General features: G+C 44.8%; 45 protein-coding genes (1 of these 45 only partly in view). 21 read left to right on the top strand and 24 right to left on the bottom strand.

The features are described from left to right. Nucleotides 1–37 precede the first annotated feature (37 nt). Nucleotides 38–949, bottom strand: coding sequence for an NAD(P)/FAD-dependent oxidoreductase (locus tag B0I21_RS01260; protein WP_133638525.1), 912 nt, complete (start codon nucleotides 947–949; stop codon nucleotides 38–40). 211 nt (nucleotides 950–1,160) lie between these two features. Here B0I21_RS01260 and B0I21_RS01265 point away from each other — a divergent pair, with 211 nt between their 5' ends. Together B0I21_RS01265 and B0I21_RS01270 are read left to right on the top strand one after the other, a co-directional pair. After that, entirely contained in the window at nucleotides 1,161–1,880 is a 720-nt protein-coding gene (locus tag B0I21_RS01265; RefSeq protein WP_133638526.1) for a ferritin-like domain-containing protein, read from the top strand. Between the two features lie 23 nt (nucleotides 1,881–1,903). Continuing rightward, nucleotides 1,904–2,731 carry a ferritin-like domain-containing protein gene (locus B0I21_RS01270; protein WP_133638527.1) on the top strand — a complete coding sequence of 276 codons (828 nt, stop codon included), beginning with the start codon at nucleotides 1,904–1,906 and terminating at the stop codon, nucleotides 2,729–2,731. Between the two features lie 507 nt (nucleotides 2,732–3,238). Here the strand turns inward: B0I21_RS01270 and B0I21_RS01275 are convergent. Both B0I21_RS01275 and B0I21_RS01280 read right to left on the bottom strand, forming a co-directional pair. After that, nucleotides 3,239–4,066, bottom strand: a complete 828-nt coding sequence (locus tag B0I21_RS01275) for an anti-sigma factor (protein ID WP_166637747.1) — start codon at nucleotides 4,064–4,066, stop codon at nucleotides 3,239–3,241. Nucleotides 4,067–4,068: 2 nt separating this feature from the next. Further along, nucleotides 4,069–4,632, bottom strand: a complete 564-nt coding sequence (locus B0I21_RS01280) for an RNA polymerase sigma factor (protein WP_133638529.1) — start codon at nucleotides 4,630–4,632, stop codon at nucleotides 4,069–4,071. Between the two features lie 120 nt (nucleotides 4,633–4,752). Between B0I21_RS01280 and msrB the strand changes: the two genes are divergently transcribed. From msrB to idi, 10 genes are all read left to right on the top strand, one after another. Beyond that, nucleotides 4,753–5,277 (top strand): peptide-methionine (R)-S-oxide reductase MsrB, encoded by a 525-nt coding sequence (msrB, locus tag B0I21_RS01285; protein WP_243835912.1) that lies wholly within the window; start codon nucleotides 4,753–4,755, stop codon nucleotides 5,275–5,277. A gap of 69 nt (nucleotides 5,278–5,346) precedes the next feature. Continuing rightward, entirely contained in the window at nucleotides 5,347–5,907 is a 561-nt protein-coding gene (locus tag B0I21_RS01290; protein WP_133638530.1) for a fasciclin domain-containing protein, read from the top strand. A gap of 121 nt (nucleotides 5,908–6,028) precedes the next feature. Beyond that, on the top strand, nucleotides 6,029–6,700 hold the full coding sequence (locus tag B0I21_RS01295) for a MarR family winged helix-turn-helix transcriptional regulator (RefSeq protein ID WP_133638531.1): 672 nt from the start codon (nucleotides 6,029–6,031) through the stop codon (nucleotides 6,698–6,700). 3 nt (nucleotides 6,701–6,703) lie between these two features. Further along, nucleotides 6,704–8,197, top strand: a complete 1,494-nt coding sequence (locus B0I21_RS01300) for a phytoene desaturase family protein (RefSeq protein ID WP_133638532.1) — start codon at nucleotides 6,704–6,706, stop codon at nucleotides 8,195–8,197. Then, nucleotides 8,181–9,017: a phytoene/squalene synthase family protein gene (locus tag B0I21_RS01305; protein WP_133638533.1), complete on the top strand. Its 837-nt coding sequence runs from the start codon at nucleotides 8,181–8,183 to the stop codon at nucleotides 9,015–9,017. The genes B0I21_RS01300 and B0I21_RS01305 overlap by 17 nt, the downstream gene beginning before the upstream one ends. 17 nt (nucleotides 9,018–9,034) lie before the next feature. Further along, entirely contained in the window at nucleotides 9,035–9,505 is a 471-nt protein-coding gene (locus B0I21_RS01310; protein ID WP_133638534.1) for an SRPBCC family protein, read from the top strand. Beyond that, a complete protein-coding gene (locus tag B0I21_RS01315) occupies nucleotides 9,498–9,953 on the top strand; it encodes a sterol desaturase family protein (protein ID WP_133638535.1) in 456 nt (151 codons plus the stop codon). Before B0I21_RS01310 ends, B0I21_RS01315 begins: the two co-directional genes overlap by 8 nt. A gap of 3 nt (nucleotides 9,954–9,956) precedes the next feature. After that, nucleotides 9,957–10,655, top strand: a complete 699-nt coding sequence (locus B0I21_RS01320; RefSeq protein WP_133638536.1) for a lycopene cyclase domain-containing protein — start codon at nucleotides 9,957–9,959, stop codon at nucleotides 10,653–10,655. 4 nt (nucleotides 10,656–10,659) lie between these two features. Next, nucleotides 10,660–11,964 (top strand): cryptochrome/photolyase family protein, encoded by a 1,305-nt coding sequence (locus B0I21_RS01325; protein ID WP_133638537.1) that lies wholly within the window; start codon nucleotides 10,660–10,662, stop codon nucleotides 11,962–11,964. A 7-nt stretch (nucleotides 11,965–11,971) separates the two neighbouring features. Further along, nucleotides 11,972–12,502, top strand: a complete 531-nt coding sequence (idi, locus tag B0I21_RS01330) for an isopentenyl-diphosphate Delta-isomerase (RefSeq protein ID WP_133638538.1) — start codon at nucleotides 11,972–11,974, stop codon at nucleotides 12,500–12,502. A 93-nt stretch (nucleotides 12,503–12,595) separates the two neighbouring features. Here idi and B0I21_RS01335 read toward each other — a convergent pair whose 3' ends face one another. The 9 genes from B0I21_RS01335 to B0I21_RS01375 all read right to left on the bottom strand — a co-directional run bounded on the left by B0I21_RS01335 (nucleotide 12,596) and on the right by B0I21_RS01375 (nucleotide 23,139). Then, the gene (locus B0I21_RS01335; RefSeq protein ID WP_133638539.1) at nucleotides 12,596–14,869 is read right to left on the bottom strand and encodes a cation:proton antiporter domain-containing protein; all 2,274 of its coding nucleotides are present in this window, start codon (nucleotides 14,867–14,869) and stop codon (nucleotides 12,596–12,598) included. 129 nt (nucleotides 14,870–14,998) lie between these two features. Next, the gene (locus tag B0I21_RS01340) at nucleotides 14,999–15,721 is read right to left on the bottom strand and encodes a LytR/AlgR family response regulator transcription factor (RefSeq protein ID WP_133638540.1); all 723 of its coding nucleotides are present in this window, start codon (nucleotides 15,719–15,721) and stop codon (nucleotides 14,999–15,001) included. Next, nucleotides 15,687–16,439 carry a histidine kinase gene (locus B0I21_RS01345; protein WP_208292236.1) on the bottom strand — a complete coding sequence of 251 codons (753 nt, stop codon included), beginning with the start codon at nucleotides 16,437–16,439 and terminating at the stop codon, nucleotides 15,687–15,689. The genes B0I21_RS01340 and B0I21_RS01345 overlap by 35 nt, the downstream gene beginning before the upstream one ends. 167 nt (nucleotides 16,440–16,606) lie before the next feature. After that, nucleotides 16,607–17,332: a TetR/AcrR family transcriptional regulator gene (locus B0I21_RS01350; RefSeq protein ID WP_133638541.1), complete on the bottom strand. Its 726-nt coding sequence runs from the start codon at nucleotides 17,330–17,332 to the stop codon at nucleotides 16,607–16,609. Nucleotides 17,333–17,728: 396 nt separating this feature from the next. Further along, nucleotides 17,729–19,312, bottom strand: a complete 1,584-nt coding sequence (locus B0I21_RS01355; protein ID WP_133638542.1) for an MDR family MFS transporter — start codon at nucleotides 19,310–19,312, stop codon at nucleotides 17,729–17,731. A 3-nt stretch (nucleotides 19,313–19,315) separates the two neighbouring features. Further along, nucleotides 19,316–20,410: an HlyD family secretion protein gene (locus tag B0I21_RS01360; RefSeq protein ID WP_133638543.1), complete on the bottom strand. Its 1,095-nt coding sequence runs from the start codon at nucleotides 20,408–20,410 to the stop codon at nucleotides 19,316–19,318. 14 nt (nucleotides 20,411–20,424) lie between these two features. Next, complete coding sequence (locus B0I21_RS01365) at nucleotides 20,425–21,720, bottom strand: TolC family protein (RefSeq protein ID WP_133638544.1); 1,296 nt, start codon at nucleotides 21,718–21,720, stop codon at nucleotides 20,425–20,427. Next, complete coding sequence (locus B0I21_RS01370; protein WP_133638545.1) at nucleotides 21,710–22,324, bottom strand: TetR/AcrR family transcriptional regulator; 615 nt, start codon at nucleotides 22,322–22,324, stop codon at nucleotides 21,710–21,712. The genes B0I21_RS01365 and B0I21_RS01370 overlap by 11 nt, the downstream gene beginning before the upstream one ends. Nucleotides 22,325–22,632: 308 nt before the next feature. Continuing rightward, a complete protein-coding gene (locus tag B0I21_RS01375; protein WP_133638546.1) occupies nucleotides 22,633–23,139 on the bottom strand; it encodes a GNAT family N-acetyltransferase in 507 nt (168 codons plus the stop codon). 214 nt (nucleotides 23,140–23,353) lie between these two features. On the opposite strand from B0I21_RS01375, the gene B0I21_RS01380 reads away from it, so the two are divergent. Further along, nucleotides 23,354–25,789 carry a toxin-antitoxin system YwqK family antitoxin gene (locus B0I21_RS01380; protein WP_133638547.1) on the top strand — a complete coding sequence of 812 codons (2,436 nt, stop codon included), beginning with the start codon at nucleotides 23,354–23,356 and terminating at the stop codon, nucleotides 25,787–25,789. 544 nt (nucleotides 25,790–26,333) lie between these two features. Here the strand turns inward: B0I21_RS01380 and B0I21_RS20255 are convergent. The 3 genes from B0I21_RS20255 to B0I21_RS01400 are packed head-to-tail and all read right to left on the bottom strand — an operon-like array spanning nucleotide 26,334 to nucleotide 33,104. Further along, nucleotides 26,334–28,412 (bottom strand): glycoside hydrolase family 16 protein, encoded by a 2,079-nt coding sequence (locus B0I21_RS20255; RefSeq protein WP_208292237.1) that lies wholly within the window; start codon nucleotides 28,410–28,412, stop codon nucleotides 26,334–26,336. Between the two features lie 22 nt (nucleotides 28,413–28,434). Beyond that, the gene (locus B0I21_RS01395; protein ID WP_133638548.1) at nucleotides 28,435–29,985 is read right to left on the bottom strand and encodes a RagB/SusD family nutrient uptake outer membrane protein; all 1,551 of its coding nucleotides are present in this window, start codon (nucleotides 29,983–29,985) and stop codon (nucleotides 28,435–28,437) included. 26 nt (nucleotides 29,986–30,011) lie between these two features. Beyond that, a complete protein-coding gene (locus B0I21_RS01400) occupies nucleotides 30,012–33,104 on the bottom strand; it encodes a SusC/RagA family TonB-linked outer membrane protein (RefSeq protein ID WP_133638549.1) in 3,093 nt (1,030 codons plus the stop codon). A gap of 337 nt (nucleotides 33,105–33,441) precedes the next feature. On the opposite strand from B0I21_RS01400, the gene B0I21_RS01405 reads away from it, so the two are divergent. Continuing rightward, nucleotides 33,442–36,336: a triple tyrosine motif-containing protein gene (locus B0I21_RS01405; RefSeq protein WP_133638550.1), complete on the top strand. Its 2,895-nt coding sequence runs from the start codon at nucleotides 33,442–33,444 to the stop codon at nucleotides 36,334–36,336. 423 nt (nucleotides 36,337–36,759) lie between these two features. Here B0I21_RS01405 and B0I21_RS01410 read toward each other — a convergent pair whose 3' ends face one another. The 4 genes from B0I21_RS01410 to B0I21_RS01425 form a co-directional block, all read right to left on the bottom strand. Then, on the bottom strand, nucleotides 36,760–38,193 hold the full coding sequence (locus B0I21_RS01410) for a TolC family protein (protein ID WP_133638551.1): 1,434 nt from the start codon (nucleotides 38,191–38,193) through the stop codon (nucleotides 36,760–36,762). Between the two features lie 2 nt (nucleotides 38,194–38,195). After that, a complete protein-coding gene (locus tag B0I21_RS01415; RefSeq protein ID WP_133638552.1) occupies nucleotides 38,196–41,381 on the bottom strand; it encodes an efflux RND transporter permease subunit in 3,186 nt (1,061 codons plus the stop codon). Between the two features lie 34 nt (nucleotides 41,382–41,415). Beyond that, nucleotides 41,416–42,498, bottom strand: a complete 1,083-nt coding sequence (locus B0I21_RS01420; RefSeq protein ID WP_133638553.1) for an efflux RND transporter periplasmic adaptor subunit — start codon at nucleotides 42,496–42,498, stop codon at nucleotides 41,416–41,418. Nucleotides 42,499–42,627: 129 nt separating this feature from the next. After that, complete coding sequence (locus tag B0I21_RS01425; RefSeq protein WP_133638554.1) at nucleotides 42,628–42,972, bottom strand: hypothetical protein; 345 nt, start codon at nucleotides 42,970–42,972, stop codon at nucleotides 42,628–42,630. Between the two features lie 901 nt (nucleotides 42,973–43,873). On the opposite strand from B0I21_RS01425, the gene B0I21_RS01430 reads away from it, so the two are divergent. The 5 genes from B0I21_RS01430 (at nucleotide 43,874) to B0I21_RS01450 (ending at nucleotide 52,010) form a co-directional block, all read left to right on the top strand. Continuing rightward, on the top strand, nucleotides 43,874–45,019 hold the full coding sequence (locus tag B0I21_RS01430; RefSeq protein ID WP_133638555.1) for a Pycsar system effector family protein: 1,146 nt from the start codon (nucleotides 43,874–43,876) through the stop codon (nucleotides 45,017–45,019). A 111-nt stretch (nucleotides 45,020–45,130) separates the two neighbouring features. After that, nucleotides 45,131–46,012, top strand: a complete 882-nt coding sequence (locus B0I21_RS01435) for an SdiA-regulated domain-containing protein (RefSeq protein WP_133638556.1) — start codon at nucleotides 45,131–45,133, stop codon at nucleotides 46,010–46,012. Then, nucleotides 46,012–47,091 carry a metallophosphoesterase gene (locus B0I21_RS01440; RefSeq protein WP_133638557.1) on the top strand — a complete coding sequence of 360 codons (1,080 nt, stop codon included), beginning with the start codon at nucleotides 46,012–46,014 and terminating at the stop codon, nucleotides 47,089–47,091. The genes B0I21_RS01435 and B0I21_RS01440 overlap by 1 nt, the downstream gene beginning before the upstream one ends. Before the next feature lie 6 nt (nucleotides 47,092–47,097). Then, entirely contained in the window at nucleotides 47,098–49,407 is a 2,310-nt protein-coding gene (locus B0I21_RS01445) for a hypothetical protein (RefSeq protein ID WP_133638558.1), read from the top strand. Nucleotides 49,408–49,457: 50 nt separating this feature from the next. After that, nucleotides 49,458–52,010: a BamA/TamA family outer membrane protein gene (locus tag B0I21_RS01450; RefSeq protein WP_133638559.1), complete on the top strand. Its 2,553-nt coding sequence runs from the start codon at nucleotides 49,458–49,460 to the stop codon at nucleotides 52,008–52,010. Here B0I21_RS01450 and B0I21_RS01455 read toward each other — a convergent pair. Next, nucleotides 52,007–52,939 (bottom strand): diacylglycerol/lipid kinase family protein, encoded by a 933-nt coding sequence (locus tag B0I21_RS01455; RefSeq protein WP_133638560.1) that lies wholly within the window; start codon nucleotides 52,937–52,939, stop codon nucleotides 52,007–52,009. The genes B0I21_RS01450 and B0I21_RS01455 overlap by 4 nt on opposite strands. A gap of 71 nt (nucleotides 52,940–53,010) precedes the next feature. On the opposite strand from B0I21_RS01455, the gene surE reads away from it, so the two are divergent. Continuing rightward, on the top strand, nucleotides 53,011–53,736 hold the full coding sequence (surE, locus tag B0I21_RS01460) for a 5'/3'-nucleotidase SurE (RefSeq protein WP_133638561.1): 726 nt from the start codon (nucleotides 53,011–53,013) through the stop codon (nucleotides 53,734–53,736). A gap of 354 nt (nucleotides 53,737–54,090) precedes the next feature. Here surE and B0I21_RS19985 read toward each other — a convergent pair whose 3' ends face one another. Both B0I21_RS19985 and B0I21_RS01465 read right to left on the bottom strand, forming a co-directional pair. Next, entirely contained in the window at nucleotides 54,091–54,261 is a 171-nt protein-coding gene (locus B0I21_RS19985) for a hypothetical protein (RefSeq protein WP_166637748.1), read from the bottom strand. A gap of 454 nt (nucleotides 54,262–54,715) precedes the next feature. Continuing rightward, a complete protein-coding gene (locus B0I21_RS01465) occupies nucleotides 54,716–55,738 on the bottom strand; it encodes an LLM class flavin-dependent oxidoreductase (protein ID WP_133638562.1) in 1,023 nt (340 codons plus the stop codon). A 185-nt stretch (nucleotides 55,739–55,923) separates the two neighbouring features. On the opposite strand from B0I21_RS01465, the gene B0I21_RS01470 reads away from it, so the two are divergent. Continuing rightward, nucleotides 55,924–56,109, top strand: a complete 186-nt coding sequence (locus tag B0I21_RS01470) for a CsbD family protein (protein ID WP_037494200.1) — start codon at nucleotides 55,924–55,926, stop codon at nucleotides 56,107–56,109. Nucleotides 56,110–56,156: 47 nt separating this feature from the next. On the opposite strand, the gene B0I21_RS01475 is transcribed toward B0I21_RS01470, so the two are convergent. Next, the gene (locus B0I21_RS01475) at nucleotides 56,157–56,699 is read right to left on the bottom strand and encodes a GtrA family protein (RefSeq protein ID WP_133638563.1); all 543 of its coding nucleotides are present in this window, start codon (nucleotides 56,697–56,699) and stop codon (nucleotides 56,157–56,159) included. A gap of 263 nt (nucleotides 56,700–56,962) precedes the next feature. After that, nucleotides 56,963–57,671 carry the 3' end of an aconitate hydratase gene (locus B0I21_RS01480; RefSeq protein WP_133638564.1) on the bottom strand. 1,562 nt of this gene lie beyond the right edge of the window, so the window shows 709 of its 2,271 coding nt (coding positions 1,563–2,271); its start codon lies off the right edge, out of view; the stop codon is at nucleotides 56,963–56,965.

Genomic DNA, 57,671 nt, shown 5'->3' on the forward strand with positions numbered 1-57,671 from the left:
TACGGATTTTTCTCCATAGCCCATGAGACGGATGATGTTAAAACTGCTCGTCTACCAACTCCTTGTTTACCATTGCGCCCGTTAAATTTCCGCTATAAATGGCATTCGCTACAGATCGCATCATGGCAGAATTGTCACCGCAGGCATACACGCCCGGCACATTTGTTTTTTGGAAGTTGTCTATTTTTATATAACCGAGGTCATTTTCATCGCAGCCAAGTTGCTGATGCAAATCACTGCTTTGCGAGAAAGGGACGGCGGCATATAGTGCCTTGACGGCTAGCTGATCACCGTTTTTAAATGTTAACGTTTCAATTTTGCCATTCTGGTGGCTGATCGAAGTAAGTTCTTGTTCAACAAGGGATACGTTGTTTTTCTTAAGCTTAGCAAGTTGCGCTGCATCAAAGTCTGCCTTTTCCCCCGTGATGATGGTCAGCTGTGGCGTTAAGTTTCTTACCAGTGATGCCAAGTGCATAGCGCGCTCACCTTGGGCTAAGATAGCGGTCGGCTCATCCCGAAATTCGTAGCCATGGCAATAGGGGCAGTGGATAGCGGTGATACCCCAACACGCGCTAAAGCCTTCGATGTCAGGAAGCTTGTCGTGTATACCTGTAGCAAGAATAATTTTTTTGGCTTGTATACTTTTCCCGGATTTTGTCTTCACGGTAAACAACGCATCGACAGATCGCTTAGCAGCGATCGCTCGGTCAGTTAGCCAAGAGATACTCGGGTAGGCGAGGACCTGTTTTTTACCCAAAGCTGAGATCTCGCTCGGAGTCTGGCCATCCTGCGTTAAAAAATTGTGCGAGTGTGGCGTTTGTCTATTGCAGGGAGCGCCATCGTCAATAATAATTACGCTGCGCAGTGATCGGCCTAGAGCCATCGCTGCCGATAAGCCGGCGTAACTGCCCCCGATAATAATGACATCTACTATATCTTTGTGTTCCATATGTGGCATAAGCTAAGGTGTTTTGTCAAAAATAAAAAGCAACTTCTTTATATGCAACAATATTGCATTTAATAGTTGTTCTTATGGCATTTTGATGACCTACGACATCCAATAAAAAAAAATTAAAAAAAAATTGAATTTCGAAATCCAACCCTAAAATTTCCTCGTAAGTGGAGTAAAAGAATCTTATAAACATAAAATAAAAAAGGTTATGAAAGAAACGACCTCTACTAATGAAAACTTGGCGACTGTAGATCAGGAGTTGTCAAGTAAGCAACTTCAGAGAAGGAATTTTTTGAAGCTTGCAGGCGCAGGTGCCGCAGGTGTTGCCTTTTTGGGCATGGTTGGTTGTAAAAAAGATAACGATGGACCCGATCGAGGTGGGGATGGATTTTATTTTGGAAGTGGTGATATCGCAATCTTGAATTACGCTTATGCTCTTGAGCAACTGGAAGCTTCATTTTATATTCAGGTGGCCAACAATCCATACTCTGGTATATCAGATTGGGAAAGAACGTTATTGACTGATATTCGCGATCATGAGATAGCACATCGTGAATTTTTCAAAGCGGCCCTAGGTACGAAAGCGATTTCAAATTTGGAATTCAATTTCGGCGCTGTTAATTTCTCTAGCCGAGACAGTGTATTGGGTACAGCAAAAGTTTTCGAAGATTTAGGGGTCTCTGCTTATAATGGTGCAGGCTGGTTAATCAAAGATGAAGCTTATTTAGGGCTAGCTGGCAAAATCGTATCGGTTGAAGCACGGCATGCTGCGTTGGTTCGCGATTTAATTTCAAATGGCAGCTTTGCGAATTCGGAAGTGATCGATAGCAACGGGTTGGATGTTTCTAACAGTCCTACTGTTGTGCTAGAGGCTGCTGCTCCGTTTATCACATCGAGAGTAGACGTACGTGATTTACCAACTTATTAGTTAATACTTAAATTTAGAAAGTCATGAATTTATTCAATATATTCGATTCAATCACGCAAGTAGATCCAGAATTTAACGAGCGTGTAAGTCCCCGTCGTGATGCCATTCGCAACATGATGTCATTTGGGAAAAAAGTTTCTATGGCCGCGGTGCCCTTTGTTTTAAGTGATTTGTTCAAGCGTGCGTATGGACAAACGCCTACTGATGTGAATGGCGTTTTAAACTACGCATTAACGCTGGAGTATCTGGAAGCCGAGTATTATACGATCGGCGCAAGTACCGGAGGCTTAGTGCCAAGTGGTCCAGCTGCTGGTGCTATTGCTACGATTCGTGATCACGAAAATGCGCATGTTGCCTTCCTAAAAAGTGTATTAGGGGCAGCGGCCGTTGCTAAACCAAACTTTGACTTCACTGCAGGCGGTGCTTTTGCTGACGTCTTTTCTAATTACGACACCTTCCTTGCTCTGGCACAGGCTTTTGAAGATACGGGTGTGCGTGCATATAAAGGGCAAGCTGGCATTTTAAAAGGTAACCGCGTTGTATTGACAGCGGCCTTACAAATCCACTCCGTGGAAGCTAGGCATGCCTCGCATATTCGCCAAATGCGTAGAGCACGCGGTGGAGCAGCGGCAAACCAAAAGCCATGGATTACAGGTGCCAACGATTCTGGTATTGGAGCGGCGGTAGATCCGGTGTATGCTGGTGAAGACCTTAAAGTTCAGGCAGGTGTTGATATCACAACGTTGAATGGTGTTAGTGGAAGGCTATCAGAAGCGGCGGCTACGCAATCTTTTGATGAACCATTAACAGCACCAGCGGTATTAGATATAGCTAAATTGTTTATTCGATAACGGTTGGATAGGTGAAAGGTGATGTGATAAAGGTCTGTTCCTCGGAGCAGGCCTTTTTTCATGTCATCATATTTTGTTCTGATTGCTTCTCCGTAAACATTGCCAAAAGTGAAGGGTTTTCATAAAAATGCATAGCTACCCTCACCAATAAGGTAAGGAATATAAAACTTCCTATTTCAAACGCTAATAATACATGTATGCAAAATGTTATGCAAGACAATGCTGGTTAGGTATATGCTGTCAAGGCCTGAATTCCGATCTTTGAATTTAATAAGCTCCTTTGTATGCAAATGTGAAAGATCCTGCCCAAGTGAGGACCAAGGAATTTACCAACGGTCTACGATTTGATACCATGCAGCATGTGCTGCGATACATGAATGAACAAGTTACTATTGATAGCGTCTGCCTCCAGATCTCGCTTCCATTGTCAGCGTCGATCAAGATGGTGAAAGAAAGAATAGCATATTATTGGTGAATGACATCCCCCCTTAACGAAGGAGGGATGTATTATATATTTCCGATTACGTATAGGTCTGAAAGAGTAGGCGCAGGTTTTCCACCCTCATCTTCCAGCGTAATGGCAAAAGCTTGCGCATTCGGGATATTATTCATCTTAAACATTTGCTCTGTCGAGGCCAGCGGAAGTACACCAGCATCTACTGGTTGTCCATCTACGATGGCCCAAAGTTGGTATTGTTTTCCCTGAGGTGCGGCCGGCAGTTTTTCTGCTGTGAGGTACACGTTGGCATTTTGCGTATCCCAAAGCACTACAGCCTTGAGGTCTGGACGTCCTTCAACACCCGCTAGTGAAACAGCTTTCACAGACGGGCGTTGTAATAATTCCCATTGACTATTTGCCGCACTCAATAGCGTTTGTGTAGAGTCGCGTGCGGCTTCGGCCTGCGCCAGCATATTGTCGCTTTCCTCGCGCTGCTGATACAACAATATATTTCCGCCCAAGCTCACCGCTAATAGGATGGTGGCTGCTATAGCCAGTGTATGGTTATCACGATGTTGCGGTAATTTCACGACCTTATCCGTCTCCACTATATCAGCAGGAGCTGGGGTGTCGGCGGCGGTCGTTACTACGGATCCATGGACGTCGGCAGGCAAGCTACTTATCTGTGCCCAAATTTGGTCTTTCAGTTCCGGAGCCGGGCTAACTGCCTGTTCCGTTGCCAAATCTTCCAATAGGAGTTGTGCTTCAAGAATAGCTTCCTGAACTTCCGGATGTTTTTGACGAATACAATCCAAGACGCTTACTTCCTCTTCGGTAGCAAGTCCCAGGACGTAGGCTTCAATAATTCCTGATGATATGTATTCCTTGATATCCACAACTATTGTTCGTTTAATATTCCTCGAAGTTGCAATAACGCAGCTCGTATTCTTGTTTTTACCGTTCCAAGCGGCATTTCCAGCCGGTCAGAAATTTCCTGCTGTGTATAGCCTTCGTAGTACGCCATTTCAATAAGACGCTTCCAGTCCGGCTTCAATTTCCCCAACACACTACTCATTCCAATAAAATCTACTTTTGTCATTTGATCTATGTCCGCATATCGATGCGTTTCAGAACTATTTACGACATCTGGAAGCGATTGGTTTTTTTGTTCGTTCTGAACACGTTTAGATTTTATATAGTCGATCGAGGTATTCCGCGCGATATTAATCATCCAAGTATACAAACGCCCCTTTTCCTCATTGAAAAGTTCGACATGATTCCAGATTTTAACGAAAATATCTTGTATAACCTCGTCTGCATAGTTTTTATGCAGGACAATTCGAATGACGACACCATAGAGGGCTCCGGAATAATTATCGTAGAGATAATTAAAAGCACGTTGATCTCTTTTCTTTAATAAAGAAATCAGGGTGTCTTCCGCGAGGTAGTGTATTGGACTCAAGTAGTATCGTATTTAGGTCAAATATAACAATTCGCATCAAGAAAAGAAATAAAGCTTATTATTTATGTCTTTGTCAATCTATCTCTGTTTACCTGTCGTAGATATAAAGAAAAAATAGTTATGAAAATGTATAGTGGTTATTACGTCGTATCCCTCTTCTGTTTTATTTGTTGCGCATTTGTTTCATCTGTCCAAGCACAGACGGCATCTGTTAAAAATCCATATTACAGTAGAGTAGATACCACCGAGTTGCGAGTCAGTGATGAGGTTTGGAAAAAAATACTCCCCACAGACTTGTACCGCGTGGCACGGGAAGGAGCTACCGAACAAGCATTTACTGGTGTATACAACGATTTTGATGGGATAGGCACGTATTATTGTGCTGTGTGTGGCAATGCGCTATTTCGTTCGGACGCAAAATTTGCTTCTACCTGTGGCTGGCCATCTTTTTACGAGCCCCTTCGCGATGGTTCCGTTTTTTACCAAGATGATTACAGCTTTAATATGCACCGCGTGGAGGTACGCTGTGGTCGTTGTAGCTCCCATTTGGGTCATGTGTTTGACGATGGGCCCGTTACGGGAAAGCGATACTGCATGAATTCGATAAGCTTACAATTTGAGCCCGATAAAAAACAAAATTTTTAAAAAAAATAAATCCAGTCTGTCAAGACTGTCGTAGATGACACTGAAGATAAAAACATAAACAATTTCAATATGAAAAGAACATCCATTTGGGCTGCAGCGCTATTAGCGCTTGCCCTAAGCGCCCAAGGAGGCATCGTTAACGCTCAGGAAAAATCAGTTATTGTAGGTGGTGCACCGATGTATCCGTCTAAAAATATTGTGGAAAATGCGGTTAACTCGAAAGACCATACCACGTTGGTGGCAGCTGTTAAAGCCGCCGGGTTGGTAGAAACGTTATCGGGTAAAGGACCATTCACGGTATTCGCGCCGACCAATGCCGCTTTTGATAAATTACCAAAAGGTACGGTAGAAAATTTAGTAAAGCCGGAAAATAAGGCGATGTTAACAGGCATCCTTACCTACCACGTTGTAGCCGGTAACCATAGCGCCGAAGATTTGTGGAAACTTACTAAAAAGGGTAAGGGCAAAGCTATGCTGACCTCGGTTCAGGGCGAAAAATTAACATTATGGACAAAAGGAGACAAGCTTTATGTTCGTGATGCTAAAGGTAACGATGCGTTGGTCACGGTCGCTAACGTGCACCAATCCAATGGCGTAATCCATGTGATCGATACCGTCCTGATGCCATAACCTTCGTCAGTAAATAGTAATTCTTTAGATCCCCGTATTGGAAAATATACGGGGATTTTTTTTGGTATATTATTAAACTATTTTATGCGAACTGTGGTTATTAATGAACTTATCGTTGGTTATGAGATATCGTTTATTTAAAGACATGGTTGATCTTCTCGAAGAATTCGAAGACGACGCATCCTTGGTTGGTTCCCCTGTTAATGTTGACGCGTTCAAGCTTTGGCTTGCGGGAAAGGTTGGTCATGAACGGACGATGGAGCCGGAGCCTGATTGGGTAGGCAAGGGGCAGGGGCGTTCACCGGACAGCGTGATCAGCACCTTATTTGTGCATCTAAACAGGTATGCCAAAATGTATTCTAAAGCTGCCATACACGGATCGTTATTCTCGACGCAGGACGAATTTATATACTTGATTAATTTGCGGGCGTTCGGGGCGATGACCAAGATGGAGTTGATCAAACTCAATATTCAAGATAAGCCCGTGGGTATGCAAATCATCAGTAGGTTGTTGCAGCAGGGCTGGGTAGAGCAACGTAGTTCCTTGGTAGACAAACGGAGCAAAATCATCACACTGACTGATGTTGGACTTCGTGTTTTGGAAGCACAGATGCCAAAAATTCGTCAGGCTACGCAAATTGTCGCAGGCAATTTATCACCTGCAGAAAAGCTTCATCTTATAGGACTACTGCATAAGCTGGATCATTTTCACAAACCTATTTTCGAGTCAAACAGGGATTCCTCCAGTTTATTGGATACAGTTTTACAGGACTATTTAACACTTAAGAATTAAAGCATGCAAGGCAAAGTCGCGATTATAGGGTCTGGTTTTTCTGGTTTATCGGCAGCATGCTACTTAGCCGCAGCAGGTTACGAAGTTGAGGTTTACGAAAAGAATGAAACGATTGGTGGTCGGGCTCGGCAGTTTGAAACGAAAGAAGGTTTTCGGTTTGATATGGGGCCCAGCTGGTATTGGATGCCCGATGTGATTGCAGATTTCTTCCAAGACTTTGGCCATAATGTGGCCGATTTTTATAAGCTAACGTCGTTAAACCCGCAGTTTGAGATGGTGTTCGAAAAAGAAAGCTTGTCTGTGCCCGAGGGTTTAGGAGAGCTGCGAAAGCTTTTTGAAGCTACGGAAGAGGGCGCTGGATCCCGTTTTGACACGTTTATGGAAGCAGCGCGCTACAAATATGAGGTGGGGATGAAAGATTTCGTCACCAAACCCTGTCATTCGTGGTGGGAATTCGTTAGTCCGAAAATAGCGAAGAGTGCGATGAAACTCAATCTGTTGACCGATTTTCGAAAATATGTGCGTCAATACTTTAAAAATCCAAAGCTTGTCGCTTTAATGGAATTTCCTGTTATATTTTTAGGTGCTGCACCGAAGGATATTCCCGCGATGTATAGCTTAATGAACTACGGAGGATATGGGTTGGGGACATGGTATCCGGAGGGTGGATTTGTGCAGGTGGTGGAAGCGATGGCGAAGTTAGCTCGCGGCCTAGGTGTGCGTTTTCATCTTGGGCAGGCCGTACGCCGGATCCTTCTTGAGGGTTCGCATGTCGTAGGGATACAGCTCGATGAGGAAACCGTCATATGTGATGCCGTGGTGGGATCAGCAGACTACCAGCATGTGGAATCACTACTGCCTGCAGAGGCGCGAAATTACTCGGCTTATTATTGGGAAAAGAAAACCTTCGCGCCTTCCTGCCTGATATTCTATCTTGGATTTAAACGTAAAATAAAAGGCCTAAAGCATCATACGCTATTTTTTGAACATGAGCTAGAGAGCCATGTACATGCTATTTATACAGATAAAAAATGGCCCGAAAATCCACTGTTCTACGCTTGTTGTCCGTCTAAAACCGATCAGCATGTCGCGCCCGATGGTTGTGAAAATGTGTTTTTACTGATGCCTATTGCGACAGGTTTAGACGATAGGGATGAAACGCGTGAGCAGTATTTCCATCAGATGATAACACGTTTGGAAAAACACACAGGGGAAGAAGGGCTGTTGAACGATGTTGTGTACAAGAGAAGCTATTGTGTGCGAGATTTTGTGCAGGATTATAATGCCTATCAGGGTAATGCATACGGTCTGGCCAATACGCTAAAACAAACTGCCGTCTGGAAGCCTGCGGTCCGAAACAAGAAGGTGAATAATTTATTTTATACCGGACAATTGACCGTACCTGGTCCTGGAGTACCGCCCGCCATCATATCCGGGAAGATTATCGCGCAAGAAATTATAAAAAATAAAGAGCTACGTCATGAAAAAATTGTTTGATGAACTTGCTTTCCATATCAGTAAGGAAACGACAAAAAAATACAGCACCAGTTTCTCCCTGGGGATTTTGGCATTGGAAGCTTCCATTCGGCCTGCTATCTACGCGATTTATGGCTTCGTCCGTTTGGCCGATGAGATCGTGGATAGCTTCCATGGATATGATCGTGAAGTGCTGCTCAGCCGACTGAAAGATGAATTGGACTACGCGTTGGCGAATCGTATATCGGTGAATCCAATTTTACAGTCTTTTCAGGAAACCTATCATCGGTATGGATTACAGCGTGATTTGGTCGATCGTTTTATGGAGAGTATGGAGATGGATCTTTTTAAAATAGACTACAATGATGCCCGTTACAAGCAATATATCCTTGGTTCGGCGGAAGTTGTTGGCTTGATGTGTCTCCATGTTTTTGTAGGTGGCGATATGCTGAAGTATGAAGAGCTCAAGCCATATGCGATGAAGTTAGGCTCTGCGTTTCAAAAGGTCAATTTTCTACGCGATCTGCGCGACGATTATTGCTCATTAGGGCGCACCTACTTTCCCAACGTCGATATGCATTGTTTTGACAATGCTACAAAAGAGACTATTGAACGGGATATTGCCAGCGAATTTAGCGATGCGCTTATCGGCATAAAGCGGCTACCTTCTTCATCAAAGTTTGGGGTTTATCTGGCCTATCGGTATTATCTTTCGCTTTTCCGAAAAATTAAGGCAGCGCCCGCACAGCGCATTTTACAGGAACGTGTGCGCATACCGAATGGGCGTAAAATATCGTTGATGATGAGTAGTTATGTGCAGTATAAAATGGCTATTCTTTAATAGATAACGCAATACATATGATTTATACCTTAGAGCGTACTCAATTTTTCACCTGTGGTTTGGATGAAGCTTGGGCGTTTTTTACCAATCCGAATAACTTAGCGACCATTACGCCGGATACGCTTAACTTTAAGGTGTTGGATACCTTCGATACGCCTGAAATTTATGAGGGCATGATTATCAACTACCACGTAACACCATTGCTTGGCATTCGGCTGTCTTGGCAAACAAGAATTACGGAGGTAGTGCCTCGTGCTAGCTTTATCGACAACCAAGAAAAAGGACCGTATACATTGTGGCAGCATACGCATGAATTTTTTGCCGAAGATGGCGGCGTGCGGGTGAAAGATACAGTTCGCTATGCTATGCCCTTCGGTGTTTTAGGCACCCTGGTGCATAAGCTAATTGTTAAAAATAAGCTTCGAGAGATATTTGACTATCGTCAACAAACGCTAGAAAAAATTTTAAATTACCCCGCGCATGATTAATGTTCTGATTGTATTGGCTGTTTTTATAGCTATGGAAGGTTTTACCTGGGTGGTACACAAGTATGTGATGCATGGTTTTATGTGGCGATGGCATGCTGATCATCATGATCCCAGACATGAGAAAAGCTTGGAAAAAAACGATTATTTCTTTGTTGTTTTTGCGCTCCCGGCGATTGCCCTGCTCTACATAGGTACCATGCAAGGTTATAACAGCACCTTTTATATTGGTTTAGGGATAGCCCTTTATGGTATGGCTTACTTCTTCGTGCATGATATCTTTATCCACCAACGTGTACCTCTACTCAAAAAAACAAAGAACCCATACCTTATGGCGATCCGACGTGCGCATAAGCAGCATCACAAGCATGTCGATAAACATCATGGTGAATGTTTTGGATTCTTGTGGGTGCCGGTTCAATATTTTAAAATGTATTTCAATAAAAAATAGTGCATGGAAGCCTACACGTACTTGCTGATTAATTTTCTGACGATTGTTATTTGCTTTATCTTCTCTTTCCATAAGAAGATAAAATTTAATCGACATTTTGGCGCCTTTATAGTAGCGGCCTTGATCGTTGCGGTACCATTTATTGCGTGGGACGTCTGGTTTACGGCGCATGGTGTTTGGTGGTTTAATGATCGTTACTTGCTCGGTGTACGTATTTTTGGATTACCGATCGAGGAGATCCTGTTTTTTATTTGCATTCCGTTTTCCTGTGTTTTTACCTATTACTGCCTTACAAAATTTTACGACCTATCATGGAAACGTTCGGCAACGTCGATATTCGCGATTATTGTGATGGCTCTTTGCTTCGTGATGGGCGTGTTGTCTTGGGGAATGATCTATCCCGTTGTCACATTCTTTATGACGGCGGCCACATTCTTTTATCTGTTTTTCATTGCGAAAGCAAGATGGCTCGGCGAAGCATCGACGGTGTATGCCGTGCTACTGATTGGCTTTTTTTTGGTGAATGGGGTGTTGACTGGTACTGGCCTCGAGGAGGCTGTGGTCAACTACAACCCAAAAGATTTTTGGGGGATACGGGTGCTTACCGTCCCTTTTGAGGATGCCATATATGGCTTCAGTATGTTTCTGTGGAATATCTATTTTTTTAATTTATTCAGAAGGGTGGAGGATAAAATCAAGTGATTACATGAAAGAAAAAGTAGCAATTTTTTGGTTTAGACGCGATTTAAGAATTACCGATAATACGGGGTTGAGCATGGCATTACGCGGTGATCACCCGGTATTGCCTATTTTTATTTTTGATCCAGCGATACTGGATAAGCTGCAAAATAAAGAGGATAAAAGGGTGGATTATATCCATCAGGTTCTTTTGCATATGCAAAAAGAACTGCAGAAGCTAAAGTCGGATATACGTGTTTATCACGGTGAGCCGATATCGATTTTTAAACAACTTCTAAACGAATACGAGGTCAAAGAAGTTTATTGCAACCATGACTACGAACCTTATGCTATCCAACGCGATACAGCCATTAGCAAGTTGTTGGAAACGCAAGACGTGCCATTGAAAACCAGTAAAGACCAAGTTATTTTCGAAGCAGATGAAATCAAAAAAAACGATGGTACGCCCTATACGGTATATACGCCCTACAGCAGAAAGTGGAAAGAGCGTTTGGAGGAAAAAGATTATCGGGCTAAAGCTATGCACTATGATAACCTGCTGCGCGTGAAGAACAGGAAGCTGCCGTCATTAGCGGATCTTGGCTTTAAGAAAACATCGTTTACGTGGAAAAGACCGCAGTTAGACGCTAAGGTTATTGACAACTACGGCGAACATCGCGACTATCCAGGCGAAGATCATACCACACGATTGGGACTGGCGCTTCGGTTTGGCACGATATCCGTCAGACAGTGTGTACGTTTCGCTGTGAAACACAATGCCACATGGCTTGGTGAGCTTATCTGGCGAGAATTCTTTATGCAGATTCTCTACCATTTCCCCAACGTGGTTAACAAATGCTTCAAAGCCCCTTATGAGCATATTGCTTGGCGAAACAATGAAGAGGAATTTACACGGTGGTGCGAAGGTCGAACCGGCTACCCGCTGGTTGACGCCGGCATGCATGAGTTGAACGAGACGGGTTTTATGCACAACCGGGTACGGATGGTTGTGGCTAGCTTTTTAACCAAGCACCTGCTGATCGACTGGCGATGGGGTGAAGCCTATTTTGCAGAGAAGCTATTGGACTATGAACTGTCGTCAAACAATGGAAACTGGCAGTGGGCAGCAGGTTGCGGTTGTGATGCCGCACCCTATTTCCGTATATTTAACCCCATGGAGCAAACAAAAAAGTTTGACAAAGATTTGGTGTATATCAAGCGTTGGAATCCAGATTTTGAAGCGTTGGACAATGAGCCTATCGTAGAACATAAATTTGCGCGCGAACGCGCATTAAAGGCATATAAGAAGGCACTGGACAAAGGAAGAAATTAGTAGCGATATGGAACGTGATAGCGTGATACTGGTAAATGAAAATGACGTAGCCGAAGGCGAAATGGAAAAAATGGAAGCACATACACGTGGATGCCTGCATCGTGCTTTCTCCATCTTTATTCTGAATGCGCGGGGCGAGATGCTAATTCATAAGCGGGCATCGACGAAATACCACGGCGGGGGGCTATGGACCAACGCGTGCTGTTCGCACCCTCAGCCGGGCGATAATTTATTGGAAAGCGCCCTAGAACGCCTCGACTATGAAATGGGCATGCGCTGTGAATTGAAGGAAATGTTTTCATTTATATATAAGGGCGAGGTGGAAAACGGACTGATCGAGCATGAATTTGATCATGTTTTTTTTGGCTATTTTGAAGGCCTTCCGCAACCTAATGGAGCCGAGGTTTCTGATTACCAGTGGATCGATGTGCAGGCGTTGAAACGTTGGGTTGCCCAATCGCCTGATGCCTTCACCATTTGGTTTCGACAGGCCCTGCCGATCTTGCTTGACCAAATGACGTTGAAAAGCTTCAGCTAATTTCCCAAACATTCAGCGCCTAAGTTTCGGCTTTATTCAGGTTCCTGTTCAGAAAAATGAGATCTTAGCTCTGCAAGCTGCACGGTTTGCATATTATTTATGCCGAATTAAAAGCGTGGACGGCATATCTTTTATCGATCGTTTTTTGATGTCAAAAAGATGTTTCCAACTTTCTGTGCTCAGGACGATCAAGTCTTGATTTGCCCATAGGCTTTCGTTAAAGTCGGTATTTTCTAATCGGCTAATGTGATTAGGCGCAACCTGTTCGATAGCGCGGATCAATTCCAACGTTTCTGTGCTTTGTGCTATACGTTTTTGACTGTCTACAATCACGATCTGCGCGTTAGCATTGTGTATAAACTTCTGCGCATACGGAATAAGTTTTAAATCATGCGCTGTGAAGATAGGAAGTAAGATGCGCTCGGCTTGCTGAAAGTCGTTGTTGATAAATACGGCAACAGGAATGTGAGACCGATAGATTAGCTGCTGTGTGCTGCCGGAAAAGATCGAATTGTCGAATGGACTTTCTTTTTCCCGAACCTGCTGGATAATTTTTTCAGGATCAATCATACGACCGGTAATCGAAAATAGTTTACCAAGTGCCGTGCCATCAAAAATGGATTTTCCTGCGCCGATCAGAAGAAGGTCATAGTCGTTTTCGTTAGCTATCTCCACGATATCACTCTCGACATTGTTGGATGCTTTGAATAGGGTTGCAATCTCTTGCTCAATTTGTTTTGCTTCCTGTTTTATCGGGGCGAAGCAATCGGCTTCATAACGCGCGGCATTGTAGTGATGTAGGTCGTTACTGGCGGTGAGGTGCAAGGCTGTGAGGGAGGTGCTGCGATTTAATTTTTTAATAAGGCTATGTGCTAACCGTAAAAGGCTTGTGCTCTGCTGAGGGTGGCTGAATGCCAGCAGAATATTATATGTTCCAAACCGGCGGATTTCGCTCGGGATATTCACGCGCTTCGTTTTAAAGGCATTTTCGATGAGATCGAGGGTAGGCGCGGTCATCAGTGTGGTCACCAAGGCCATAACCACCATCATTGTAAAAATTTCCGCGGTCAATATCCCCAAATCATAACCAATATTTAACACGACCAGTTCCATTAAACCGCGAGTATTCATCAACGCTCCGATGGTCAAACTATTTTTCCAGTTTTGGCCCACAAGCCTTGCTGCCAAGGTGCTTCCCATAAATTTACCTACAATCGCCACGAGGATAACGATGCATGTAATTTGCCACAAGTACAGATCATTTAACAAGCTGATCTGCGTCCGCAGGCCCGTATAGACAAAGAATAAGGGCAGCAAAAGCACCAAGGCTATATCTTCAATTTTCTCGGTAAAGATATTTCTAAATCGATTGTTTTCGGGCATGATGGCGCCGGCCATGAACGCCCCGAATAGCGCGTGAATGCCGATAACTTCACTGAGATAGGCGCTACCAATCAACGTGAGAAAAAATATAGCGACGATGGGTTTGGCCAGGTGCTCCCGCGAGACATACATTTCCCCAATCCGACTGAGGAACGGTCTGACTAGTTTGACCATGACAAGCACAAAGGCAATCGCGAAAATAATGATGTAAATAGCACTCAGAAAACTGCCTGCTTTTACAACGGCAATAACTGCCGCTAATACGCACCAAGTAGTTACGTCGTCAACAGCCGCACACGTGATGACCAGTGCACCCAACTTTGTCTTATGAAGATCCCGCTCATGCACGATTCGCGCTAGCACCGGAAATGCCGTTATGCTCATCGAGATCCCTATAAAGAGAGCAAAGGACGTGAAATCTATCCCTGTAGGTGCTAACGATCCGTAGATGTAATAGGCGAGGCCCAGCCCCAGGGCAAAGGGTAATATGATGCTGGCGTGGCTGATCACGAACGCATTATGAACCTTCCGTTTTAGCACGCCTAATTCAAGCTGCATGCCAATAATAAACATGAAGAATATAAGTCCTACCTGACTTAATAGTTGTAGGTTGTTCAGCGAATGCACCGGGAAAAGGGTACTGGCGGTTTTCGGGAAGTATAGACTCAAAAAGGATGGACCCAGCACGATACCCCCTATGATTTCGCCGATAACCGTAGGCTGCCTTATCTTTTTGCATAGCCAGCCAAAAAAACGAGCTACGACAATAATGACGATAATTTGCAGGAGCAAAATTGCCAGAGGCTGAACTTGGTTGCTTTGTAGATGTGAAACAAACGCTGGCCATTGCAGGGTATGCGCGGTAGCGAAAAGATCGTGCCTATCGGACTCCAGATTTTTCCCTTCAAAGATTATCCAATACATAACCGCCAAAAAGCTTAACAAGATGAGAGCGTATACGATGTTGCGTTTTGAATTCTTCATATACTTGCGCGTAAAAACCTAACTATGCGTGGCATAATGGCACACTCGTTCACAAAATACAAAATTTTCTGTGCACTATATGTGGTGGAGGATGGGGAGCTAACCATATGAACGAGAGACGCTATTGGTTTAAATGGATACTTTTTGAAGGAATTCTGTTTTATATTTGTCACGCAAAGAAAAAGATCGTAATTGCCCATTTTCGGCAAGTAGGCTACTGCTAATCTCTTCGTGTGAAAAAGAAGTAACGATCGATAATGCAATAATTTCTTTTTTGTTGACCTGACAAAATGCCGTCGCCGGCAATGCTCCTTGCAAGGTGTGGAAGGAAATATTTTTTAACGTGACTTCATTTCCCGATAGCAGGTGGACAACCTTGTCACGGCTATCAAGAGCGGATGTAGTAATATAGGCTATTTGATTAAAATAGAGCAAGTACTTTCCCTTATCACTATTAACCTGTATAAACGATTTCTGTGTTTCCAACGTCTTCGTCTGCCACAGTGAAACCTTTTCTAGCGCTTGCTTCAGCCGATTTAACTGCAATGGTTTCCGAACGTAATCGATCACCTGCAAGTCAAAGGCATCGGCAGCATATTCATCATAGGCTGTCGTAAAAATTACAGCTTTCTGCGGCAGGTGCTGCACCAGGTCCAGTCCCTTGATGTGCGGCATTTCAATATCCGTGATTAGCACATCGAAATCTATATGCTGACATTCTTGCAAAAAGTCGCGCGGATCATTGAAAGCCTTTACGACTTCGATGTCCGGTATCTGTTCGCAAAGTAGCTTGAGATACGATAAGCTTGGTAGCTCATCATCGAGCAGTAAGCATTTTAGCTTTGTGTTCAAGTAAGTCAATTTTTAAATGTGCAATATATACATCGCCTTCTACAAATTTATCCAATTTATAATTATCCCGATACAGTAGATCCAGGCGTTTCGTCAGCAAGTCGCTGCCTACCCCTTGGCGCTCTTTCTTCAATGGCGTTTTGCTCGACACTTTATTGGCAACCGTAAGCGAAAAGGTATTCTCTTTGAAGATAAAGGTAACCGATATAAACGAGTTTGGACTTTGCAGATCGGCATGTTTAAATGCATTTTCGATAAGGTCGATACTGATCAGCGGTACCATCAAGCGTTGATTAAACAAGGGTTCATTGTCCTGTATTTGCTTTTTTATGCTGAGTTCGAATAATGGACTGAGTTTTACGCGATATATTTCAATCAGGCTCAGCGCAAATGCAATTTCTTGGTGTGGCGTCACATATTTTTTCTTGCTTTCATAAAGGATATAATCCAATACGCTGGATAGCGAGTCTAGGGAATGATAGGTTTGATAAGCATGGGATTGGATGGTATTGAGCACATTTTTGAATAAATGGGGATTCAGTTTGTAATCCAACTCCGATAGCTGCTGCTCGTGTAGCTTGTTTTCCACAGCGAACAACTGTTTTTCGAGATACTCTATACGCTTGCGCTGCCTCACCCACAGCGTGATCAGGAAAAATAGGGTGCCAGCTACGAGCGTAATTGTCAAATAAAAGTTGAAGGTCGCGGTGTCCATCATATCTTCGTATCTATCTAAGCAAAGAAACGAAAATACAGTTTAATGTTGGTATTTTATGATAGGATGATAAGGAATTCGAGGAAGCCTGTGTGCTTCGCTGGACAATTTTTCAAAGGCTGTCTCCCTGCGTTAGGCTAAAGCGAAACACGAGGAGACAACCTAAAGTTCTACTTTTTCTTGGATTTACTTTTTTTGGTTTCCGTGCTTGCCGCCTCGAAATCGCGTAAGATGAGGCGTTGAATAGCTTGCTCTATGCGCTCTCTGCCTTCATCTTCATTGATATCTATTCCGGCGATCGTGCTTCCGTTGTTTTTTGCGTGCAAGGTGAGGTAATAAATGCCCCCTAAAATAAGTGCAAGTGTGGCTCGGATGTCGACGTCAGTACCTTTGAACGATGGATCGATGTGTTCCAACAGCTGGTTGCCCATATTCTCGCGGTCATCGGCAACTTTGCGGAGCAGTTTATTTTTCATGCCCATTTCCCAATGGATGATGCGCTGGATAGATTTGTCTTTCAAAAAAGCATCGAACTGCAATTGAAAAACTTCATTCATAGCATCTGCACCAATGGATTCAGGTTGTTCGAGAAGTTCGGTGATGTGCGTTTTTGACTTTGCAGACCAAAAGTCCTTTTCAACAATGTATTCCTCGATCAAACCATCTAAATTGCCAAAATATAAATAAATTAATTTTGGATTTAGACCAGATTCTTTTGCAATGTTCGTAATCGTTAAACCAGAATATGTATATTTCTGCAATACCTTCCCCACAGTCGCAATTAATCGACGTTTTGTTTTTTCTTTGTCCCGGATGGGGCCGGAGACCACTTTTCGAACCTTCTTAACTGGAGGAGCTTCGACAGGGTCTATTCCTTGGTTTTTTTTTCGTGCCATGGTAAAATTTACCTTTAATAGTATATAGTGTTCGGGGATAAAATTGCCTAATTATCCCGAATATATCAAGCCTTTGTTAATTTTTTTTTGTTGCTGTGGGCCTTGGCTGATAACCTATTATGGTGTTTCACTTTAAATTGAATTTTATTGAATAATTAGAATGCAACAAACCGAATTTCTGGTCGAAAAATGGTTAATATACCTATTTATATATTTGTTTAAACATTTTTATTTTTTTATCGTTTGGGAATGCACGATAAATTTATGCGCAAATGTTATTAAATTTCACTTTTTGTTGAAAACATGGATTTAGCAAGCTGCTGCTTTGACAGCCTTTTTTCCAGCAAAGGCCTCCTGCTTATGTCGTTCCGGCTGTAAAAGTGTGTTGCCCATGGTTTAGTGGATATTCGATGTGTCGACTTTATTCTTTCCTTGTTTAATAAAAAGCACGAAGGGCACGCAAACCAAGAATAAAACACCTAAATATAGGAAAACATCCATGTAAGATAGGATAGTGGCCTGCTTCATAACAGACCCATCAATGAGCTGATATGCTTTCGCTAAAGCCTCGTTTGCTGAAAATCCTTTTCCAATGAAAGAAGCCTGTAAACCCTCAATACGTTGCTGTACTTCAAAACGCGATGGATCGATGTGCCCTATCAGGTCGATGCGGTGGTATTGGCTATCTCGAGAAATGAATGTTGTGATCAGTGCGATGCCAAAAGATCCGCCCAGTTGTCTACTCATACCGGTGAACGAAGCACCTTCGCCAATGGATTTTCCCGATAGGGTAGATAAAGAAAGGGTCATGATTGGTACGAAGAGTAGCCCCAGTCCAATTCCTCGGATAATAAGTGGCCAAAACATGTGTTCGCTTCCTGTATCGTTTGTAATGATGCCGTACATAAAAAGGGAATAACCAAAGAATATACATAGCCCCAAAGCCACCATGTATTTTTGAGGCACGCCCGATTGTATCATCTTTCCGATGAAAGGCATCATGAGTCCGGTCATGATGGAGCTCGGGATGAGGAGCATACCGGCGTCTGTTGCCGTCCAACCAAGTATGGATTGCGTATAAATAGGAATAATGAAAGTCGATCCAAATAGACCGAAACCCAGAATAAAACTCATCACGGTACCGATTTGCAGGTTTTTGTCTTTCAATACACGGAGATTGACAATAGGCTTCGCATAAGTTAGTTCACGCCAAATGAAGAAGAAAAGTCCCAGAAACGACAGAATGGAAAGCAGCACAATCGTTCGATCTTCAAACCAATCATCTTGTTGTCCATGCTCCAAAACGAACTGTAGGGAGCCGATGAACATGATTAGAAACACCATACCCCACCAGTCGACTTCTTTTGCCGACTGCTTTTGGCCGTAGCTGGGACTTTTGACTAGATATATGGTCATGATCGTGGCTAATATGCCAAGCGGCACATTGATGTAGAAAATATAAGGCCACGAGAAGTTGTCAACAAGATATCCACCGAGCGGAGGCCCCAAGGTTGGGCCTACGATGACTCCCATTCCGTAAATGGCTTGTGCCATGCTGCGTTTTTCCGGCGGATAGGTCTCCGTCAGAATGGTTTGTGCCGTCACCAATAGCGCACCACCACCCATACCTTGTAGGAATCGGAACGCGACAAGCTCCCAGATATTCGTAGCATTTCCACAGAGAAAAGATGACACGGTAAAAATAATAATGGAAGCGGCGAAATAGTTGCGCCGTCCAAATTGCTGTGACAGCCAGCTGGTCATAGGAATAATGATCACATTGGCGATGGCATAGGCGGTGATAACCCAGGCCACGTCGGTCAGGGTGGCGCCCAAGCTGCCTTTCATATCGTTGAGCGCCACATTAACGATAGTCGTATCGACGATTTCCAGCAACGCACATAAAATACAGGTGAATGTAATGAGTGCGCGTTTGAAGCCGTATTCGATGAGGTTGTTTTGATCGGATAAGGGTTCCATAGTTTACTTTACATGAACATCTACGTCTGCATTCATTCCAGGCCGTAGCATAGCGATAATTTCCGGTTTATTGCTCGGGGCAAAAATTATTTTAACCGGAAGCCGTTGAACGGTTTTTACAAAGTTTCCTGTAGCATTGTCGGGAGGCAGTAACGAGAACCGAGAGCCCGTAGCCGGAGCGAACGATTGTACTTCGCCTTCGATAATGTCGTTTGGAAAAGCGTCGACTTTGATTTCCACTTTTTGGCCAGCCCGAATTTTGTTGAGTTGGGTCTCCTTGAAATTGGCTACCACCCATGTTTCTGTATTGTTGATCACATAAAAAAGTGCTTGGCCCGGGTTTACCGATTGTCCGGGCTGCAGTTTGATATTCGATACTTGCCCATCCACTGCTGCGGTAACGACAGTATAGGAGAGGTTGAGCTCTGCAGCCTTCAGCATCGCTTTTGCCTTCTCGATATTGGCTTTCGCCACCGATGTTTGCTTGCTGGCTACGTCGGTCTTACTCATCACTGCTGCTTTTTGCGAGCTGCTCGCTTTGCGCTGTTGTTGGAGTACCTCCACTTGCTTATCGGCCTCCAGTTTTGCCGTGAGTGCCTGCTCATATTGCTGTTTGGTAATCGAGTGGTTTTCATAGAGATTTGCATAGCGATCGAAGTCATTGTTGGCCTGTTTTGCGCGGATTTCAGCGGCCTCTATGGTGCCGGTGTTTGAAAGTATGGTCGCGTCAGAGATGGCAACATTCGCGTTTGTCGCAAAGACATCAGCCTTGGAAACCTCCAGGGAGCTTTCCGCGCCAAGCAATGCGGCACGCGCTTCTTGTACGCGCACCTCGTAGTCTACAGGCTGGATCGTAAACAAGGTATCGCCTTTTTTCACCAGTTGATTATCATGTACGTAGACTTTCTCGATGTAGCCTCCTACGCGTGGTAGGATTGGGGTCAGGTTGCGCTCCACCTGCGCGTCGTCGGTTGTTTCGTGTGCCTGAGCGTGATTGTATTTATAGATTCCAAAGCTGCCCCCCAGCAGGACGACAGCTGCAAATATGATGATGAATTTTTTATTTGCAGGTTTTTTAGGTGCTGTTGTAGTTTCCATGGTGTTGTGCAGGGTTATTTTATATTCAAATGTCCAGTTGCTTGTAGCAGATCGTAATATTTTTCAATGAGCGTCGCTTCGCCGATGGCTAAATTAATTTTGCTCTGCAGCTGCTGTACATCTGCCTCAAGCAGGTCGTCGGTATCGGCCACGCCGTTTTCATATTTATCTTTTACGATGCGGTAATTTTCATTAGACTGTGCCAGTGCTTCCGCATACAGGCTGTTTTTCGTTTTTGCCAAGCTCACATTTTCCTTTGCTTCATTGATTCCATTTCTGATCTTGTCATTTGCTAGTGCGATGTTTTCATCGATGCTGCTGAGCTGCTGTTGCGCGACGCGAATCTTTTTCTTGTTTTTATAGAGCGAACCAATATCATACGAGACACCCACACCGATATTTGCTGCATTGGTTACGGTTACAAGATTTTGTACATGTAGCGCGGCATATCCGCCTGTCGCAAATAAGGTAGGGTAGTAGGCGGCTCTGCTGATGTTCAACTGATCTTGCGCGACATCCTTTTGCGAACGGAGTGATTTGATCTCGTTACGTTCCGTATTATCCTCTGCTAAGAAATCATCAAATGCCTGAATAGCATGGAGATCAATCTTGTCGATGACGGTGTTCTCGGAAAAACCCAGCAACGTATTCAGCTGGTAGTTGATCACTTTTGCGTTTTTCAGGGCTTCTTGATGGGCTACCTTAAAATTCGATAATTGCAGTTCGGCTTTCAGTAAATCGTTCCGAGCGATGATACCATTCTGCTCCATCGACTTCAAGTCAACGACTTGTTGCTCCGCTTTTTTTATGTTCTCGGCGATGAGATCGGCAGTTTGTTGCGCTTGGTAAAGCCCGAAATAAAGGTGTACGGCGTTTATCGACAAACTTTCCTTTGCGGCCAAGGTTTCATATGCTGCGGCTTTCCAACTGTCTTCGGCACTTTTGATGCCATGCTTAATCTTTCCGCCCGTATAGATGGGCATGTTGATAGCCAGCTGTCCTATAAAAAGTTGATTGGTCGCTATATTCGGGCCGTCGCCCGAGCCCATTGGTATTTTGAGATCGACGGTCGGGCTATTCATCGCTAAGTAGGTACCCGAAATTTTACTGTCTGGCAAACGGCTGTCCTTTGCCTCTTCATACTTGAGTTGGCTCGTTTTCACTTGTGCATCCCACAGCTTGGCATTGGATGACTGGGTAGCTGCTAGGTGAATAACTTCTTCCAATTCAAGATGCTTTTTGTCCTGTGCGAAGCCGAGTACACTTGTCGCTATCAAGAGGCAAGTTGTACTCCAATATTTAATGTTCATATGTTAAAATAGCTTTCAGTATATATTTTAAATGTTTTGTAAGCTCAACTTTTAGATAGCGCTCAAAGGTCATCTCTTTAGGAATATCGATAAACTCTTCGATCACCGATTTGTTCATCTTGAAATTCAAAAAAGTGCCGATCATCGTGGTGTGTAATAACAGAGGATCGTAAAAACGAAACGTGCCCTTTTCCACACCATATTCAATTACTTCCCGCAGACGCTCTATATTGTGTCTGCGCAGCTCCTTGAAAAGAACGGCATAGGAATCTCTTTTCCTGGCATTGGCTTCATTTGTCAAAATCTGATAGAGGTGTAAATCCGAAAACTTCGATTCTACATAGTGCTCCACCATTTTTTCTAAGCGCAGCAATGCATCCGTCTCGGTATTGTATTTTCTTGCGTCAAGTCTGTAAGCCTCTATACCGTGTTTGATAATGATTTCCAATAGGTTTTCCTTTGAATCGAAATAATAATTGATCATGGCAACGTTGATTTTTGCACGCTGCGCGATGTCGCGCACAGAGGTGGCATCAAAGCCATTCTGCGCAAATAGCGTTTTCGCTATCGCGATGATTTCGAGCTGTTTTTTACTTAATTCCATAGGGTTATTGAGAATCTGAGGCAAAATTAAACAATCGTTTAATTTAAACAAGTGTTTAATTTTGGGCTTTTTTGAAGATTGCTTTGGGATGATAATTCAGATCTTGTATGGGGGGTGCAATCGAGCTATTGGCTGTACGAAGGTTGTTGGTTGTTGCAGCCTGCAGTATAGCTCAAGACAGCATACCATAGCACAAGCGTATCAGCGAAAGATCGCGTTGGAGCAAAGAATGTTAGCAGGCTAGTTGGTCAAGACTTGATTTAAGAAATAAGACAGCTTTTTGCTGGCAGGCGTTGAGACGTCTTTATTTAATCGCTTTCGTAGTAGCGCAGTTCTTCGGTTTCGTTTGGTAGCGTGAGGAACTTTCGAAACGTTAAACCTAGCTTTACAATAAGTGTCTGCGAAGCGTAATTATCTTTGGAAGTAATGGCCGAAATACGCTGAACACCATATTTTTGTTTGATTATGCTTTTCAAATAGGAGGCAGACTCATACGCATAGCCTTTCCCTTGATATGCTTCAAGAAATGAAAAACCGATATCCATCACATCGAGTCCTTCTCGTTCAAAGATACCCACCGCACCAATTTTTTCTTGGTTTTCTCGCAGCATAACCACATAGTTTCCAAAACCTAGTTTATCAAATTGTGGGCGAAAACGATTTTGAATATAGTGTGCTACATCTTCTATCGTCCGTAAATTGCGATCGCCTATAAATCGGATAAACTTGGGCATATTATACAATTGTAGAAAAAATGCTGCGTCCTCCTGGTCGGCTGGTTTTAAGATCAACCGCTCTGTTTCAAAATGCTCCATTTCGTTACTTGTGCTTGATGTAGTAAAAGTATCATTTTTTGCGTTTTATAACGCCACGAAGTTACGCCTATATGCCACATGGCATTTTGCGCTTGCATATGGCCCATCCACCATCGTTAAGCAGCATGGCGTTGCAAGTTTACTGGATAATAACATCATCGAAATGTTTGCGATTTTGTGTATCTTTTGCAGGTAACAATAGAACGCACGCCGCATGAAAAATTTTTTATTTCTCCTTTTTATGCAATTGCCTTTTGTGCTGCTGGCGCAAGATACGCTCTTTTTCGACGCTGAGTGGAAAGAAACAACGGCTGCTGAACACACCTACTATCGCTTATTGCCCTTAAAGAAAGTAGGCGAATTGCTTTTTATCCAAGATTTTTATAGCGATGGTACGCCGCAGATGCAGGGATATGTATTGGCTTCTGACCAGGAAAGTTATGTTGGTGATGCGTATTGGTATGATGGCGATGGACTGGATCAGTCTAGCAAGCAATCGATAAATCGAAGTAGCGTCACCGTGCTTCATTATTACTATCCAGATGGCAGCCGGTGGAAAACGTTGCAATACAATGCAAAAGGACATATTCAAAAGGTGCAGGTGTATGTAAAAGGCAAAGAGCTTGCTGCCGGCGAAATTTCAACCGATGATCGCTACCAAGGTAACTTCAGTCCAAAAATACCCGATCGATATTACGATCATACAACCCCTGTTGCAGATGCTATGGTCGAAACGATAGCGGGGCCACCGGTTGAAGGGTGGACAGCAGGGGCTCTTCGTTCAGAAAAAGTAGCATATACGGAAACCATCTACTGGTTAGATGGAAAGATGGCGTCAGAAAAGCAGTTTGCTGCTGATCATACGTTGCTGCATACTTCCCACTGGGATATGGACGGGAAGTTACGCAGTAGTTTTAAAGCTGATGAGGCTGGAACCCGATTTTCATACTATATGAAAAATGGATTTGCCGCACAAGTTCGTGTGGAGGAGGATAGACAAGATGAAACGGGTGAGAAAAAGCTCGTGACGACCTTTTCGCCGGTTGGTAAGCTCGTTAGCAAAGCTCGCTTCGTCGATGGAGTGTTGCAGGAAGTTGTTCAATACCAAGATGGCAAGCCGCACGATACGCAAACCTACCGGAATAACGAACCATTTGATGGGTTTTTCATCAAGGATATAGGCATTCGCGCAACCGAATACCAGCTGCAGGGGGGCAAGCTGGTAGGCGAAGTCATCACAAGAGATCTGGCTTCGGATACTATTTTTGCCCGGGGAATCTACAAAGATGGAAGGCCCTTTGATGGTTTCTTCTACCTGACGGATGATACCTATCAATTGCTACAATACCGGAATGGGAAGCAGGAGGGCTGGCAGTTAGCTTATGCCGACTACCTCGGCCAAGAGCTCGCGGCAGCATACGAGATGAAAGCGGGAACACGAGAGGGGGTGACCAAAACCTATCGGCAGGGTGTATTGCTATCTGAAGGTATGTACAAAAATGGGAAGATTTTCTCGGGCACGATACTGGAAGGTGATGATCAATTGACTTATCAGGACGGAAGCTTGACGCAAAGGGGATACTATGCTACGAACGGGCAAGGGAAAGCCATGAAAACCGAGTATTTTGAAGATAATCAACTTGCGAAGGTCGTGTATAACGATTTTACGATAGCGGAAGATCCCCAAACAACATACGCGGGTGTGTATCGGAAAGGAATTCCTTACGATGGCTATTTCAAACTGGACACCCTAGTTGACAATATTGCTTTAATCAGCTATTTTGAAAAGGGAATGTTACGGCGTAAATATGGGCTTGATTTTCTCGATCAGCTAGATCGTTACCAACACTACACCTATAACCAAAAGACCACCTACGAAAATGGCCGGGTGCTGGACGGCCCAGTTTACAGCATGATTGGTCGTGAGCGACTACTCAGCAGCTACTATAAAAACGGAAAAATGCATGCCTTCGATCTCAATCTTTTTGCCATGCATTATTTTAACCGGCTTACCATTAAACTTAGCGAGAATGAACTGCTTTTGACAGAGCTAGCAGTGCCGCTTCAAATCAAAGCTTATGTAAAAAGCGGAAACATTGTCGCTGATCTGCTATATGACGGTAAAGTTGTGACAAGCAGTGTGCCTTCGGCGGCGGTTGCGGAAAGTCAGGCAAACTCGCTGACACGCTACTATGTAGAAGGTGGGGAGTTGAAAACCGCCATCACTGCTTTGGAGAATGACGAACAGCAGCATGCTCTCGACGATACCGAAGGCCTAAATAATGCCCTGCTACGGGAACTATTTTATGTATTCAATGTGCAGAAATTTAGCGATTTGCAACAGGTCTTTACTCAGTTGTACGAAAACGTTCAACAAGATGATCTTCATGCTATTTTTGAAATAGATAGAAGTGCAGTATTTCCTGTCAGTGCAGAAAAGGCGTTGACCTATTTGCATTACAATGAACAGGGTGAAGCGTTTGAGGGTATCCGATTGACCGTTCAACAAGATAAAAAAATCTTGGCGGAGGCAATAAAGAATGGTGTGGTCATGGAATCGAAAAAGTTTGATTCGTTGGAACATCTTCTTGAAAGCGATCAAAAGGAATTACGGGATCTGGAATTCCGAACGTTTGACGGCATACAGTAACCTCACATAGCGCGGGTTTAGCGCGCGGCCTGTGTGGCTATCTATCTACATGTTTTGAATTCTGTGTTCATTTTCATTTGAAAATTAACGCGCTTTCCTATTTTTGTGTATGCCCACAAGGGAATGCGTAGTGGCAGGCAGTAGTATGAACTTCTTCAACTACAACAGGTGTGTGTGTTCATCCGGTATTGACTTGTATCGACAGTATCATAAAGAGTTTTATTTTGGTTGATTGGCCTCGGGGACAGGCCGGACGGCTCTAGTCTTTAAGACAGAGCCGTTTTTTTTTGCCTCTCCGTTCTCGCATGACACGGCGGAGATAACGACCATGGCCATAAAATTTGCGTACAATAAACCTCGTTTTGCCATATCCAAGTTTTAGTTGTCGAAACTGAATCTACAAAAAGAAAAAGACAGAACCATAGACACACTGATGATTTGGATGTCGATACTGATTTCTGCCGAAAGTAAATCTCCCAGCAAGCTAAAGACAAACCGGGAGAATTTAACAATGAAAAAGGGTATGTTAACACAGGGATTTTACTTATTCGATTCCCTTTGCTAAGGGATAGACCCGAACATAATCCACTTCGAATACGGCGGGAAGTATATCATCGTCAACACCTTTGGCACCGCCCCAGTTTCCGCCGATGGCCAAATTGATGAGCCAATGAAATTTTTGATCAAACGGCCAAGCCTCGAATCCTGTTTTCTCATTTGCGAAGTGGAAGATCTCCACGTTATCCACAAAGCCTGTAATATAGTCTGGCGTCCAGTCGACTCGGTACACATGAAAGTCGTCTGCCGTTGCGGATAATTTTGTCTTCGCTGTTTTTTGCGTATTGATGGAATGGTGATAGGCTTTGGAATGGGTCGAGATATGAACTACGTCTTGGTCATAACCCACGTGTTCCAAAATATCGATCTCACCGGAATTTGGCCAGCCGCCATATTTCCATTCCGAAGGGAGCATCCACACGGCAGGCCATGTTCCGCGACCCTGAGGCACTCTTGCACGTGTTTCAAAACGGCCATAACGGAAGTCGCCTTTACCTTTGCTCACCAATCGCGTAGAGGTATAGGGCATGTCTTTATTGCCCCCCTTACGCGCCGTTATTTTCAATAGACCATCGCTCACCTCCACATTTTCTTTGTTTGCTTTGGTGTAATACTGCCATTCATTGTTTCCCCAACCGTTGTATGGCGAACCCACATCATATGACCATTTACTGGTGTCGGGCAAGCCATCCCGGTCAAATTCGTCAGCCCATGTTGGCGTGGTTGAGAAGGCATACAAGCTATCGCGACTTGATGTTGAAGCCGTATTTTGCTGCGCAGGCTGGCCTACATAAAACGGAATATTAGCTGTAGCTACCTTGTTTTTGCCATCAGTTACATACACGAAAATGCGATAGGCGCCCGCTTTTTCCGGAGTCGTCAATACTGCGCTGTCGACCCCTTGAGGTTTCACGAGCCCCGCGATCGGCTGGGGTCTGCTTTCCCGATCGCCACCCTCTTTCAGGTCGGTGCTCTCAGGCAATAGTTCCCATCGAGTCGTCAATTTATCGTGGTTTGGGTCGTGGACCATTACGTTCAGCGGATAGGATCTTTTTGCGTCTACATAGATCATATCTTGAGCCTGGCGACCGTCCAACTGAAAAATTTTAATATGGGGGGCTCTATTCTTTGGATATTTGCCGGTCCATAAATATTCCATCACATCAACCACTTCATTCTCTTCGCCAGCTTCGGTAAACACCCCATACCAAGTTGGCGTGCGTTCTTGTTTTTGACCCCATAGAAATACATACGAGCCAACACACTGCTTGTCTTTGGCAATAGACGCTTCATAGCGACTTCGATATACAGCTGCTTTCTCGCTGCTGCTCTCTTCAATAGATGCTTTCCACGGTGTTTGTAGTCCTTCCCAATGTCCGGTAGGGCCCCATTCGGTGACCATATAGGGTTTTTCCCAACCTACGGTTTTAATCTGTGCAGGTACGGCAGCGAGGCCACCGTAAACTTGTACGGAAAGGAGATCTAGGGCGGGGCACTTGGCTTTGATGAGGTCGATTTCCTTTTGATTGATTCCAGCAAGCATGGTGGTCACCAAATGGTTCGGGTCGACTTCATGAATCATTTGGGCTACCTCATTAACAGCATCCCAAACTTTGGGATTGCTGTAATGGAGGTTCAACTCATTGCCGATGCCCCAGGCAAGTAGTGCTGGGTGGTCTTTAAACTGCAAGATTTCCTGTCGGACGCGTTCGAGTTGGGCCTGTACAGCCTTTGGATCACTGTAATCAAATCCGTGACGTTCCACACCCATGCGGATGCCCATCGTCACGGTTAAACCCAACTGCTGCGCTTGATCAAGTATTTCTTTCGCACCATCGGTGCTCCAGGTGCGGATGGAATTTCCTCCTTTTTGCTTCAGGCGATCAATGTAGCTGGTGCCACCAGCGCCCTTGATAAAATAGGGCTTGCCCCCGCGTTTTATCGTGTAGCCTACGTTTGTTTTTTTGATCTCGACCTTAACAGGTTTTTTTTGCTGTGCCCAGGTTGGATAGGCAAGAAGCGATAGGCAAAACGCTGCTAAAAAGATCAATTTTGGTTTCATCATCATGTATGTGTTTCGGTAAGCACTATCTAAAGTTTGTATTCGCGTCGATCTGGGTTTGTGGTATGGGAATATACTCGCTCTGGCCCGGCACAAAGCGCGCTCCGAATACTTGCTGGGCTCTTCCCGTGCGCACCAGGTCGTTGAAACGCTCGCCCCACCACTCGCAGGCAAACTCTGCGCGACGCTCGTCAAGAATCTGGTCGAGCGTTACGCCCTGGATGGGCGCCATCGCTACGCGTTGACGAACGATATTAAAGGGTTCGTCGCCATTTTGTCCTTTTCGAACTTTGGCTTCAGCGTTCAGTAGTAAAGCATCCGCATAACGTAAGATACGTACATTGTTGTTAGCACCGTATTCTAGGCGGCCTTCCGTCATTTGGTTGACCGGTAGATAGGTTTTGCCATTGAAGTGTTTGATGCCAAATGTATTTCCATACACCCGATCTCCACTGGGGGTTTCTTTGAACGTAGCGGGGTTGCCGTCTATGCCGCAGTCTAAGATGGTTGTGCCAAGCCGAACTGCGTCATTGCGGTTGCTTAAGAAATCGATAATATTTTGCGAGGGAGGGATCCATCCGGCGCCAGAAATAGCACTACCCCGTTGGTCGCCCGATGGGCCCTGCCACCTGAAAAACGTTCCCCAGTCGACGCCTGGACGAACGATGTCGCCCACGGGAAGGCCAAAATCAGAATACTGTAGCTCAAAAAGAGATTCATTGCTTAGCTTTCCAGGAAGCTTGAAAAGCTGGTAGAAGTCAGCAAAGAGCGAAAACTTATTGCTTGCTATAATTTGGTTGGTCGCTTCCAATACTTGATCCCAATAGGGACTGCCATTGTCGTTACCTGCCAGATCAGCTGCGGCTTTTGCTTTTAACAGCAAAGCCGAATAGCGCGTTACAGCGCCCACATGCTTGGATTGGTTCGGGCGTGCATCTTCCAGATCCTGAATACAAATGTCCATCTCTGCTATGATAAATTGACGCACCTCGGCGACCGTACTTTTACCGATGGTTGTAAGTCGTGCAATATCGCCACTGTCCGAAAGGATAGGAACGTCGCCAAAAAGGCGAGATGCCATCAGATGGGCGTAGGCGCGAAGAAAACGTACCTCCGCTTGGTATTGGCGATTAAGAGCGATATCTGCTGCATTTGTTGTCGGGATGTTTGCCGCAAATAGCTCAAGCTCCATTAAGGCATTGTTTGCCGCGATAGCCAAGCTGTAATAGCTTATCCAAGACTGGTTTAATCCCCAATACGATTGTATGGTAACATCGCGCTGGAAATTTTTAATTGCCATCAGTTCGGGGTTGTCATTCGGATTTGGCGCTGCCTGTTGATAATCATCATCGCGCATGCAACGAATAGAAAGATCTATCCAATGTACTAAATTATCATCAGAGGCAGCCCGGTATACGCCAGATACCGGTGCATACATCATCGCGGTATTGCTGTAATCAATCTCTTCGGAACGTTGTTGATTCTCTAAAGGTTTATCTAAGAATTTTTCGCAGCTGCTCAGCAACAGTATGCTGCTTACGAAACCTATCAACAGAATGTGGTTATATTTTTTCATCGTTATCTTGCTAAAGAAAATATGTTTTAAAAACTAGCTCTTACTCCTAAACTGTATGTTGCCGCCACCGGATACACGTTGGAGTCAAAGCCCATGTTTGGTGTTTGGGTGCCATTTGATCCTGCAATTGTACCTGATATTTCCGGCGAAAAGCCATTGTAATTGGTAAAGATCAATGGGCGATCTGCCGTAGCAAAAATGCGGAATGGGATGGATGGCGTGAGGTTAAAGCTATACCCCAATTGCACATTCTGAACGCGCAGATAAGCACCGCTTTCTACAAAGAAAGAGCTTGCTTGTAAGTTCCAGGATGCCACGCTCCCTGCTGCGGAAGGATAGGTGTTACTGCTTCCCTCGCCCGTCCATAAGCCTTCCATAAAGGCTTGATCCGCGTTCATCTGCGGATATTTTCGGCGCATTGCTCTATTCAGGTTATGAATTTTGTTGCCGGTTACGCCTTGCAAAACGACGTTCAGATCGAAGCCTTTATAGTCGATACCCAGATTGATACCATAGGTCAGCGTCGGTAAATAGTTACCTAAGTTGACACGGTCCCTCTCACCGAGCTCGCCATCACCATCTTGATCCTTGTAACGCAAATATCCGGGTAGGATAGGCGTTCCAGGATTTTGTTGGTTGTAGCGGTTCGCTATAGGGTCGGCATCAATCTCGGCTTGGTTTTGATAGACCGACTGTACTTCGTAGCCATAGAAATAGTTGATCGGCTGGCCGACTTCAATACGAGAAGGAAATTCGGCTGCCCATTCTGGAAAACCATTCATAATGTTGGCCAGACCGCCCAGATCTGTTACCCGGTTTTTTAAAGTGGTAGCATTTGCACCGATGCGGTAGCCCCAATCGCCGCGCTTATCCGCCCAGTTTAATCCAAACTCCCAGCCGCTATTGGCCACACTTCCCCAGTTTCCATATACGCGATCCCACATGAACGGAATCGGGCGACTAAAAGCAAGGTCTTTTGTTTCGCGGTGGTAATAGTCTATGGTACCGCTTAAGCGATTGTCGAACAAGGCAAAATCAAGGCCGGCATCCCATTCTTCTACGACTTCCCAACGTACTTGGGTAAAGAACCGGCCTACGCGATATCCCGGAACACGACTACCGTAGGTAGAGCCTATGCTGCCAAATATGCCGGAAAAATTGTTGCCCGAGTTGACCACTGCATAGCCGGCATTGGGTTGGATACCATCATTACCGAGCAGTCCCCAGCTACCGCGAATCTTCAACAGATCAAACAGCGATTGCGTTTCCATAAATTTCTCGCGGCTCAATACCCAACCTAAACCTACCGATGGGAAATAGCCCCATTTGGTTTGGTATTTCGAACTTCCATCGGCACGGAAGGTTGCCGTTAGTAAGTACTTATTATCATAGTCGTAGGTGGCACGCGTAAAAGCAGATATGCCGGAATTTCGCGATCCGCCTTCCCCGTAGCCGGTCGCCGAGCCGATACCCTGCGCACCCTGTCCGACATACCAAAACTCTTCCGCGGCAGGTACGTCATTTGCGGAAACCCAGGTCTCGCGCCAGCGTTCCTCACGCACCGATTGTCCGAGCAACAGTGTCCAGTGATGTTTCCCGGCCTCGTCGCGGTATGTCAACAGGTTATCTAAGATGTAATTGGAATTGCGCGCTTGTGCCGAACGTAAGTAAGAACGATCGACACGCTGGTTATTGTCTATATAGTAAACAGGTGTGTACTGTATATTGTGCGCTGATTGATAGCGTTGGCTAAGTTGCGAACGGAATGTCAACTTGTTTTGCCAAAAATTTGCTTCGAGGTAGGCGCTTGGCAATATTTGAAAGCCTTTGGTTTCGTTGTGGTTGTAGAAGGCTGTAGCGATCGGGTTATTGAACCAAAATCCAGTTGAGATGCCAATCGGGTCGCTGGATCCAAATTTAACGGGGTTGGCAAGTTCCAATCCTTCATCATACACGGGGTATAGCGGCGAAGCAAAATATGCTTGTCTAAATGCCGCGTTGTTTGGCGAGAAGTTGTTGAAGTTGTTCATGTGTGCGGTAAATCCCACTTTGAGCCAATCCGTTACCCGGGCCTCGGTTTGCATACGAATGTTGTATTTTCGATGGAAGTTTTCTGCGTCCATAATCCCGTCTTGATCGATATAGTTCAATCCGAACGCGTATGTGATCTTATCGCTACCGCCCTGTACATCGAGGTTGTGGTTATGGATTAAAGCGCGGGAGCGAAGTAGCTCGCTATACCAATCGGTATTTTGTGTGGGCGAGCTCCCCGATCCGCCAAAACGCTCTATGGAATTATTTACAATATTCTCATTGCCTATCGCAATAGCGTAGTCGGCATATTGTTGTCCATTAGCCATTTTAAGCATGTTCGTAGGTGTTTGTATACCGGCATAACCATTGTAAACGACGCGTGCTTTGCTGTTTAGTTTTCCGCGTTTCGTCGTTACAATGACGACGCCATTGGCTGCGCGCACCCCATATATGGCAGCTCCGGAAGCATCTTTCAATACCGACATGTCCTCAATATCGTTCAGATTCAAAAAGTCGATGTTGTCCATAAACATACCATCCACCACGTAGAGTGGGCTTTCATTATTAAAGGAGCCTACACCACGAATACGAACGATAGGGGTGGAGCCAGGCGTTCCGCCACTGACCACCTGCACGCCGGGCACAGCGCCTTGGATGGCATCCATTGGCGTGGCTACTGTGCGTTTAATGGCGTCTTCCATATTAACCGTGGCTACAGGTGCGGTGAGGTCGCTTTTACGTTGCGAACCATAACCGATGATGACCACTTCATCCAAATTGAGATTTCCATCGGAAGATAACCGAACGTTTACGGTAGTTCCAATAATAGGGACTGTTTTTCGGGCATAGCCAACAGCGGAAATCACGAGGGAGTCTGCTGTGGATGGAACGTCAAGGCTGAAGAAGCCCAGCTCATTGCTACTGGTGCCTACCTGGGGTAGGTTTTTAACCGTGATCGTTGCAATCACTGCTTTTCCAGGCTCGTTGCTGATGTTACCGATCAGCTTTTTTGTTTGGGCTTGCACACTTCCAAACAGGCCACATAGCAAGGCAACTATGGTTAATGATACTACTTTGTTTTTCATGCAAAATCAAATTAACATGGTTAGGAATTCTGGTTTATAATGTCAAAGCTGTTTAGCGTTGATGGCAAAAAAAACACGTCCGACAAGAACATCGTCAAATTTTCGAGACAGCGCGCTGCTATCAATGAAAGTTCGCCTAGATCCGCTTAAAAATGGATTGTAAAAAATTTTACCGTGTACGCTAAACAGGTTTATAACGATTCAAAAATACGGTAACGATTATGTTGAGCGGCAATGTGTGGTACATCATTTATACTTCAAATTGCTGTATTTCGAGCGTTTTGTTATATTTGACCTACTTCAAGAGTACATCATACCATCATTTATAAGCCGTGTCATGAAGTATTTAGACAAACTAATAGCTATTCTGTGCCTTATTTTTCCGCTTACGCTATTCGGACAAAATCCGCTTGGTGTGCCGATGGTTCATCACTACAGCAAAGGTGTTTTTCAGGGCGGTAGTCGCACTTGGGATATTAAGCAAGATAGCCGTGGGGTGATGTATTTCGCTAATAACGAGGGTTTGATCACTTTTGATGGGAAATATTGGAAACGATATCCCTTGCCTAATCACACCATTGTACGATCAATTGCCATTGATCAGCATGACCGTATCTATGTTGGCGGGCAGGGCGAGTTTGGCTACTTCGAACCCAACGACAGGCATGAACTGACTTATTTTTCGCTAAAAGCCCTGCTTCCTAAAGGGCAAGAGCAATTTGCCGATGCCTGGAATACCATAGTTATAGATAACGCCACTTTTTTTAGAACGACGCAGGGTATATTCGAGTACCGCGACGGACAGATAAAGGTCTACCCGGCTAGCGTGAGTTGGGAGTTCATGGGAAAAGCGGGTAATCAGTTGTTTGCGCAAGATGTACAACATGGACTGCTGAAGTTTTCACAAGGAAAGTGGCGAACGGTGCTGAAAAAAAACGATTTTGATCAAAAAAAAATAGCCGCTATGGCCGTGTTGGGTAATCATAGTTTGCTAATCAGTACCCTTACACAAGGTGATTACATCCTGCGCGACAGTAGCGCCGTATTGCTTCCTGCGAGTAAACCGCCATATGAATTGTATACGCCCTCCCTGTCCATTATTAATACGAAAGAATATGTTGTGGCGACGGCCTCTGAAGGTTGCGTCATTCGGGATGAGCAGGGAAGCGTTTTACAACGATTGGGGTTGGCAGAGGGCTTACAAAACAAGAATGTAAGCACTGTTTTTGTCGATCGGCAGAAAAATATTTGGGCAGGAGTGGACAATGCCATCGTGGTGATCAGTTATGGAAGTGCGATCCGCTATTTCCGTCCAAATCTTGAAAACGATGTCACGGGATATTCTGCTTTGGTTTTCAATCATAAATTGTACCTAAGCTCGTCAAATGGCGCGTATGTAACCACCCTCCAGCCACAGCATAAAAATCACAGCCTATCGGCCAACAATTTTCGTTTGCTTGCCGAGAGCGACGGCGGCGAAGCGTGGCGTCTGACGGAGGTTAACGGTCAGTTGATTCTTACCCACAACAGGGGCTTGTTTACCCTGGAGAATGACCGTGTCGTGGCGCTTAAGCCTGGCGCAGGGACCTGGCTTCCGTTGCCGCTGTCTGCGGTTTATCCGGTCGATCGGGTTTTACTGGGAACCTACTACGGGCTCGACCTCATGCAATTCAAGGGCGGAAAATTTGAAAAGGTGACCACGTTAAAAGGGAAAACTGATTCTTACCGCTTTTTGGAATTGGATAACCACGGCGGCATTTGGGCATCGCACCCTTATCGTGGTATCTATCGTTTGACTATTTCGAACGATGGTAAGCACTATGAAGCGCGCCTTTTTACAGAAAAAGACGGCCTTCCGTCGAGTTTTCAGAATTATGTATTCCGGATAAAAAGCCGGGTTTTGTTTACCACGAGGAATGGCGTTTATGAATTTGATCAGCATAAGCAACAGTTTTTACCCGCGAAGGATTATCAGGATTTTTCAGGGCTGCCCATAAAATACCTGCAGGAGGATCGTGACGGAAACCTTTGGTTTTGCAGCGAGAAGAAAATCGGCGTCGCCTACCGAAATACAGCCAACCCGGGCTATCGGATCGCCTATCTGCCGGAATTAGAAGGCCATCAAACCTCCGGGTTTGAAAATATCTATCCCTATGATCGGAACAATATCTACATCGGTTCGGAAAAGGGAGTTATTCATATCGACTTCGAAAACTACAACGCTGTGAAGCAAAAGCCGAAGGTATTGCTTTCATCGATCAAAGCGACGGGGGGGCGGGATAGTATATTGTTTGATGGCTATTCACGTCATAGCAGCAAAGGGATTACGGCGGGCAGCACATCGGAACCTCAATTGCCTGCAACATTTGATTCTTTTCTATTTAAGTATGCCTCGCCCAGCTATGGTATCCATGGGCATATGGCGTATAGCTATTGCTTAGTAGGCTATGATAAGGAATGGTCTGCTTGGGGTACAGAAACAGAAAAGGCCTATACCAACTTGCCGAATGGCAGCTACACCTTTAAGGTCCGTGCGAGGAATAATCTCGCTGAGGTGTCGGATGTGGCAGCGTACAGCTTTGTAATCCGCCCGCCGTGGTATAAGTCGATCTGGGCAGTGGGACTCTATTTGTTTCTATTTCTTTTTCTGGTGTATGCACTTGTCATCTGGCAAAAAGGCACTTGGAAGAAGCAGCAAGCGGCTTTCAACAAGAAGCTAGCACAGCTTCGCTACATACATCAGCTGGAAATTGAAAAAAATGAAAAGGAAATTGTGAAGCTGCAAAATGAAAAGCTCGAGCACGAGGTGCTAACCAAAACGAAAGAGCTGGCAAGTACGAGCATGCAACTGATGGAAAATACCGGTGCATTGAGCAAGCTTCGTGTCGAACTCGCCAAACTGGAGGTGGGCGAAGACGAAAGCCGAGATTTAAAAAAAATTACGTCCTTGCTGAATGATGTTGAAAAAAATAGTAGCCATTGGGATCAGTTTGCTAGCCATTTTGATGAACTCAACGATGGTTTTATGCATCGTCTGAAAGAAAAAAATCCGGCATTGTCTCGAAATGATCTAAAAGTATGTGCGTATTTACGTCTTAACTTTTCGACGAAGCAAATTGCACAACTGCAAAATATCTCCGTCAGGGGAGTGGAAATCCACCGCTACCGGATTCGCAAAAAATTAGGTATCGATAGCCAGATGTCCACGTCTGACTATTTGAGCGGGATTTAACCTTGCTAGCCATGATGTCACGGCACACAGGGATCGATACTGCGCCGAGGACGAGCTATAACCACCTGCATTCATCCCTAACATAAGAGGTTGTTTGTGATTGTTTTTTCTTTTGAGTTTGAAATATATGTAGATTTATTTACCTTTGGACAGCACGGAAGAGCGATCGCATTTTCTGTGCTGTACAACAATTATTACGCGCATTACGAATAACTACACAATATTATGAATTTCAGTACTCGCCTGTTTTATCTTTTTATTTCCTTCACCTCTATCGCCATTTTACTGGGCGAGCTCGCTTATCGTATCAGCAAATTTATCGCGGATTTACTGTAATAGAGGAGGGGTAGTATCGCTAGATCAGGTGTTCCCGCGTCTTTTGCTTGGCTAGGGTGACGCTTGGCATAGAAGAAAGAGATTGGCTTATTGCCAACCTCCTCCCAATGATTTGTATAGATTAATAGCGGCATTGAATTGCTCCTTTTGCGATTCAATAAGCTCAAATTTGGCTTCAATCGCGTCACGTTGCGTCATTAAGACCTCCATGTAGTCGGCATGGGCCGAGTTGAACAGGTCATATGATATCTGGACGGATTCGGTCAATGTGGACACCTGTTTGTCCTGCAAGGTATTGATCTGTGCTATGTTTTTGATTTTGGCCAATTGATTCGCGACTTCCACATAAGCGTTCAACAGTGTCTGCTCATAACGCAGTACCGTTTGGATCTGATTGGCGTTGGCGTTCAGATATTCCGCTTGGATTGCCCTCTTATTCACCAGCGGGGCAATGAGGTCGCCTGTTATGGAGTAAATCAATGACTGCGGCGTTTTTAGAAGATAAGCTGGATTAAATGCTTGGTAGCCCAGGTTGGCTGATATGCCTAAGGAGGGGTAAAACTTAGCTTTGGCAACTTTGACGTCTAATTTTGCTGCGGCCATAAGGAGCTCTGCTTTGCGTACGTCTGGCCGGTTGTCCAGCAGTTGCGCGGGAAGCCCCTCCTGAACGGTCGGCAGATTTATATGATCAAGGCTGCTTGCTTCGCGAGCGATATGTTGTGGATACTGCCCCACCAGATAATTCAGTTTGTTCTCGGCTTCCACAATCTGCTGATCGATTTTGTAGCGCATACTCTGGGTCTTAAATACCTCGGCTTCGAATTTCTTCACAGCCAGCTCGGTGACGCGCGTGGCGATTTTCTGCAATTTAACCAATTCTAGTGCATCAGACTGCAGCTTCAAGTTTCGTTCCACGAGCATCTTTTCCTGATCCAGTGCCAACAGCTCGTAATACAGGTTTGCGATCTCAGCAACAAGATTGGTCACCATAAAGTTTTTGCCTTCCACGCTTGCCAGGTACTCCAGTTGCGCTTCTTTAGCCGCATTATGTAGCTTGCTCCAAATATCAATTTCCCAATTGGCGAATAGTGTAGCTCCGACATCGGGCATAGGGTCTGGGTTTTCCCGTCCTTCACGAATTGACACCTGCCTTTCCGTAGCTCCCCAGGTTGTATATTCGCTGCGCTTTTCGACGCCGCCGCCCACCCTCGCGCCGACGAAAGGGAGATATTCTCCCTTTCGCGCTCTAATTTCATTGGCGGACATGTTGATTTCTTGCAACATAATATTGAGCTCTTGGTTATGACTCAGCGCGGAGTCAATCAAATGGCGTAGACTTGGGTCAGTAAAATAGGTTTTCCAATCCACCTTTGCACTGTTAAGACTGTCTGTTTTATCGGTGTAGGAAGTTGGCAGATCAGCGGTTGAGGCGGTCCTCTCTTTGATCTTCGGTACGCCGCATCCGATAAAGGCCATGCAGGAAGCCGCAATGACTATATTGTTAATGCTTGTTTTCTTCATCGTTAGTGTTGTATTTCTTCCAGTAAAGGGTTTTCAATTTCTTCGAGTAGCGGTTGTTCACTTTCATATTTAATCAGTTTGCGCTTGCCCGCTATGCTTCCAAAGATGAAGTATAGCCCGGGCACGATAATGACGCCAAAAATGGTTCCGAGCAGCATTCCTCCGGCTGCGGCGGCACCAATGGTGCGATTTCCGATAGCACCGGGGCCATGCGCAAAAATCATCGGTATCATCCCGGCAATGAATGCAAACGAGGTCATTAAGATAGGGCGGAATCGCACCCGCGCGCCTTCGATGGCAGCCTTATAGATCGTCATGCCTTCCGCGTGTTTCTGCATCGCAAACTCGACGATCAGTACGGCATTTTTACCCAAAAGCCCAACCAGCATTACCAAGCCTACCTGTGCATAGATATCGTTGGCCAAGCCCAGTATTTTCAATAATAGAAAGGTGCCGAAGATTCCGGCCGGCAACGATAAAATTACCGATAGCGGTAGGACAAAGCTCTCATACTGGGCGGCAAGCACGAGATACACGAAACCTAAAACGATTAAAAAGATATAAATAGCTTCGTTTCCGCGGGCGGTTTCATCTTTTGTTAAGCCTTCCCAACCGATATCGTAGCCGCGCGGGAGCGTTTGCTTGGCTACCTCTTGAATGGCCTTGATGGCTTCGCCTGTGCTATAACCCGCTGCCGGCTCGCCTTTAATGGCCGAGGAAGGATACATGTTATACCGGGTAATCTCGTTGAGGCCATGCGTCTTGGTCATTTTCATAAATGAAGAGTAGGGAACCATCTCGTCTTTATTGTTTTTAACGTAGAGCTTCATGACATCTTCCGGAAGTGCTCGAGATTCCGGCGAGCCCTGAACATATACCTTGTAGAAGGTACCAAAACGAATGAAGCCTTGCTCGTAGGTGCTACCGATTAAGATCGACAGGTTATTCATCGCATTTTCAATGTTCACCCCTTTCTGCATGGCCGCTTCGTTGTCGATCTCCAGCTCATACTGTGGATAGTTTGCACTAAAGAAGGTAAACAAGCCGGTCAGTTCCTTACGTTTTTCGAGGGCTTTCATAAACTCGTCGTTTACTTTTTCCAGTTCCTTGTAGTCGTCGGAGTTGGTTTTGTCCAACAAACGCAAAGAAAAACCACCTGCAGCACCATAGCCGGGAACGGCGGGCGGACCGAAAAATTCTATCGTTGCGCCGGAGATTTCTTTGGCTTTCACCTCCAGTTCCTCTATGATCTCGGGTACGCTTTCTTTTCTTTCCGACCAATCTTTGAGCTCAATCAAACAGGTTCCCGCGTTGGATCCGCGACCTTCGGTCAGTACCTCATAGCCGGCCAAAGCTGTCACGGAAGCGACTCCATCAATGTGTTCGGTAATTTTTTGCAGTTGCCTAGCTACATCGTTCGTACGTTCCAACGTAGATCCCGGCGGCGTTTGTACGATGGCGTATATCATACCTTGATCTTCGTTGGGGATAAAGCCGCTAGGCAGCGTGCCAGAGATCCCAAAAATGCCGATGGAAAAAGCCGCAAGGATCAGAAAGGTAAACAACCTCCGGTTGACGATTTTTTTCAGGAACAGCGCGTAGCGTAGGTTTAGCCGATCGAAGCGCTTGTTAAAGGCGTCGATAAATTTATCGATTGGGGTTTTCTTCTTAGCTTTGCCATGGTTGTTTTTTAGGATCATGGCGCAAAGCACCGGCGTTAGGGTCAGCGCAACGAAACCAGAGATGACGATGGAGCAGGCCATGGTAATGGCGAACTGTCGGAAGAAAACGCCCACGGGACCGGCCATAAAGGCCACCGGGATAAAAACAGCTGTCATCAACAAGGTGATGGCAATTACCGCACCGCTGATTTCCCGAATAACTTCAACAACCGCTTGGTAGGGCATAAGGTGCTTTTCGTGCATCTTGGCGTGTACGGCTTCTACGACAACAATGGCGTCGTCGACCACCACGCCGATCGCCAACACTAAGGCAAACAGCGTGATGAGATTGATCGTTAAGCCAAACACCTGCATGAACATAAATGCACCGATCAAGGAAACCGGGACCGCGATAGTAGGAATTAGTGTAGAGCGCCAATCACCGAGAAACAGGAAGACGACGAGGGCAACTAGGATAAACGCCTCAACGAGGGTATGCACCACTTTGTCAATGGAGGCATTTAAGAAATTAGATACATCATAGGTAATTTTGTAATCCATACCTGGCGGGAATGATGCCGCTTTTATTTCTTCCAGTTTGCTTTTAACCTCTTTGATTACGTCATTGGCATTACTGCCGTAGTTTTGTTTAAGCGTGATCGATGCCGATGGAAGCCCGTCAAGGTTGGAGTATATATCATAAAATTCGCTACCAAGTTCAACGGTGCCAATATCTTTTAGTTTCAGGTTTTCACCCTCTGCGTTGGCACGGATTATGATGTTTTCGTACTCCTCTATCTTATTGTATCGACCTTTATAGGTCAGCACATATTCCAGTGATTGTGACCGTTTGCCGGTGCTTTGCCCAATACGTCCGGGAGTCCCGATGATACTCTGTTGGCTCATCGCTTCCATCACCTCATCCGTCGAGACGTTGTAGGCGCGCATGCGCTCCGGATTTAACCAAATGCGCATGGCATAAATGCGACTACCCAATATTTTAGCACTACCCACGCCGTTCAGCCGACTGATTTCTGGAATAACATTGACGTTAGCGAAGTTGTACAGGAATTTCTGATCGGCATGCGGGTCTTTACTGAATACGTTTACATACATCAACATATTTGGTGAAGTATAGCTTACCACCAAACCTTCCCGCTGCACCAGTTCGGGCAAGCGGTTGGTAACTTGTTCGATACGTGTTTTGACGTTTACCATAGCTTGGCTTGGATCCGTACCCAAGTCAAAATACACCATGATCGTTGCTTCGCCGGCGCTGGTGGCGTCGGATGTCATGTATTTCATGCCTGGTGTACCATTGATGGATTTTTCCATCGGAATCAATACCGACTCCGTCAACACATTGGCGCTGGCGCCGGGATAGGCTATGTTAACAACGACTACCGGGGGCGCAATATCCGGAAACTGGGAGATAGGGAGTGAGCTGATCGCTAAGATCCCCATGAATATAATAACGATAGATAGCACAATGGCTAGTACCGGTCTTTTGATAAATTTTTCAAACATAATCTACAGATTTTTGATGCATAGCGATGTCTTGCTATTCGCTTGGCAATACAAGACTGGATAAAATATGCCGTGGCTCCTTGTAGTCAAATTGGATCTTGTCGCCATTTTGTACTTTGCGGATGCCTTCCAGGAGAATCTTTTCATCACCTTTTAAGCCACTGTGTACAATGTAGAGGTCGGGGAGTTCTGCCCTTACCGTGATCGGCGTAAGGTGTACTTTCCCGTTCTGATCGACCACGTAAACATATTTCTTATCCATAATCTCGAAGCTTGCCTTTTGGGGGATGATAATTGCGTGTTGCATCGGGATCGACATCAGGATCGTTCCGGTTTGGCCATTGCGCAGCAGGTTATCTTTATTGGGAAAAGTAGCCCGGAAGGCGATGTTTCCAGTTTCATTGTTAAAATCGGCTTCGATGGTTTCCACCTTTCCGCTCTGATTGTAGACATCGCGGTTAGCGAGCATCAGTTGAACCTGGTCGAGGTTTTGCTCGCTTTTGTGTGCTTTGTAATCTAGATACTCGGCTTCTGGCACATTGAAGTAAACCCACATGGTACTGTTGTCTGAGAGGTTCGTAAGCAGATCACCTTCATCCACTAAGCTACCCAGCTTTAAATCCAGATGGTCGATAATGCCATCATACGGAGCGGTGATCTTGGTAAAGCCTAGATGAACGGATGCTAGCTCCATTTCGGCTTGTGCGCGTTTCAATTTGGCTTTAGCCATCGCGAGCTCATTTGGCGCGACCACATTTTTATCGGCGAGCGTTTGTATATTTTGTAGTTCAATGTTCGTTGCTTCGGTTTCTGCTTGGGCCTTTAGGTATTCCGCGTTATAAATCTTGGGCATGATCTGGAACATCAGTTGACCCTTATGTACAAACTGGCCTTCGTCTACCAATACCTTTTCCAGATACCCGCGCTCCTGTGAACGCACTTCGATGTGTCGGATAGAGCGCACCTGGCTTACGTATTGCTTTACAATGGTGGTGTCTGTAATTAATGGGGAGGAAACAAGAAAACGAGCGTCTTCTTCTTTTTTGTTCTCATGGTTGTGGCAACTCGCCAGTGCGAATAATGCAGCGCAGCCCATAAGCATGACGTTTTTTTTCATACGAATGTTGGTACTTGTAGTAAATAATATGAGATATGGATTAAAGCGACAGCAATTTTGTCTATCGCGTGCGCACACTATACATGTCTAAAACGTACGGTTGATGTGCATCGAGGGGGGAGTAAACTGCTAAATGCGGAAGTGCTGCAGCAAGATAAAACGTTCGCTATCGTAGCACGTAAACAGCACAACATCAAGCGGGGCCGATTTGCTATTGTACAGTAGCGAAAAAAGACCGAACCTGATGTTTTTATAAAGCAGATCTGCTACAAGTGGAAAAGACAGCCCATCATTCGTGTTTGATTGCTTGACATCGCTTTCCTCAGTTTTTTCAACCGCGCGATCATCGATATGATGCGGTTTTTTTTTGCCTTTCTCCCAATGGAAGGAAGCGGTATTAACCGATTTGTTCCCGTAATTGACAGAATAGGAGTGGTTAAGCCCAACGAGATGTTGGTTTTTTACGGATGCCATGCAAATAGTCCAAACGCCGCCGATGAGGAGCATCGACAAGGATAATATTGATATGAATTGAGCTATCCGTTTGTACATTTGCCAGCAAAAATAAATAAAAGGTTGAAATACGCATGTTAAATTTTTGTAAAATACCTTTTGTATAGTTTTTTTTACGAAAAGTAGGTCATCCCGTCTGCTGTATGGCCTTCATTTCAAGTACTTATATGTTTTTTTCACCCGTTTGTGGTAGAATACTATCATTCGGGTACACCAACCAGCGAGACAAACAAAGCGGCGTAACATACCTACATGGTTATCGTTTTGCGTGCAAGCGGCGTTTATGTCATCGTTTAACCATGTACTTCTATAATTTCAAGAAAACTATTTTTCGTTATGCAAACGATTGCGTGAAATTATTTATTTGTATGATATATATAATTTCATATATTGTGTCGATTATTAGTTGCATAGCGTAAATATCTCAATTTGATTTGTTTTTTTGAGATTAACATAAAGGATTGTTCCGGGGAGGAAACGCTAAGATCGTTGTGTTGTTTAACAGGTACTCATGAATCCGGTGAGGACGATTGAGTACCTAAACAATCAGGATCTTCATCAAGCGGGCCTTTAAAAGCGTACTGATAAAGATATTTGACTTCTTATTGGAAGTCTGGCGGCTTCTGGTGCATGGGACAGGGCCGCCTTTCTTTTGCAACCGGTTGTTCTTACGTCGCATTTTGTATTTCTTGTTTTGCAGCGTTGTGAAATGCCCGATGTAATCGTATCATTTCACCTCATTGCGTTACGCGTGTCGACCAGTTATGCTCGAAAAGTAGTTGGTTTCTTGCTTTGTCTGAAAATATGCTTTACACTTTTAAATTAAATAGTCGATATTCGTATTTTATTCACACACTTTGTTATGAATTATAGCGCGTTAATTGCGAAAGCTAAAGGTTATATTCAGTTACATTTTGCTGGCAAGAATGGTATTTATTGCTTTCACGACAAAATACACACCACTGAAGTTGTATCTGCCGTGGAAGAAATGGCCGATTACTACATGCTATCGGATGAAGAGCGCTTTGTGGTCGTTTGTAGTGCTTATTTCCATGATACCGGCTATCTTCAGGGAGGCAGTGCTGGGCATGAAGCGCGTAGCGCGAAGAACGCGGAGTTTTTTTTGACCCAAGAGCAGGTTTCGGAAGAAGTGAAGACGAAAATTAAGCGCTGCATATTGTCTACAAAAATGCCGCAATCTCCCGAAAATTTATTAGAACGCATTCTCTGCGATGCCGACTTGTTCCATTTGGGTACAGCGTCTTTCAGTGAGCGCAACAAGCTTATGCATAAAGAAGCAGAAGAGGTGCAAGGTGAGAAGATAGACAAAGCATTATGGCGGGGGATGACCATTATGTTATTGAAAAACCATCACTATCATACTGATTACGCGCAAGAGAAATTGGGCGAAAAGAAGCATGAAAATTTAGAAGAACTGATGAAGAAAGAGGGGAAATCCAAAGAAAAGGATGAACGTAATAAAAGACCTGAGCGGGGAATAGAAACCATGTTTCGTATCTCTTCTTCGAATAACCAGCGATTGAGCGATATGGCTGATAACAAAGCGAATATTTTGCTCACGGTCAATTCCATCATTCTATCTATGGTTGTTGCCGTTCTTTTGCGCCGTCTAGATAACGACCAGCACTTGGTGTACCCGACCATTTTTTTAATGGTGGCCGTTGTGTTGACGATGATCTTTGCTATTTTATCGACTATACCCAAGATTCCAGACGGTCGTTTTCACACGGAGCAAGTTAAGCAGAAAAAGGTCAACCTACTCTTCTTCGGTAACTTTTACCGCATGAGTTACACTGATTATGAAGAGGGTATGGGAAAAGTGATGTTGGACAGCGACCTGCTCTACGGTATGTTAACCAAAGATGTCTACGCCCAGGGCGTAGCTTTAGGAAGGAAATATCGTTTGCTACGTTACGCCTATGGCATTTTTATGTTTGGATTGACCATATCTGTAGTGGCATTTAGCTTTTCTGTAATGACCCTCTAACCTGCACCTAGCGGCGCGGGGGCGTCGAGGTAGCAAAAGCAACTAACACACCTGGTTATGATCTAGCTTGCATAAAAAAAATAAACGAGCTCACGAAATAATTAGTCACTTATGAAGAAATCTGTTGGATTCATGTTGATTGCCGTTGGTGCTACGGTCCTCACAGGCAGCAGTTGTCGTTTTAAAGGCAGTTCTGCGGGTAAACCGCACGACTCGTCGGTCGCCGCATTTCCTTATCCCATCAAGCCGGATAGCGTTTTTACGATGCCAAAGGCGTTAAAGGAAATTTCTGGAATAAGCTTCGACCCGGTTCGTTCGCGGACAGCCTATGCTATCCAAGATGAAGATGCTGTTTTGTTTACCTACGACTTCAGTCGAAGAAAGGTGGTTGCAACATCCACATTTGGGAAGCCCGGCGATTACGAAGATATTGCAACGGATGGCAGGTTCTTTTATGTGTTAAAGAGTGACGGAACGGTGTATACCTTTCCGTTCGCGCCGCATGGCAACACCATACAGGCGCAGGAAATAAAAGGGCTGGTACCGGAGGGCGAGTATGAATCCATCGCTATTAATCCGCTCGATCGTTTACTTTATGTGTTGTGCAAATCTTGCAAGCTTGATAGGCAGCAAGGAACGTTGACAGGCTATGTTTTAAAAGCGAGTGATGATGGAAATTTAGAAACAATTGATCGGTTTTCCATCGATGTGAACTTGATTACAGCACTTGATCCCACTATTAAGAAAAGGATTCGTCCATCTGCGATGACGAAACGCGTTTCTTCCGATGAATGGTATATTCTTTCCTCTATTGATAGAATGGTTTTGCTAACCGATGCGAACTTTAAGCCCCGAAAGATTGTGCGCTTTTCGCATGCAGATTTTGAGCAACCAGAAGGAATAGCGTTTGATCAAGATGAAAATTTGTACATCGGCAGTGAAGCTGGCAAAACGAAGGCCGGCAAAATTTATCAATTCAATAAACACCGCTAATGCGTATTCTATATTTAATCGTCTTTATTGGCACTTGGAACCTTGTTTTTGCGCAGCAGATCGAGCAGCGTATACTATTCATTGGCGATGCAGGCGAAATTAATCCAATGCAAAAAAGCTTGCTTGTTGATGCCGCTGGACTTGTCATTGCCGGCAAGACCCAGGTGTTTTTTCTTGGCGATAACATTTATCCGGTGGGGATGGGACTGGAGGAGGAGAAGGCCCAGCTGACCGCGTCCATCTTGCAATCCCAGTACAGTGGTTTTATAGAAAGGGATGTGCCGGTTTCTTTCCTGGCGGGAAATCATGACTGGGATAAATCCGGTTCATTGGGTTTAAGGAAGGTTATTGCTCAAGCCAACTTTCTAAAATCACAGCATAATAGCTTGTTGAATTTTGTGCCGGAAGCCGGCACAGCAGGACCGGTGGTAAAAAAGTTTTCTGACCGGGTGACCGCCGTTTTATACGATAGCGAGTATTGGCTCTTTCCTCATCATGCCAATCCCGACTCTGCTTTGGAAGGCGAGGTGCGAAAGCAGTTTTTTGCCGACATTGCCACAGCGATCCGCGAAAATGAAGGAAATGCGATCTTGTTCATTTCGCATCATCCCTTACGCTCGTACGGCGAGCACGGGTTAACATTTTCCTGGCGCGATCACCTCTTTCCGCTTACCCGCATATGGAAGCCCGCCTATCTTCCGCTCCCCGGCGTTGGCTCTATCTTCCCACTCGTACGTTCTACGGTGTTGAATAGTGCAGAAGATCTAAAGCATCCGGTTTATAAAAGATTTATTAGGGATATGCGGCAGGCGGTGGGGACACATAAAAATATTGTCTTTGTTTCAGGGCACGACCATGGATTGCAATGGATTGTTGATCAAAATTTTCGACAAATCGTTAGTGGTTCTGGCGCGAAATCATCCATCATTCAGCCCAGTAAAGCGTTGAAGTATCAGCATAATCAACAAGGATTTTGCGTGCTGGATTGCATGGACGACGGCAGCTTAGATCTGTCGTTTTATATTGAAGATAAGGGACGTACTACAAAAGCTTTTCAACAAATCATCTATCCTAATTAACAACCTATGTTTTGCCATTCACTACCGTTAAACAATAATGTAAACCCTTCAGAAGAGCAGGTTAGCGTCTTGTCTTTGGAGCCCCTCATTCGGTTTTTGCGCGGATGTATAGGCGAAGGCGATCAGTATGCCACGGTACCTTCTTTCGTCTTAGCATTGATAGAACAAGCAGATAAGCAACACGGCGCCTTGAAGCCGGACAATCTTCAGCAATATGCGTCAGTGTTTGACAGTGTACGCTACCTTAATCGCACCATTGATCTGCCAGATAGTGATATGTGGGCGATAGGCACTGCATTGGGCGACCGTGCATTCTATGGAACGACTGCATTTAAAGAACGGCTACTATCAAAACTAGATCTTGACCATGTGCCCTACATGTATGGACATGATTTTGATTTTGAGAATAGGCTGCTTTATGTATTGATTTTGGAGCGTTGTTACGGTTTGCCAAAGACCGTAGCACGGAGGCTATACCGCTTCGAAATAGCAGGGGTGTCACATTATGTTGAGCTAAGTGTTGATTATGCCTTTGTCGATGTTACCCCTTTGACTGATTTGCCGGTTTTAGATATGGCATCTTTTCGAGATCGGGAGATTAACGGCTTAGAAGATCTTGCTCCGCTATTGCAGATGTTGGATCCTCGGAAATTTGTCTTCACAGGATTTTCGATTATCCGTTTTCATGATAGGAATAAGGAAGCCATCATCGAAAAGTTGCAGACGGTTTTGGGAAATCTGCACGGATATGAGACGGATGATTTCAATGATACCCTGCGCGATATTTTAATGAGCGCTTTAGGGTCGGAAGCCATCCACTCCTCCTTTTTTCCGGTTTTGGAACTAAACGGTTATCCGGTTTTGAAGACTGAATTTGCTCGGGATAGCATTTTTTTGAGTGACCTCATTGCTCGTGAGCTTGGCGATTGCCAAAGTGAGATATTTGATTTTATACGAAAGCCCTTTACCATTATTTTTGGTGTAGAGGAAGGGCTGGACACGCAAGAACCTGAATTAATTCATCTGCTTCGAGCAGCCAACCTCTCCGCATATATGTGTATTCCGCTAAAGCATAATAAAAATCTGGTGGGCTTCTTGGAGGTATATAGTCATGCTCCTTTTAAAATGAGCAGGGATGTCTTGCTGCAGATGAAACCTTTTTTGCCCTATTTGGCACAAATTGCTTACGAGCTTTTGGTGATATTTAAGCAACGGCTTGATCGGATCATCCTGACCAATTACACGGCACTACAACCCGCCGTGCAATGGCGATTCAATGAGGTGGCCGCTAAGTATCTGGGCAAAGCGCCGACGGGAAATTATGCGCTACCGCCAGACCCCGTGCTGTTTCCGAATGTTTATCCGATCTATGGTGCTATTGATGTAAAAGACTCCACAAAACTAAGAAACAATGTGCAAAGGCGGGAGGGGCTAAGGCGTTTGGGTGTGTTGCAGCATATGGAGTCTAATCTTCAAAACCGAAACGAGGAAACGTATCTGCGGTGGAAAGGCAAGCTTGTGCAGTTGCAGGCGTGGCTGTCTGAGGAACAGGTGGATCGGTATCTTTCTGACGTGCAATACTTCTTCTATCGCGAGATGCCGCAACTCTTGCATGAGGCAGCTCCATACCTGCGCGAAGACGAGGATCTTATCGATCAATTGGGCTGCGTTTGGGAAGATCAGCAGTATGTGTTTAACGATAAAGCCGATGTTTTTGACCAATCCTTGCAGCAGATCAATAGCATGATCAAGCAGGAGCTGGATGGTTTAAATGACTACGTTCAACAGCTTTTTCCTTCTTATTTCGAAACATTCCGTACGGATGGTGTAGAGTATGATATGTATATCGGTCAGTCTATCACGCCGACGCAAGCTTTCGATAAACGTGTTTTAAAGCAGGTACGGAAGAGGCAAATTATCAGCATGGTTGGTATTGCCGAGAAAGCGGCAACGATGAAATCGAATCTTCCTATACCCTTGGAGACCACACAATTGATTTTTATACATCCGCATGAGATCAGTATCAGTTTTCGGACGGATGAGAAGCGCTTTGACGTAGACGGTGGGTATAACGTACGCTACCAAGTGATAAAAAAACGTATCGACAAAGTGCGCATCCATAATTCCTCGGAAAGGCTTGTCAAACCGGGCACGGTAGCCATTGTATATACCAGCAGTATGGTGGAGGCGGAGTTGAAAGAACTGATCGATGAGTTAATCGCCGAGGGTGTTATTATCGCTGATGTTACTTACCTGGAACTGGAGGAACTTCAAGATGTGATCGCGCTGCGTGCGCTTCGTTTACAAATTGTCTGACGTCTACTGCTAGGTACGCATATTGAGCTTTACGACAAAAATATGTAGAAATGAAATACTGTATTTTTCTTTTATTAGCATGCGTCTCTATGGCCCATGCGCAGATGCCGGATAGTGTTATCGCTGATATCGCGCCCGAATATGATAAAGTAGGTGTGGTGCACAGATTTTGGCTTGGCGATAGCTATCGTAAGCTCTACAATACGCCCGTCACCATGCGTTACGTCAACCTGGCCACGGAGCACGGCGGCCTCTCGGTGGTTAAGCTAGGCGGCGGTATGCAAACGCAGTCGCTAAGACTTCAAGATGCGCAAGGCAGGGAATGGGTGCTGCGCTCCATCCAAAAATATCCCGAACGAAGCTTGCCGGAAAGTTTGCGAAAAACGATTGCCAAAGATATTGTCCAGGATCAAATATCCATCGCCCATCCGTTTGGAGCGCTAACCGTACCGACGTTTAACAGGGCGCTGCAGATCCCGCATGCGTCTCCCGAATTGGTGTTTGTTGGTGATGATGAGCGGCTTGGCGAATATAGGTCCATATTCAAAAACCGCCCGTATATGCTCGAGCCGCGCATGCCTTTCGAGGACAGTAAAACCGACAATACAGCCAAGGTGATACGAAAGGTATTGGAAGATAATGATACCCAAATCGACCAAACCCTGACCTTGCGAGCTCGCCTCTTAGATTTCGTTCTGGGGGATTGGGACAGACACGAAGATAATTGGCGTTGGGACCCAGAAAAAGAGAAGGGCAAAAAAATCTATACGCCCGTACCCCGTGATAGGGATAAGGTATATTACAAGACCTCTGGTGTTTTTCCGACCTTGCTTTCCCGGCAATGGTTAAAGGCGCACTTGCAGCCTTTTAGTCCGCATATACGCAATGTGTCGCACTGGAATTTTAACGCTCGGCATTTCGATCGTTTCTTTCTTAACCATCTTAGCCGCCAGCAATGGGAGAAGGAGATTGTCCGTTTTCAAGAAACGTTGACGGACTCACTCATCCATGTCGCTATGCTACAGATGCCTGACACCATTGTTGCACTCAGTGCGGGTGAGATCGAACATTTTGTTCAGTCCAGGCGAGATGAACTTTTACAAACAGGCACCGATTATTATCGTGCGCTAGCACGCACCGTGGATATTCCGCTATCTGCAAAATCGGAGTTCGTGGAGGTAGACTTTGAGAAAGATGGTTCCATAAGCATTGACGTGCACAACAAGAAAAAGGATGGTAGCCAAGGGCGGCGCATTTTCAAACGGAAATTTTATGCTGACGAGACCCAGGAAATTCGTATCTATGGAATATCGGGCGAAGACGAATACCGGCTGAAGGGCAGTGGCACGTCGAAGATAAAGGTGAGGCTTATCGGTGGTGACCAATTTGATCAGTTTTCGTCATCGAAAGCCTATTCGAAAAGAAATAAGGTGCACCTGTACGATTCAAAAGCCCCGGCAGCAAATCATTTTTCCCTTACACAGCCCGTTCGTTATCATTTGCGCAACGACAGTAGCGTGCATACCTATCCATATGATAATTTTGTTTACGATCGTAAGGGCGTTGTCGTAGACTTTAATTATGGTGTGGATCGCGGTCTTATTTTAGGCGTGGGATACCTTATTGAAAACCAAGGCTTTCGCAAAAGCCCCTACGCCTATAGACATCTTATCAAGGCAAATTATCTGACTGGGCGCCAGTCCTTTATTTTTGATTATCAGGGCGAATTTAAAAAGTTAATCGCTGACCACGACCTTTCCATACATCTACGCTCGCTTGGCCCCTTTAATCAGAACAATTTTTTTGGCTATGGGAATGAGTCATCTTTCGATAAATCCGATGATCGATCCATTTCTTATTACCGGAACCGTTATGACCTCGCGACCTTACAGGTATTATTGGAAAACCCGCTGTCAGATCACATTAAACTGCTATACGGTTTATCTTCCGAGCTGTACAGTAGTCGAGAAGCCGCTAATCGAGGGCGTTTTTTTGAAGATTTTCATGCACAATTTCCAACAGAACCCGTCTACGGCACCATGTTTTTTACTGGCGTATCGGCGGGGGTCGAGATTGACACGCGCGATAACAAAGCAAATGCGAAGCAGGGCTACCAGGTACGTAGTCATTTGACATGGCAGAGCGAGATTGCTGGGGAGCGACGTCATTATGCGCGCTTCAGCAATACCGTTAATGTCTACAAAACTATTTTTCACGATTACCTCACGGTCGCCAACCGAACAGGTGTAGAGGCTGTTTTTGGAAATCCCTATTTCTATCAGCATGCAACGATCGGCGGAGAGAACAGCCTTAGGGGGTATAATTCGCGCCGTTTCGCAGGCAAAACGGCGCTCTATAATAATTTTGAAACGCGTCTCAAGCTATTTAGCTTTAACTCTTATCTGGTGCCGGGTACGGTAGGTGCGATCGGCTTTTATGATATCGGACGCGTTTGGATGTCTGGCGAGCAATCAGATAGATGGCACATGGGGTATGGTGGCGGGCTATACTTCTTGCCGGGCGATCTGTTGGTGCTTCAAGCTGCCGTTGGTGTGAGTAAAGAAGCGGTTTTACCATACATTCGCCTCGGTCTTAGCTTTTAACGGTTACTGTTCGCGTCTTGTTCTTGTGTTGTCAAAAACTCCAGTACGTTTTCCCGTACTTCGAGAGAAAGCGGGTTTTTTAACGGCAAGATTAGCTCATCGTCCAAGTGCATGTGCACGCTTTCGCAATCGATTAGTAGTTCTTTTGCTTCAAATGACTGGTAGGCAAATACGGCATCGTGGTCGCCATCGATAAGCTTTTGTAGGTAAGCTGCAAAAGCCTGGCGTTGACTCTCATCCACATAAACAACGTTGAACAAGCCATCGGCAGTTGACGCCTCTGGTGAGAGCACGAGATTTGGACCAATAGACTGGATGTTCATTACTTCCAGCAACAGGCATTTGCCCTCGTATGTCTTTCCATCTGCCTTTAAGGCGTAGTGATTGGCCTCTGCATGTAACGTCAACTCCTGTAAAACCTGCAGTGCCAACTTCAACTCGTCTTTTGCTGTCTTCGCTTTACTTTTATCCACCGAATCCATCTGTTGCATGAGGTTGGGGAACAGGCCATAACCCGCACTTTCCATAAAAAAATCGGTGGTATCGGCATTTTTTATAACGCCAAGGTCGAAGCGCTGTTTCTTACTTTTCTTCCAGTTTTCAATATGTACACGCTGCTCGAGCTGGCTATCTATGCATAATGTCTTTGATAAATTATTTGCAGTACCCATCGGTAGGATAGCAATCGGTATTTTCTTTGCTAGCGCATTCCGTTGCACCAATTCTTTGACTACCCGTCGGATGGTTCCGTCGCCACCCGCTACGACGGCAAAATCTGCTTGATCCAACTGTTCTTTCCAGCTATCGTCCTTTTTCACGGAGAAGTAAACGCAGCCAAATCCTCCATGCTCGATTTCTTTAACTAAGTCGGACTTTACGTGGTCTTCGTCCCCAGCACCGGGGTTGTGTAATAGAATTGCCTGTTTCATGGATTTTATTTAGAGGTGAACGTTTACATCAGCTCATTTGTTGTTAAAATATAGAAATTAAAAAAATAATTATGAGGATATTAGTAACGAATGATGACGGCATATATAGTCCGGGTATTGCGGCCTTAGCGAAAATAGCGAAAAAGTTTGGTGATGTGCGGGTGGTAGCGCCCGACGTGGAGCAATCATCGATGGGCCATGCGGTGACCCACTCGCGACCCTTAGGCTATAAAAAGTCGCCCATAGAATTTCCTGATATCGAAGCCCATCGGGTGAACGGTACACCTGCCGATTGTGTGGCCATGGGAACCCACCTTTGGAGCGGTGTCGACGTGGTGTTATCAGGCATTAACATGGGGCCAAATCTTGGTAATTCCATGTGGCACTCTGGGACATTGGCAGCTGCCAAACAGGCCGTTCTCTTTGGGATTAAAGGTATTGCACTGAGCACGCCCGTAGGTAATTCAGAGCCGGATTTTGATCTGTTGGAGCCTTATGTTGAGCGTACACTGGAACGTCTGTTGGCGGATACCGAACTCGCGTTGTACAACGTGAATTTTCCACCTAATCCGACGGATATCGTTTGGACGCGCCAATCGGTGCGACTTTATGATGGTAAAATCGTTCCGGGAACTGACCCTATGGGTAGAAAGCATTATTGGTTTACCGTTACACCATTAGAGGCTGCCGATGAGGGTACGGATAGATGGGCGGTTGAGAATAATCTAGTATCCATCACACCGTTACGTCTCGATCTTACAGATGAAGCTGCGCTATCAGACAAGTTATCGACTTAAACGATGCTGCATTCGCTATGAAGAAGCTAAACCTGTCTAAGGATCAAACAGCGTGAAATCGAGCTTTACCCCATGCGGTGTACTCAAGCTCGATTTCACAAGCGTGTATGCAACATGCCGCCGCGCAAACCGTCCCGTTTTCACGAGGAGAAATGCGTAACGCATAGCGCACTATACAAAAGGAATAAGCTACTTCCAGATCCGTTATTCGTCGAGGAACGGATTGAAAACTACGTTATACGACATATGGGGATCGTGCGGCTATATACAAAGCGTCCGATCACAACCAAGCATTCGGCAATTGGGCTTTAATACATCCACTAGCTATCCCCTAACATTCCTTGGTAGCATTCACTAGGCCATTTTCGGGTCTAAATAGCTCGCGAGAACTTCATAGTCTATGCCTGATAATGCGGTAAGTTTCTCTGCAGCATCATAAGCTTCTTGTTCGTCACTAAAAACAAACATGTCGTTACTGTTTCTTGGTTTGACAATGTAGCAAACCTCTCGGCCTATTATTCTCATTTCGTCGTTTTTTCTCATAGTTTGGTCTGGATATGTATGATAGAGTTGCCCGCTACTGAAATAACACACTACACTTTGTTATGGAGCGTACTTGCTTACGAATTTAAACGCCCCTTGAGCAGGTAACTCAATTAACCAAACCTACAAATTATTTAAATCAATATCATAATAAAAATTAAAATAAATTACTAAATTCAATTTTATTTGATTTTACAATGATTTACACATTTAGTTATCTTTCTATTGATTTTGTTTAAGTATTAGTAATTAAACAGACGCGACTATTTTTAGCTGTATCTGTTAACACCTAAAATAGATATTATTTACTGCATCAAGTTGAATATCGTGCTTTGGAAACTTTTTTAACAAAAATAGTAGCCAGCTGGCTACAGCTAGGCGTATAGGTGTGGATGAGGTGTGATCAGATCATAACGATTGATGAAAATTTTAAAAGCTAACGCCAACCAAGTCCAGGCGCTACATGTTCCAGAATGGCCGACAAGATATGCATATTGTAATCAACACCCAGTGTATTCGGAATCGTCAGCAATAAAGTGTCTGCCTCGCGTATAGCCTCATCTTCGGCGAGTTCTTTAATTAATTTGTCGGGCTCAGCGGCGTAACTTTTTCCAAAAATAGCTTGCTTGCCCGCTTCTATCGTACCGACCTTATCTACACTTTCTGCTTGTTGCCCAAAGTAATAACGGTCTTGGTCATTCACCAGCGCAAAGATCGATCTGCTTACCGATACCCGAGGCTCACGACCATGCCCTGCATCTTTCCACGCTTGCTTATATAGTCGTATTTGCTCCGCCTGCTGGATATGGAAAGGCTTACCCGTCTCGTCGTACTTCAGCGTAGAGCTTTGGAGATGCATACCTTGTTCCGCTGCCCATACTGCCGTTGCGTTCGACGCGGCGCCCCACCAAATTCGTTCGCGGAGACCAGCGGCATAAGGCTCCAGCCGCAGGAGACCTGGTGGATTTGGAAACATAGGGTAGGGGTTCGGTTCCGCAAAACCAACACCATTTAGCTTTTCAAGAAATAGCTGTGCTTTTCTTCGTCCCATCTCCGCGTCAGTTTCGCCATCGCCCAGTTCTTGATCAAAGTAACGCCAGCCGTCAATAACCTGTTCTGGAGAACCTCTGCTAATGCCTAATTGTAATCGGCCTCCTGAAATAAGATCTGCGGCGCCTGCATCTTCTACCATATATAAGGGGTTCTCATAGCGCATGTCGATGACGCCGGTACCAATCTCGATTCGACGAGTCTTAGCACCAATAGCGGATAGCAATGGAAATGGTGAGGCCAATTGCTGTGCAAAGTGGTGTACACGGAAGTATGCACCATCAATTCCCAGTTCTTCTGCGGCGACCGCCAGGTCTATTGATTGAAGAAGGGTGTCACTCGCCGTACGCGTTTGATAAGAGGGGTGGTTTGCCCAGTGCCCGAAAGATAAGAAGCCTATTTTTTTCATCTCTTGCCATGCTTAATGCCGATGTTCAAATGTAGCGATCTCGAATGGTTAATAGAAAGCCTGATTGTATTCTGGATGTCAGTAATTTTATTGTCTTTCTTCATAAATTTCAACGTTTAACATTTTTTTACAAACGGAATGCGTTGCCGGACGTTCAATATATGTAACAAAAAAAGGAGAATATTATGAGTGAATTAACATGGAAAGGCCGTTGGAACGAAATTAAAGGTAAGGTTAAACAGCAATATGCGGATCTTACCGATGACGATTTATTATATGCCGAAGGCCAAGAAGACGAGTTGGTAGGTAAACTTCAGAAGAAAACAGGAAAAACTGCAGATGAAGTTAACAGCTGGCTAAACGATTTGTAGGGATAGTGTTAGTGTGGTTTAGTTTGATATGCGGATAATGCAAAGCATTATCCGCATTTTTTATGTTCAATTTTCGAGACCGATTGTCGATGTGCTGCGAACGTAAACTTTTGTTGCGCTATAAAACTATAGACGGTGACGGCAATCGTCGATAAGATTTGCGAGGGCGTGGGGTACCAACCCAAACTTTCTACAAACACTTTTAGTAGTATATAATTGATTAGTATGGAGCCTATGTTTGCTAAAAAATATTTCAATATCTTTGGAATCATACGGTTCTGCGCTTCTTTTCCCGGGAACACCAGGTAATAATTCATAAAAAAGCCGGTAAAAAAAGTAATGGAAAAGGAGAGCATTAACGCAAAAATGTGTGGGCTGATGGTCAGCAGATCCGCTATGTCTACGTTTGATTTCTTTACTATAAAATGATAAGCTACGAAGTATATAATGCAACTAAAACCGACGTTTAGGCAGCCTAAAACAAGATATTTAAACTTCTCAAAATCCAGTATTTTAAGATCAACTATGTTGACGCTAAACGTATATAATTTCCATAGTAGGCCTTTTAGGGCTGAAAACGTTTTGTTCATTTGCCTAAGATATACTTTTATCGTCTAAAACAGTGAAAGATTCTTGGAGCCTGCAGGCATCTTGAGCGTCTATTTTTTCAGAAGTAACCCTTATCCTTTATGCTATACGATGTTGATGTTCATTATGTGGGGCACAAGACAACCTCGTATATTTGAGTTTCATGCGTGCAACGAAACGACCTAGTCTTCGAACCGAAGACCTCTTTAACAAAAAAGATCCTGTCGTCGTGACAGGATCTTTTTTGTTATGATGCAACCAAATTTTACTTGTTTTTTTGGTTTCGGCGAATGATATTCAAAGCACCACCTGCTTTGAACCATTCGATTTGTTGCGCATTGTAGGTGTGGTTTGCTTCGATCTGCTCTTGTGTACCGTCCGCATGATGCAGAACCAACGTCAGCGATTTTCCTGGAGCAAATTCCGTTAAACCTAAGATATCGATGGTATCATCCTCTTGGATCTTGTCGTAGTCATCTTTATCAGCGAATGTTAAGCCTAACATACCTTGCTTTTTAAGGTTCGTCTCATGGATACGTGCAAAAGATTTTACCAGCACAGCCCGCACACCAAGATGGCGAGGTTCCATGGCTGCGTGTTCTCGTGAAGAACCTTCACCATAATTTTCGTCACCCACCACGATAGAGCCTATTCCTTCCGCTTTGTAGGCCCGTTGTGTGGCAGGAACTCCGCCGTACTCACCTGTCAATTGATTTTTAACGGAATCTGTCTGATCGTTGAAATAGTTAACCGCGCCAATAAGCATGTTGTTGGAAATATTATCCAGATGCCCCCGGTATTTCAACCATGGGCCAGCCATCGATATATGGTCTGTGGTACATTTCCCTTTGGCTTTGATCAATAAACGCAAGCCTTTCAGATCCGTGCCTTCCCAAGGTTCGAACGGTTCAAGCAATTGTAAACGATCAGAAGATGGCGATACATCGACTTCTACGTTGGAGCCATCTTCCGCC

Origin of the sequence: Sphingobacterium paludis, from assembly GCF_004364125.1 — a bacterium.
GTDB lineage: Bacteria > Bacteroidota > Bacteroidia > Sphingobacteriales > Sphingobacteriaceae > Sphingobacterium > Sphingobacterium paludis.

Bases quoted from the DNA above. Each gene is read 5' to 3' on its own strand.
- B0I21_RS01295 (WP_133638531.1), top strand. From the start codon at position 6,029: ATGAGATATCGTTTATTTAAAGACATGGTTGATCTTCTCGAAGAATTC.
- B0I21_RS01335 (WP_133638539.1), bottom strand. From the start codon at position 14,869: ATGAAGAATTCAAAACGCAACATCGTATACGCTCTCATCTTGTTAAGC.
- B0I21_RS01310 (WP_133638534.1), top strand. From the start codon at position 9,035: ATGATTTATACCTTAGAGCGTACTCAATTTTTCACCTGTGGTTTGGAT.
- B0I21_RS01450 (WP_133638559.1), top strand. From the start codon at position 49,458: ATGAAATACTGTATTTTTCTTTTATTAGCATGCGTCTCTATGGCCCAT.
- B0I21_RS01345 (WP_208292236.1), bottom strand. From the start codon at position 16,439: ATGATGGACACCGCGACCTTCAACTTTTATTTGACAATTACGCTCGTA.
- B0I21_RS01410 (WP_133638551.1), bottom strand. From the start codon at position 38,193: ATGAAGAAAACAAGCATTAACAATATAGTCATTGCGGCTTCCTGCATG.
- B0I21_RS01405 (WP_133638550.1), top strand. From the start codon at position 33,442: ATGAAGTATTTAGACAAACTAATAGCTATTCTGTGCCTTATTTTTCCG.
- B0I21_RS01365 (WP_133638544.1), bottom strand. From the start codon at position 21,720: ATGAACATTAAATATTGGAGTACAACTTGCCTCTTGATAGCGACAAGT.
- B0I21_RS01350 (WP_133638541.1), bottom strand. From the start codon at position 17,332: ATGGCACGAAAAAAAAACCAAGGAATAGACCCTGTCGAAGCTCCTCCA.
- B0I21_RS01400 (WP_133638549.1), bottom strand. From the start codon at position 33,104: ATGAAAAACAAAGTAGTATCATTAACCATAGTTGCCTTGCTATGTGGC.
- B0I21_RS01270 (WP_133638527.1), top strand. From the start codon at position 1,904: ATGAATTTATTCAATATATTCGATTCAATCACGCAAGTAGATCCAGAA.
- B0I21_RS19985 (WP_166637748.1), bottom strand. From the start codon at position 54,261: ATGAGAATAATAGGCCGAGAGGTTTGCTACATTGTCAAACCAAGAAAC.
- B0I21_RS01420 (WP_133638553.1), bottom strand. From the start codon at position 42,498: ATGAAAAAAAACGTCATGCTTATGGGCTGCGCTGCATTATTCGCACTG.
- B0I21_RS01265 (WP_133638526.1), top strand. From the start codon at position 1,161: ATGAAAGAAACGACCTCTACTAATGAAAACTTGGCGACTGTAGATCAG.
- B0I21_RS01305 (WP_133638533.1), top strand. From the start codon at position 8,181: ATGAAAAAATTGTTTGATGAACTTGCTTTCCATATCAGTAAGGAAACG.
- B0I21_RS01455 (WP_133638560.1), bottom strand. From the start codon at position 52,939: ATGAAACAGGCAATTCTATTACACAACCCCGGTGCTGGGGACGAAGAC.
- B0I21_RS01425 (WP_133638554.1), bottom strand. From the start codon at position 42,972: ATGGCATCCGTAAAAAACCAACATCTCGTTGGGCTTAACCACTCCTAT.
- B0I21_RS01470 (WP_037494200.1), top strand. From the start codon at position 55,924: ATGAGTGAATTAACATGGAAAGGCCGTTGGAACGAAATTAAAGGTAAG.
- B0I21_RS01440 (WP_133638557.1), top strand. From the start codon at position 46,012: ATGCGTATTCTATATTTAATCGTCTTTATTGGCACTTGGAACCTTGTT.
- msrB (WP_243835912.1), top strand. From the start codon at position 4,753: ATGAAAATGTATAGTGGTTATTACGTCGTATCCCTCTTCTGTTTTATT.
- B0I21_RS20255 (WP_208292237.1), bottom strand. From the start codon at position 28,412: ATGATGAAACCAAAATTGATCTTTTTAGCAGCGTTTTGCCTATCGCTT.
- B0I21_RS01380 (WP_133638547.1), top strand. From the start codon at position 23,354: ATGAAAAATTTTTTATTTCTCCTTTTTATGCAATTGCCTTTTGTGCTG.
- B0I21_RS01465 (WP_133638562.1), bottom strand. From the start codon at position 55,738: ATGAAAAAAATAGGCTTCTTATCTTTCGGGCACTGGGCAAACCACCCC.
- B0I21_RS01315 (WP_133638535.1), top strand. From the start codon at position 9,498: ATGATTAATGTTCTGATTGTATTGGCTGTTTTTATAGCTATGGAAGGT.
- B0I21_RS01290 (WP_133638530.1), top strand. From the start codon at position 5,347: ATGAAAAGAACATCCATTTGGGCTGCAGCGCTATTAGCGCTTGCCCTA.
- B0I21_RS01430 (WP_133638555.1), top strand. From the start codon at position 43,874: ATGAATTATAGCGCGTTAATTGCGAAAGCTAAAGGTTATATTCAGTTA.
- B0I21_RS01375 (WP_133638546.1), bottom strand. From the start codon at position 23,139: ATGGAGCATTTTGAAACAGAGCGGTTGATCTTAAAACCAGCCGACCAG.
- B0I21_RS01360 (WP_133638543.1), bottom strand. From the start codon at position 20,410: ATGGAAACTACAACAGCACCTAAAAAACCTGCAAATAAAAAATTCATC.
- B0I21_RS01325 (WP_133638537.1), top strand. From the start codon at position 10,660: ATGAAAGAAAAAGTAGCAATTTTTTGGTTTAGACGCGATTTAAGAATT.
- B0I21_RS01475 (WP_133638563.1), bottom strand. From the start codon at position 56,699: ATGAACAAAACGTTTTCAGCCCTAAAAGGCCTACTATGGAAATTATAT.
- B0I21_RS01435 (WP_133638556.1), top strand. From the start codon at position 45,131: ATGAAGAAATCTGTTGGATTCATGTTGATTGCCGTTGGTGCTACGGTC.
- B0I21_RS01445 (WP_133638558.1), top strand. From the start codon at position 47,098: ATGTTTTGCCATTCACTACCGTTAAACAATAATGTAAACCCTTCAGAA.
- B0I21_RS01260 (WP_133638525.1), bottom strand. From the start codon at position 949: ATGGAACACAAAGATATAGTAGATGTCATTATTATCGGGGGCAGTTAC.
- idi (WP_133638538.1), top strand. From the start codon at position 11,972: ATGGAACGTGATAGCGTGATACTGGTAAATGAAAATGACGTAGCCGAA.
- B0I21_RS01300 (WP_133638532.1), top strand. From the start codon at position 6,704: ATGCAAGGCAAAGTCGCGATTATAGGGTCTGGTTTTTCTGGTTTATCG.
- B0I21_RS01355 (WP_133638542.1), bottom strand. From the start codon at position 19,312: ATGGAACCCTTATCCGATCAAAACAACCTCATCGAATACGGCTTCAAA.
- B0I21_RS01370 (WP_133638545.1), bottom strand. From the start codon at position 22,324: ATGGAATTAAGTAAAAAACAGCTCGAAATCATCGCGATAGCGAAAACG.
- B0I21_RS01320 (WP_133638536.1), top strand. From the start codon at position 9,957: ATGGAAGCCTACACGTACTTGCTGATTAATTTTCTGACGATTGTTATT.
- surE (WP_133638561.1), top strand. From the start codon at position 53,011: ATGAGGATATTAGTAACGAATGATGACGGCATATATAGTCCGGGTATT.
- B0I21_RS01415 (WP_133638552.1), bottom strand. From the start codon at position 41,381: ATGTTTGAAAAATTTATCAAAAGACCGGTACTAGCCATTGTGCTATCT.
- B0I21_RS01395 (WP_133638548.1), bottom strand. From the start codon at position 29,985: ATGAAAAAATATAACCACATTCTGTTGATAGGTTTCGTAAGCAGCATA.